At 62.9% G+C, this 55,202-nt stretch carries 59 protein-coding genes, 1 tRNA gene and 2 pseudogenes; 30 read left to right on the top strand and 32 right to left on the bottom strand.

The features are described from left to right. Window positions 1-192: peptide-methionine (R)-S-oxide reductase (locus K675_RS0122195; protein ID WP_026145433.1), on the bottom strand; the 192-nt coding region annotated here is incomplete at its 3' end. 227 nt (window positions 193-419) lie between these two features. Here K675_RS0122195 and K675_RS0122200 point away from each other — a divergent pair. Next, window positions 420-1,631, top strand: a complete 1,212-nt coding sequence (locus K675_RS0122200) for a pyridoxal phosphate-dependent aminotransferase (RefSeq protein WP_017905666.1) — start codon at window positions 420-422, stop codon at window positions 1,629-1,631. Window positions 1,632-1,950: 319 nt separating this feature from the next. After that, window positions 1,951-2,838, top strand: a complete 888-nt coding sequence (gene htpX, locus K675_RS0122205) for a protease HtpX (RefSeq protein ID WP_017905667.1) — start codon at window positions 1,951-1,953, stop codon at window positions 2,836-2,838. A 41-nt stretch (window positions 2,839-2,879) separates the two neighbouring features. On the opposite strand, the gene K675_RS0122210 is transcribed toward htpX, so the two are convergent. Then, the gene (locus K675_RS0122210; protein WP_017905668.1) at window positions 2,880-3,545 is read right to left on the bottom strand and encodes a thiopurine S-methyltransferase; all 666 of its coding nucleotides are present in this window, start codon (window positions 3,543-3,545) and stop codon (window positions 2,880-2,882) included. Window positions 3,546-3,648: 103 nt separating this feature from the next. Here K675_RS0122210 and K675_RS0122215 point away from each other — a divergent pair, with 103 nt between their 5' ends. Continuing rightward, window positions 3,649-4,416, top strand: coding sequence for a DODA-type extradiol aromatic ring-opening family dioxygenase (locus K675_RS0122215; protein WP_017905669.1), 768 nt, complete (start codon window positions 3,649-3,651; stop codon window positions 4,414-4,416). A gap of 75 nt (window positions 4,417-4,491) precedes the next feature. Here K675_RS0122215 and K675_RS0122220 read toward each other — a convergent pair. Together K675_RS0122220 and K675_RS0122225 are read right to left on the bottom strand one after the other, a co-directional pair. Further along, a pseudogene (locus tag K675_RS0122220) lies at window positions 4,492-6,190 on the bottom strand (DEAD/DEAH box helicase). Between the two features lie 342 nt (window positions 6,191-6,532). Beyond that, window positions 6,533-7,288 (bottom strand): spermidine synthase, encoded by a 756-nt coding sequence (locus tag K675_RS0122225; protein WP_017905671.1) that lies wholly within the window; start codon window positions 7,286-7,288, stop codon window positions 6,533-6,535. A gap of 155 nt (window positions 7,289-7,443) precedes the next feature. Between K675_RS0122225 and K675_RS0122230 the strand changes: the two genes are divergently transcribed. Beyond that, window positions 7,444-8,790, top strand: coding sequence for a class II 3-deoxy-7-phosphoheptulonate synthase (locus K675_RS0122230; protein WP_017905672.1), 1,347 nt, complete (start codon window positions 7,444-7,446; stop codon window positions 8,788-8,790). Between the two features lie 90 nt (window positions 8,791-8,880). Here K675_RS0122230 and K675_RS0122235 read toward each other — a convergent pair whose 3' ends face one another. Together K675_RS0122235 and K675_RS0122240 are read right to left on the bottom strand one after the other, a co-directional pair. Then, complete coding sequence (locus K675_RS0122235) at window positions 8,881-10,092, bottom strand: winged helix-turn-helix domain-containing protein (RefSeq protein ID WP_017905673.1); 1,212 nt, start codon at window positions 10,090-10,092, stop codon at window positions 8,881-8,883. Between the two features lie 70 nt (window positions 10,093-10,162). Beyond that, window positions 10,163-10,393 (bottom strand): DUF1127 domain-containing protein, encoded by a 231-nt coding sequence (locus K675_RS0122240; RefSeq protein WP_017905674.1) that lies wholly within the window; start codon window positions 10,391-10,393, stop codon window positions 10,163-10,165. Window positions 10,394-10,488: 95 nt separating this feature from the next. Between K675_RS0122240 and K675_RS0122245 the strand changes: the two genes are divergently transcribed. Next, window positions 10,489-11,343 carry a LysR family transcriptional regulator gene (locus K675_RS0122245; protein WP_026145435.1) on the top strand — a complete coding sequence of 285 codons (855 nt, stop codon included), beginning with the start codon at window positions 10,489-10,491 and terminating at the stop codon, window positions 11,341-11,343. Here the strand turns inward: K675_RS0122245 and K675_RS0122250 are convergent. After that, window positions 11,333-12,082, bottom strand: coding sequence for a sulfite exporter TauE/SafE family protein (locus K675_RS0122250; protein ID WP_017905676.1), 750 nt, complete (start codon window positions 12,080-12,082; stop codon window positions 11,333-11,335). The two genes, K675_RS0122245 and K675_RS0122250, sit on opposite strands and share 11 nt — an antisense overlap. A 103-nt stretch (window positions 12,083-12,185) precedes the next feature. Here K675_RS0122250 and K675_RS0122255 point away from each other — a divergent pair, with 103 nt between their 5' ends. The 4 genes from K675_RS0122255 (at window position 12,186) to K675_RS0122270 (ending at window position 15,401) form a co-directional block, all read left to right on the top strand. Next, entirely contained in the window at window positions 12,186-13,142 is a 957-nt protein-coding gene (locus tag K675_RS0122255) for a LysR family transcriptional regulator (protein ID WP_017905677.1), read from the top strand. A gap of 72 nt (window positions 13,143-13,214) precedes the next feature. Next, on the top strand, window positions 13,215-13,667 hold the full coding sequence (locus K675_RS0122260) for a MarR family winged helix-turn-helix transcriptional regulator (protein WP_017905678.1): 453 nt from the start codon (window positions 13,215-13,217) through the stop codon (window positions 13,665-13,667). A 266-nt stretch (window positions 13,668-13,933) separates the two neighbouring features. Continuing rightward, a complete protein-coding gene (locus K675_RS0122265; RefSeq protein ID WP_017905679.1) occupies window positions 13,934-14,353 on the top strand; it encodes an organic hydroperoxide resistance protein in 420 nt (139 codons plus the stop codon). Between the two features lie 28 nt (window positions 14,354-14,381). Continuing rightward, window positions 14,382-15,401: an alpha/beta hydrolase gene (locus tag K675_RS0122270; RefSeq protein ID WP_017905680.1), complete on the top strand. Its 1,020-nt coding sequence runs from the start codon at window positions 14,382-14,384 to the stop codon at window positions 15,399-15,401. A gap of 201 nt (window positions 15,402-15,602) precedes the next feature. Here K675_RS0122270 and efp read toward each other — a convergent pair whose 3' ends face one another. Continuing rightward, the gene (gene efp, locus K675_RS0122275) at window positions 15,603-16,172 is read right to left on the bottom strand and encodes an elongation factor P (RefSeq protein WP_017905681.1); all 570 of its coding nucleotides are present in this window, start codon (window positions 16,170-16,172) and stop codon (window positions 15,603-15,605) included. 48 nt (window positions 16,173-16,220) lie between these two features. Further along, window positions 16,221-17,354: an elongation factor P maturation arginine rhamnosyltransferase EarP gene (earP, locus tag K675_RS0122280; protein WP_017905682.1), complete on the bottom strand. Its 1,134-nt coding sequence runs from the start codon at window positions 17,352-17,354 to the stop codon at window positions 16,221-16,223. A gap of 125 nt (window positions 17,355-17,479) precedes the next feature. On the opposite strand from earP, the gene K675_RS0122285 reads away from it, so the two are divergent. Then, complete coding sequence (locus tag K675_RS0122285; RefSeq protein ID WP_017905683.1) at window positions 17,480-17,896, top strand: hypothetical protein; 417 nt, start codon at window positions 17,480-17,482, stop codon at window positions 17,894-17,896. A 14-nt stretch (window positions 17,897-17,910) separates the two neighbouring features. After that, a complete protein-coding gene (locus tag K675_RS0122290) occupies window positions 17,911-18,393 on the top strand; it encodes a GreA/GreB family elongation factor (protein WP_017905684.1) in 483 nt (160 codons plus the stop codon). An 8-nt stretch (window positions 18,394-18,401) separates the two neighbouring features. On the opposite strand, the gene K675_RS0122295 is transcribed toward K675_RS0122290, so the two are convergent. Further along, window positions 18,402-18,656: a hypothetical protein gene (locus tag K675_RS0122295; RefSeq protein WP_017905685.1), complete on the bottom strand. Its 255-nt coding sequence runs from the start codon at window positions 18,654-18,656 to the stop codon at window positions 18,402-18,404. A 166-nt stretch (window positions 18,657-18,822) separates the two neighbouring features. Between K675_RS0122295 and K675_RS0122300 the strand changes: the two genes are divergently transcribed. Next, the gene (locus K675_RS0122300) at window positions 18,823-19,143 is read left to right on the top strand and encodes a DUF883 family protein (RefSeq protein ID WP_017905686.1); all 321 of its coding nucleotides are present in this window, start codon (window positions 18,823-18,825) and stop codon (window positions 19,141-19,143) included. Window positions 19,144-19,174: 31 nt separating this feature from the next. Here K675_RS0122300 and K675_RS0122305 read toward each other — a convergent pair whose 3' ends face one another. Beyond that, a complete protein-coding gene (locus K675_RS0122305) occupies window positions 19,175-20,197 on the bottom strand; it encodes an Ldh family oxidoreductase (protein ID WP_026145437.1) in 1,023 nt (340 codons plus the stop codon). A gap of 462 nt (window positions 20,198-20,659) precedes the next feature. On the opposite strand from K675_RS0122305, the gene K675_RS0122310 reads away from it, so the two are divergent. Together K675_RS0122310 and K675_RS0122315 are read left to right on the top strand one after the other, a co-directional pair. After that, entirely contained in the window at window positions 20,660-22,174 is a 1,515-nt protein-coding gene (locus K675_RS0122310) for an NCS1 family nucleobase:cation symporter-1 (RefSeq protein WP_017905688.1), read from the top strand. Between the two features lie 39 nt (window positions 22,175-22,213). Further along, window positions 22,214-22,942 carry an aspartate/glutamate racemase family protein gene (locus K675_RS0122315; RefSeq protein ID WP_017905689.1) on the top strand — a complete coding sequence of 243 codons (729 nt, stop codon included), beginning with the start codon at window positions 22,214-22,216 and terminating at the stop codon, window positions 22,940-22,942. Between the two features lie 72 nt (window positions 22,943-23,014). On the opposite strand, the gene K675_RS0122320 is transcribed toward K675_RS0122315, so the two are convergent. Then, window positions 23,015-23,947: a LysR family transcriptional regulator gene (locus K675_RS0122320; RefSeq protein ID WP_026145438.1), complete on the bottom strand. Its 933-nt coding sequence runs from the start codon at window positions 23,945-23,947 to the stop codon at window positions 23,015-23,017. A gap of 137 nt (window positions 23,948-24,084) precedes the next feature. On the opposite strand from K675_RS0122320, the gene K675_RS0122325 reads away from it, so the two are divergent. Then, window positions 24,085-24,831, top strand: coding sequence for a 3-oxoacyl-ACP reductase family protein (locus K675_RS0122325; RefSeq protein ID WP_017905691.1), 747 nt, complete (start codon window positions 24,085-24,087; stop codon window positions 24,829-24,831). On the opposite strand, the gene K675_RS0122330 is transcribed toward K675_RS0122325, so the two are convergent. Continuing rightward, window positions 24,821-25,732, bottom strand: coding sequence for a LysR substrate-binding domain-containing protein (locus K675_RS0122330; RefSeq protein WP_017905692.1), 912 nt, complete (start codon window positions 25,730-25,732; stop codon window positions 24,821-24,823). The genes K675_RS0122325 and K675_RS0122330 overlap by 11 nt on opposite strands. A 105-nt stretch (window positions 25,733-25,837) precedes the next feature. On the opposite strand from K675_RS0122330, the gene K675_RS0122335 reads away from it, so the two are divergent. Further along, a complete protein-coding gene (locus K675_RS0122335) occupies window positions 25,838-27,031 on the top strand; it encodes an MFS transporter (protein ID WP_017905693.1) in 1,194 nt (397 codons plus the stop codon). Window positions 27,032-27,095: 64 nt separating this feature from the next. Here the strand turns inward: K675_RS0122335 and K675_RS0122340 are convergent, their stop codons facing one another. Further along, the gene (locus K675_RS0122340) at window positions 27,096-27,800 is read right to left on the bottom strand and encodes an HAD-IA family hydrolase (protein WP_026145439.1); all 705 of its coding nucleotides are present in this window, start codon (window positions 27,798-27,800) and stop codon (window positions 27,096-27,098) included. A 245-nt stretch (window positions 27,801-28,045) separates the two neighbouring features. Here K675_RS0122340 and K675_RS0122345 point away from each other — a divergent pair, with 245 nt between their 5' ends. The 3 genes from K675_RS0122345 to K675_RS0122355 all read left to right on the top strand — a co-directional run bounded on the left by K675_RS0122345 (window position 28,046) and on the right by K675_RS0122355 (window position 29,222). Further along, window positions 28,046-28,345, top strand: a complete 300-nt coding sequence (locus K675_RS0122345) for a DUF6388 family protein (RefSeq protein ID WP_017905695.1) — start codon at window positions 28,046-28,048, stop codon at window positions 28,343-28,345. Between the two features lie 88 nt (window positions 28,346-28,433). Then, window positions 28,434-28,775 carry a hypothetical protein gene (locus K675_RS0122350; RefSeq protein WP_026145440.1) on the top strand — a complete coding sequence of 114 codons (342 nt, stop codon included), beginning with the start codon at window positions 28,434-28,436 and terminating at the stop codon, window positions 28,773-28,775. 66 nt (window positions 28,776-28,841) lie between these two features. Then, entirely contained in the window at window positions 28,842-29,222 is a 381-nt protein-coding gene (locus K675_RS0122355) for a Rho termination factor N-terminal domain-containing protein (protein WP_017905697.1), read from the top strand. 102 nt (window positions 29,223-29,324) lie between these two features. Here K675_RS0122355 and K675_RS0122360 read toward each other — a convergent pair whose 3' ends face one another. Continuing rightward, window positions 29,325-29,585 carry a DUF1652 domain-containing protein gene (locus K675_RS0122360; protein WP_017905698.1) on the bottom strand — a complete coding sequence of 87 codons (261 nt, stop codon included), beginning with the start codon at window positions 29,583-29,585 and terminating at the stop codon, window positions 29,325-29,327. A 174-nt stretch (window positions 29,586-29,759) separates the two neighbouring features. Between K675_RS0122360 and K675_RS0122365 the strand changes: the two genes are divergently transcribed. Then, window positions 29,760-30,020 (top strand): hypothetical protein, encoded by a 261-nt coding sequence (locus tag K675_RS0122365; RefSeq protein WP_017905699.1) that lies wholly within the window; start codon window positions 29,760-29,762, stop codon window positions 30,018-30,020. Here the strand turns inward: K675_RS0122365 and K675_RS0122370 are convergent, their stop codons facing one another. Beyond that, the gene (locus K675_RS0122370; RefSeq protein WP_026145441.1) at window positions 30,021-30,539 is read right to left on the bottom strand and encodes a DUF4142 domain-containing protein; all 519 of its coding nucleotides are present in this window, start codon (window positions 30,537-30,539) and stop codon (window positions 30,021-30,023) included. It lies immediately after the preceding gene. Between the two features lie 375 nt (window positions 30,540-30,914). On the opposite strand from K675_RS0122370, the gene K675_RS0122375 reads away from it, so the two are divergent. Beyond that, entirely contained in the window at window positions 30,915-31,127 is a 213-nt protein-coding gene (locus tag K675_RS0122375; protein ID WP_017905701.1) for a hypothetical protein, read from the top strand. A gap of 118 nt (window positions 31,128-31,245) precedes the next feature. Beyond that, window positions 31,246-31,740: a DUF1543 domain-containing protein gene (locus K675_RS0122380; RefSeq protein ID WP_026145442.1), complete on the top strand. Its 495-nt coding sequence runs from the start codon at window positions 31,246-31,248 to the stop codon at window positions 31,738-31,740. A gap of 8 nt (window positions 31,741-31,748) precedes the next feature. Here the strand turns inward: K675_RS0122380 and K675_RS0122385 are convergent, their stop codons facing one another. After that, entirely contained in the window at window positions 31,749-32,666 is a 918-nt protein-coding gene (locus K675_RS0122385) for a LysR substrate-binding domain-containing protein (protein ID WP_026145443.1), read from the bottom strand. Between the two features lie 118 nt (window positions 32,667-32,784). Between K675_RS0122385 and K675_RS0122390 the strand changes: the two genes are divergently transcribed. Next, window positions 32,785-33,420 carry a LysE family translocator gene (locus K675_RS0122390; protein WP_017905704.1) on the top strand — a complete coding sequence of 212 codons (636 nt, stop codon included), beginning with the start codon at window positions 32,785-32,787 and terminating at the stop codon, window positions 33,418-33,420. A gap of 104 nt (window positions 33,421-33,524) precedes the next feature. Next, a complete protein-coding gene (locus K675_RS0122395) occupies window positions 33,525-34,472 on the top strand; it encodes an alpha/beta fold hydrolase (protein WP_017905705.1) in 948 nt (315 codons plus the stop codon). Window positions 34,473-34,733: 261 nt separating this feature from the next. On the opposite strand, the gene K675_RS0122400 is transcribed toward K675_RS0122395, so the two are convergent. Beyond that, a tRNA-Ser gene (locus K675_RS0122400) sits at window positions 34,734-34,823 on the bottom strand. 319 nt (window positions 34,824-35,142) lie between these two features. On the opposite strand from K675_RS0122400, the gene K675_RS0122405 reads away from it, so the two are divergent. The 3 genes from K675_RS0122405 (at window position 35,143) to K675_RS0122415 (ending at window position 37,947) form a co-directional block, all read left to right on the top strand. Next, on the top strand, window positions 35,143-35,832 hold the full coding sequence (locus tag K675_RS0122405) for a crotonase/enoyl-CoA hydratase family protein (protein WP_017905706.1): 690 nt from the start codon (window positions 35,143-35,145) through the stop codon (window positions 35,830-35,832). Between the two features lie 198 nt (window positions 35,833-36,030). After that, a complete protein-coding gene (locus tag K675_RS0122410) occupies window positions 36,031-36,759 on the top strand; it encodes a lysophospholipid acyltransferase family protein (RefSeq protein WP_017905707.1) in 729 nt (242 codons plus the stop codon). 216 nt (window positions 36,760-36,975) lie between these two features. Further along, on the top strand, window positions 36,976-37,947 hold the full coding sequence (locus K675_RS0122415; protein ID WP_017905708.1) for a magnesium and cobalt transport protein CorA: 972 nt from the start codon (window positions 36,976-36,978) through the stop codon (window positions 37,945-37,947). A gap of 59 nt (window positions 37,948-38,006) precedes the next feature. Here K675_RS0122415 and K675_RS0122420 read toward each other — a convergent pair whose 3' ends face one another. The 3 genes and pseudogenes from K675_RS0122420 to K675_RS31280 form a co-directional block, all read right to left on the bottom strand. Further along, window positions 38,007-38,735 (bottom strand): amidotransferase, encoded by a 729-nt coding sequence (locus K675_RS0122420; RefSeq protein WP_017905709.1) that lies wholly within the window; start codon window positions 38,733-38,735, stop codon window positions 38,007-38,009. 106 nt (window positions 38,736-38,841) lie between these two features. Beyond that, window positions 38,842-40,983, bottom strand: coding sequence for a 3-hydroxyacyl-CoA dehydrogenase NAD-binding domain-containing protein (locus tag K675_RS0122425; RefSeq protein ID WP_017905710.1), 2,142 nt, complete (start codon window positions 40,981-40,983; stop codon window positions 38,842-38,844). Between the two features lie 19 nt (window positions 40,984-41,002). After that, window positions 41,003-42,208 (bottom strand): annotated as a pseudogene (locus tag K675_RS31280) (acetyl-CoA C-acetyltransferase). 564 nt (window positions 42,209-42,772) lie between these two features. Between K675_RS31280 and K675_RS0122440 the strand changes: the two are divergent. Then, on the top strand, window positions 42,773-43,249 hold the full coding sequence (locus K675_RS0122440; protein ID WP_017905714.1) for a rhodanese-like domain-containing protein: 477 nt from the start codon (window positions 42,773-42,775) through the stop codon (window positions 43,247-43,249). Window positions 43,250-43,258: 9 nt separating this feature from the next. Continuing rightward, window positions 43,259-44,080 carry a cytochrome c gene (locus K675_RS0122445; RefSeq protein ID WP_017905715.1) on the top strand — a complete coding sequence of 274 codons (822 nt, stop codon included), beginning with the start codon at window positions 43,259-43,261 and terminating at the stop codon, window positions 44,078-44,080. Between the two features lie 275 nt (window positions 44,081-44,355). Here K675_RS0122445 and K675_RS0122450 read toward each other — a convergent pair whose 3' ends face one another. The 11 genes from K675_RS0122450 to K675_RS0122500 all read right to left on the bottom strand — a co-directional run bounded on the left by K675_RS0122450 (window position 44,356) and on the right by K675_RS0122500 (window position 52,952). Then, a complete protein-coding gene (locus tag K675_RS0122450) occupies window positions 44,356-44,694 on the bottom strand; it encodes a ribonuclease E inhibitor RraB (protein WP_017905716.1) in 339 nt (112 codons plus the stop codon). Between the two features lie 211 nt (window positions 44,695-44,905). Continuing rightward, window positions 44,906-45,142: a hypothetical protein gene (locus K675_RS0122455; protein WP_017905717.1), complete on the bottom strand. Its 237-nt coding sequence runs from the start codon at window positions 45,140-45,142 to the stop codon at window positions 44,906-44,908. 239 nt (window positions 45,143-45,381) lie between these two features. Continuing rightward, window positions 45,382-45,987, bottom strand: a complete 606-nt coding sequence (locus K675_RS0122460) for an START domain-containing protein (protein WP_017905718.1) — start codon at window positions 45,985-45,987, stop codon at window positions 45,382-45,384. 34 nt (window positions 45,988-46,021) lie between these two features. Continuing rightward, window positions 46,022-46,276: a YkgJ family cysteine cluster protein gene (locus K675_RS0122465; RefSeq protein WP_017905719.1), complete on the bottom strand. Its 255-nt coding sequence runs from the start codon at window positions 46,274-46,276 to the stop codon at window positions 46,022-46,024. 149 nt (window positions 46,277-46,425) lie between these two features. Then, the gene (locus K675_RS0122470) at window positions 46,426-46,944 is read right to left on the bottom strand and encodes a hypothetical protein (RefSeq protein WP_017905720.1); all 519 of its coding nucleotides are present in this window, start codon (window positions 46,942-46,944) and stop codon (window positions 46,426-46,428) included. Window positions 46,945-47,075: 131 nt separating this feature from the next. Further along, window positions 47,076-48,518 carry a PLP-dependent aminotransferase family protein gene (locus K675_RS0122475; RefSeq protein WP_017905721.1) on the bottom strand — a complete coding sequence of 481 codons (1,443 nt, stop codon included), beginning with the start codon at window positions 48,516-48,518 and terminating at the stop codon, window positions 47,076-47,078. 450 nt (window positions 48,519-48,968) lie between these two features. After that, a complete protein-coding gene (locus K675_RS0122480; RefSeq protein WP_017905722.1) occupies window positions 48,969-49,781 on the bottom strand; it encodes an OmpA family protein in 813 nt (270 codons plus the stop codon). Further along, window positions 49,778-50,134, bottom strand: a complete 357-nt coding sequence (locus K675_RS0122485) for a DUF4398 domain-containing protein (RefSeq protein ID WP_017905723.1) — start codon at window positions 50,132-50,134, stop codon at window positions 49,778-49,780. The genes K675_RS0122480 and K675_RS0122485 overlap by 4 nt, the downstream gene beginning before the upstream one ends. A 9-nt stretch (window positions 50,135-50,143) precedes the next feature. Continuing rightward, complete coding sequence (locus K675_RS0122490) at window positions 50,144-50,965, bottom strand: substrate-binding periplasmic protein (RefSeq protein WP_017905724.1); 822 nt, start codon at window positions 50,963-50,965, stop codon at window positions 50,144-50,146. A 305-nt stretch (window positions 50,966-51,270) separates the two neighbouring features. Further along, complete coding sequence (locus K675_RS0122495; protein WP_017905725.1) at window positions 51,271-52,200, bottom strand: electron transfer flavoprotein subunit alpha/FixB family protein; 930 nt, start codon at window positions 52,198-52,200, stop codon at window positions 51,271-51,273. A 2-nt stretch (window positions 52,201-52,202) separates the two neighbouring features. After that, window positions 52,203-52,952 carry an electron transfer flavoprotein subunit beta/FixA family protein gene (locus tag K675_RS0122500; protein WP_017905726.1) on the bottom strand — a complete coding sequence of 250 codons (750 nt, stop codon included), beginning with the start codon at window positions 52,950-52,952 and terminating at the stop codon, window positions 52,203-52,205. Between the two features lie 559 nt (window positions 52,953-53,511). Here K675_RS0122500 and K675_RS0122510 point away from each other — a divergent pair. After that, window positions 53,512-55,176: an electron transfer flavoprotein-ubiquinone oxidoreductase gene (locus tag K675_RS0122510; protein ID WP_017905727.1), complete on the top strand. Its 1,665-nt coding sequence runs from the start codon at window positions 53,512-53,514 to the stop codon at window positions 55,174-55,176. The last annotated feature ends 26 nt before the right edge of the window (window positions 55,177-55,202 follow it).

The following is a 55,202-nucleotide window of genomic DNA, read 5'->3' on the forward strand; positions in this document are numbered from 1 at the left end:
ACCGGAGTCAAACTTGGCCTTCGAGTCGAACAGCGGCTCATTGCAGCAGACGCAATGATAGACACCATCGGTCTTGGTGCCATTGTATTTCCCCGAAAACGGCCGCTCCGTGCCTTTCAGGCGGCAGACGTTGTACTGCTCCGGATCGAGCATGGCGCGCCATTCGTCCAGGGTTTTCGCAAGCTTTTCCATCATTGCACCTCGGCGGCGGATAAAACCCCGAACTGTACCTTTTCCACGGATCGGGTGGCACGTATGATTGCGCCTCGTTGAACGCCAGTCTGGCACCCACTTGAACCGCATTCAAATCGGATTTTCCGCAGCGGCGGCAAGGGGCCACGGGACGCGCCGCAGACGCAGTATTGCCACAGCGACCCCGGCGGGTCGTCTGGATCGTCCATTTTCGGGATCACATCACCATGCAGGTCAGCAAATCGAACAAGCTCGCCAACGTCTGCTATGACATTCGCGGCCCGGTGCTCAAGCACGCCAAACGCCTGGAAGAGGAAGGCCATCGCATCCTCAAGCTGAACATCGGCAACCCGGCGCCCTTTGGTTTCGAAGCACCGGATGAAATCCTCCAGGACGTGATCCGCAACCTGCCGACCGCCCAGGGCTACAGCGATTCCAAGGGCCTGTTCAGCGCACGCAAGGCGGTGATGCAGTACTACCAGCAGAAACAGGTAGAAGGTGTCGGTATCGAGGACATCTACCTGGGCAACGGCGTTTCCGAGCTGATCGTGATGTCGATGCAGGCCCTGCTCAACAATGGCGACGAAGTGCTGGTCCCGGCACCGGACTATCCGCTGTGGACCGCCGCGGTGAGCCTGTCCGGCGGCAAGGCGGTGCACTACCTGTGCGACGAGCAGGCCAACTGGTGGCCTGACCTGGCCGACATCAAGGCCAAGATCACCCCGAACACCAGGGCCATGGTGATCATCAACCCGAACAACCCGACCGGCGCGGTGTATTCGAAGGAAGTCCTGCTGGGCATGCTCGAACTGGCCCGCCAGCACAACCTCGTGGTGTTTTCCGACGAGATCTATGACAAGATCCTCTACGACGACGCCGTGCACGTCTGCACCGCCTCGCTGGCACCGGACCTGCTGTGCCTGACCTTCAACGGTCTGTCCAAGTCCTACCGGGTCGCCGGCTTCCGTTCCGGCTGGATCGCCATCTCCGGTCCCAAGCACAATGCCCAGAGCTATATCGAAGGCCTCGATATCCTGGCCAACATGCGCCTGTGCGCCAACGTGCCGAGCCAGCACGCGATCCAGACCGCCCTCGGCGGCTACCAGAGCATCAACGATCTGGTGCTGCCACCCGGTCGCCTGCTGGAGCAGCGCAACCGCACCTGGGAACTGCTCAATGACATTCCCGGCGTCAGCTGCGTCAAGCCCATGGGCGCACTGTATGCCTTCCCGCGGATCGACCCGAAGGTCTGCCCGATCCACAACGACGAAAAATTCGTCCTGGACCTGCTGCTCTCGGAAAAACTGCTGGTGGTGCAAGGCACGGCCTTCAACTGGCCATGGCCGGATCACTTCCGTGTCGTCACCCTGCCGCGGGTCGACGACCTGGAGCAGGCCATCGGCCGCATCGGCCACTTCCTGAAATCCTATCGCCAGTAATATCCTACAACCCATGGCGACTCCCGACAGGGAGTCGCCATGCGGCCCCTCTCTCATCAGCTGTTTTTTGTATGTACGTACGTCATTTGCCGAACTGTACCGTGCAACGCTGTCAAAGGCTCTGCACTGCAGTTTCCGGGGGTTCTGGGCGGCTGCCTGAAGAAAAAGGTCGATCTTTGCGATTCGGAAATGGCCGGCAGGATTCTACAATCGGGCTGTAGGACACAGTTTGAAATAGTCACCCGGTTGAATAGGCGGTAGCGGCACCTTATATACCCCGCATAAAGCGACATCTTTAGATGAGGAGATACTTTCAACCATGATGCGCATCCTGCTGTTCTTGGCTACCAACCTGGCGGTCGTGCTGATTGCCAGCATCACCCTGAGCCTTTTCGGCTTCAACGGGTTCATGGCGGCCAATGGGGTTGATCTCAACCTCAATCAGCTGCTGATCTTCTGTGCGGTCTTTGGTTTTGCCGGTTCGCTGTTCTCGCTGTTCATATCCAAATGGATGGCGAAGATGAGCACCAGTACCCAGATCATTACCCAGCCACGCACCCGCCACGAGCAATGGCTGCTGCAAACCGTCGAGCAACTGTCCCGCGAAGCCGGGATCAAGATGCCGGAAGTCGGGATCTTCCCGGCCTACGAGGCGAACGCCTTCGCCACCGGCTGGAACCGGAACGACGCGCTGGTCGCGGTCAGCCAGGGTCTGCTGGAGCGCTTTTCGCCCGATGAAGTGAAGGCCGTGCTGGCCCACGAGATCGGTCACGTGGCCAACGGCGACATGGTCACCCTGGCACTGGTCCAGGGCGTGGTGAACACCTTCGTGATGTTCTTCGCGCGGATCATCGGCAACTTCGTCGACAAGGTCATCTTCAAGAACGAAGAAGGCCAGGGTGTCGCCTACTACGTGGCGACCATCTTCGCCGAACTGGTCCTGGGCTTCCTCGCCAGCGCCATCGTCATGTGGTTCTCGCGCAAGCGCGAATTCCGCGCCGACGAGGCCGGTGCCAGCCTGGCCGGAACCGCTGCGATGATTGGCGCGCTGCAGCGCCTGCGCGCCGAACAGGGTCTGCCGGTGCACATGCCCGACACGCTGAACGCCTTCGGTATCAACGGCGGCCTGAAGCAGGGCCTGGCCAAGATGTTCCTGAGCCACCCGCCGCTGGAAGAGCGCATCGACGCCCTGCGCCGCCGCGGCTGATCCCCCGATCGTTCCCACGCTCCGCGTGGGAACGATCACCATCAGCCTATCTCGTTCCTCACCAATCGATACACCCGCTCCTCAAGGCGCGTCACTCCGGCCTTGAGGAACTTCCCGCTGTCCGCGAGCACATCCCGCTCCTCTTCCACCTGGACTTCCCACCCCGGCTCCAGCAGGCTTCTCACCTCGCCATCGAGCACCGCGAAGGGCGGGCCGTCCAGCAGCGACTGGTCGTAATCCAGGGTAATCAGCAGCCCCTGGCAACCACCCGGCAAAATCCGCGTCAGATGGCTCGCATAACGCTCACGCATCGCCGGCGGCAAGGCGATCATCGCCGCGCGGTCATAAACCGCCGAGCATTCGGCGACATCCTCGGCCGTCAGGGCGAAGAAATCCCCGCACCAGAGCTCCAACGGGCCGGCCTCGTAGATCCGAAAGGCCCCCTGCTCACGGACTTGCGGCTGCAACTGGCGCTCCTGGAAGAAGTCCTCGACCGCCTTTCCTGACAGCTCGACGCCCAATACCCGCAACCCCTGCGCCGCCAGCCAGGCGAGGTCGAGACTCTTGCCGCAGAGCGGCACCAGCACCCGCGCCTGCGGCGCCAGCGACAGGTCCGGCCAGAAGCGCTGCAGGTAGGGATTGACCTGGTCCAGGTGAAAACCGATCTGGCCCAGCTCCCAGCGTTTGTGCCAAAACTCAGGCTGCATGTTTAACCCCACTAATTCGATAAGAATTCACTAAAACTTATATTAGATTTAGATCAATGATATGACTGATGATGGCGTCATCTTAACGCTCAGGACCCTCATCATGCTCCCCAGCCTGTTCATCTCCCACGGCTCGCCGATGCTTGCCCTCGAACCCGGCGCCAGTGGCCCGGCCCTGGCCAGGCTGGCCGCCGAACTGCCACGTCCCAAGGCCATCGTGATCGTCTCGGCGCACTGGGAAAGCCAGGGGCTGCTGGTCGGCAGCAGTCTCCGCCCGGCAACCTGGCATGACTTCGGTGGTTTCCCTCGGGAGCTGTTCGCCGTGCAGTACCCGGCCCCTGGCCAGCCTGAACTGGCCGCCGAGGTCGCCGGGCTGTTGACGGATGCGGGCTTGCCGGCACGCCTGGACAACACCCGTCCGTTCGACCATGGGGTCTGGGTACCGATGAAACTGATGTATCCCGATGCCGATATCCCCATCGTCCAGGTCTCGCTGCCGAGCCAGATGGGCCCAGCCTTGCAGACCCGTATCGGACAGGTCCTGCGTGGCCTACGTGAACAGGGCATCCTGCTGGTAGGCTCCGGCAGCATCACCCATAACCTCGGCGAGCTGAACTGGCGCGCCGGCCCGGAAGTCATCGAGCCCTGGGCCAAGGCCTTCCGTGACTGGATAGTGGACAAGCTCGCCGCCAATGACGACGCGGCCCTGGACGACTACCGGCGCCAGGCGCCCTACGCCGTGCGCAACCACCCCAGCGACGAACACCTGCTGCCGCTGTACTTCGCCCGTGGGGCGGGCGAGCGGATGGGGATCGTCCACCAGGGTTTCACCCTGGGCGCGCTGGGCATGGACATCTACCGCTTCGACTGAGCGCCCTGATTGCAGGCAAAAAAAATCCCCGAACCAGTCGGGGATTTTTTCATCGATCAATCAACCCAGGGCTGATCAATCTTCGCGGTAGCGACGCAGCTTCAACTGCTTGCCGGCCACACGGGTGTCCTTCAGCTTGGTCAGCAGACGCTCCAGACCTTCCTCAGGCAGCTCCACCAGACTGAAGCTGTCACGCACCTGGATGCGACCGATGGCTTCACGCGCCAGGCCACCTTCGTTGAGGATGGCGCCCAGCAGGTTCTTCGCCGCGATACCGTCACGCGCACCCAGCGCGGTACGGCAACGGGCACGGCCTTCAGCCAGTGGCATCGGCGCGCGACGCTCACGCTCTGGACGATCACCGGAACGCTCCGGACGATCGCCACGCGGCGTGCTGTTCGGCACCAGCGGACGCTCTTTCTCGATCGCCGCCAGGTTCAGCGCCTGGCCGTTGGTGGCCTTGCGCAGCAGGGCGGCGGCCAGGGCACGCGGGCTGCAACCGATGTCGGCGGTCAGGCGGTCGAGCAGATCGCCGTGAGTCGCTTCGGCCTCGGTCACCAGCGGAGCCAGGCTGTTGGTCAGCTTCTTGATCCGCGAATCGAGAATGGCCTGGGCGTCCGGCAGACGCACTTCAGCCACTTTCTGCCCGGTCACACGCTCGATCACCTGCAGCATACGGCGCTCACGCGGAGTCACCAGCAGCAGCGCACGGCCTTCGCGACCGGCACGACCGGTACGGCCGATGCGGTGTACGTAGGACTCCGGGTCGTACGGCATGTCGACGTTAAACACGTGGGTGATGCGCGGTACGTCCAGACCACGGGCCGCCACGTCGGTGGCGACGACGATGTCCAGGCGACCGTCCTTGAGCGAGTCGATCACGCGCTCACGCTGGTTCTGGGCGATGTCACCGTTCAGCGCAGCGGCCTTGTAGCCCTTGGCTTCCAGGGCGCTGGCCAGGTCCAGGGTGGCCTGCTTGGTGCGCACGAACATGATCAGCGCGTCGAAGTCCTCGACTTCCAGCAGGCTCAGCACGGCCGAGGTCTTCTGGTCGGCGTGAACCAGCAGGTGAGCCTGCTCGATCGCGGTGACGGTCTGGGTCTTGCTCTGGATCTTGACGTGTTTCGGGTCCTTGAGGTGACGCTCGGCGATCGCGCGGATCGACTGCGGCAGGGTGGCCGAGAACAGGACGGTCTGACGGCTTTCAGGCATGGCCTTGAAGATGACTTCCAGGTCATCCATGAAGCCGAGCTTGAGCATCTCGTCCGCTTCGTCGAGAACCAGGTGGTTCACGGTAGCCAGGACTTTTTCGTCGCGACGCAGGTGGTCGCACAGACGGCCCGGGGTGGCGACAACGATCTGTGCGCCATTACGGATTGCTTTCAACTGCGGGCCCATCGGCGCACCGCCATAGACGGCCACGACAGTCACGCCAGGCATCTGCTTGGCGTAGGTTTCGAAAGCGGTTGCAACTTGCAGCGCCAACTCACGGGTTGGGGCCAGGATCAGAGCTTGCGGCTCGCGCTTGGACGGATCGATGCGGTGCAGGATGGGCAGGGCGAACGCGGCCGTTTTACCGGTACCGGTTTGTGCCTGACCAATCATGTCATGACCGGCAAGGATGATCGGGATCGACTGCTGCTGAATGGCCGAAGGCTCTTCGTAGCCGGTGGCGACTACTGCAGCGACAATACTGGGATGAAGTTCAAGAGCGGCGAAGCCGCCGATTTCCTGGGTCATGGGTCTGCCTCTAAGTGCATCCGCAAAGACCCATGCTCCAAAGCTGCGCATGCCGTGTAAGACTCTGAGAGTCACCCTGGCAGCTTTGTCGGCGGGGATTTGCGAAAACGATTGAATGAAAGGATCGTCGAGGTTAGTTCGCAGGGGCGAACAGCACCCGAAGTTGACTTCGGGCGATTGCATACCTAAACGCGGCCCGGCTAAAGGCCGGCGCGCACTATACCGGAACTGACAAAAAAAGGGAGCTTTTTTTATCGGAAAAGGCCAGTTGACGGCCCTCTGTACCGGGCCCTGCGGATAACCGACCGACGGGTTGTCGCCTATCCGCGCACCTGGCGGCTTAAACGATTCACCCGTCGGCTCGACGACGCAGGCTTCAACTCGCCGGACGGATGTCCTTGATCAGCGGTCGCAATGAATAGCCCAGGCGTGGCGCCAGGCCATCGGCGCGGGCAAGCAGCGCATCCATGTCCAACGCCTGGTCCAGGTCGGCCGGGATGATCAGGATGACATTGCCCTCCTTCACCGGCAGTTCCCAGTAGTGTCGATGATAAAGACCGCGCAACAATGCCGCGCCAAGCGGCTTGCCGTCATCGGTGGCCCACTGGTTGATCACCAGCCAGCCGCCGGGATTGAGCTTCTTCTGGCAGTTTTCCAGGAACACCCAGGCCAGATGCCCCGCACCCGGGCCGACATCGGTATACAGGTCGACGAAGATCAGGTCCGCCGACTCCGCCGTGCCCAGCAGGTCCAGGGCATCGCCGACACGAATATAAAGGCGCGGATCGTCGTCCAGGCCCAGGTACTCGATGGCCAGCCGTGGCACATCGGGGCGCAGTTCGATGGCCTCGACATCCTCAAGTGGCAGGAACTTCAGGCAGGCCTGGGTCAGCGTCCCGGCTCCCAGCCCGAGGAATAGCGCACTTTCCGGTTGCTCATGACACAGGGCGCCAATCAGCATCGCACGGGTGTAGTCATACTCCAGCCAGCTGGGATCGGCGGTAAACACGCAGCTCTGCTCGATCGCATCGCCAAATTCGAGAAAGCGGTAGTCCTCCACTTCCAGCACGCGAATCATGCCGAAGTCGTCGTGCACTTCAGCCAACAGGCGCTCGACGCGCTCCTCACTCATTTCATCTCCTTGGCGCAACCGGCCACTGCCGACGCGATGAATCAGCCACCCGGCAACGAACGGCAAAACGCGATTGTCAGCCATGCCACGGCAACAGGTCACGTACTAATTTGCTGCTACCATGGGTGTCCTACCGTCAACGACTAGAGTGCATGATGAGCCACCCCTGGAGCCCCGACAGCTGGCGCCCCCTGCCGATCCAGCAACAACCGCAGTACCCGGACGCCGCTCACCTGCTGCGCGTCGAGCAGACCCTGGCCAGTTACCCGCCACTGGTGTTCGCCGGTGAAGCTCGCGAACTGCGTCGCCAGTTCGCCGAAGTGACCGAGGGCCGTGCCTTCCTGCTCCAGGGTGGCGATTGCGCGGAGAGCTTCGCGGAGTTTTCGGCGGCGAAAATCCGCGACACCTTCAAGGTGCTGTTGCAGATGGCGGTGGTCATGACCTTCGCCGCCGGCTGCCCGGTGGTCAAGGTCGGGCGCATGGCCGGCCAATTCGCCAAGCCCCGCTCGGCCAATGACGAAACGATCAACGGCGTGACCTTGCCGGCCTACCGTGGCGATATCGTCAATGGCATCGGTTTCGACGAACGGAGCCGTGCGCCGGATCCCGAGCGCCTGCTGCAGTCCTACCACCAGTCGACGGCCACCCTGAACCTGCTGCGGGCCTTCGCCCAGGGCGGTTTTGCCGACCTGCACCAGGTACACAAGTGGAACCTGGACTTCATCGCCAACTCGGCCCTGGCCGAGAAATACAGCCAACTGGCCGACCGTATCGATGAAACCCTGGCGTTCATGCGCGCCTGCGGCCTGGACACTGCGCCACAACTGCGCGAGACCAGCTTCTTCACCGCCCACGAGGCCCTGCTGCTGAACTACGAGGAAGCGTTCGTCCGCCGCGACAGCCTGACCAACGACTACTACGACTGCTCGGCACACATGCTCTGGATCGGCGACCGCACCCGCCAGCTCGACGGTGCCCATGTCGAATTCCTGCGTGGGGTGAACAACCCGATCGGGGTCAAGGTCGGCCCGAGCATGAACACCGACGAACTGATCCGGCTGATCGACATCCTCAACCCGGACAACGATCCCGGGCGCCTGAACCTGATCGTCCGCATGGGCGCGAACAAGGTCGGCGAGCACCTGCCACGACTGATTCGCGCCGTGGAAAGCGAAGGCAAGCGGGTACTGTGGAGTTCCGACCCGATGCATGGCAACACCATCAAGGCCAGCAGCGGCTACAAGACCCGCGACTTCGCGCAGATCCTTGGCGAAGTGAAGCAGTTCTTCCAGGTGCATCAGGCCGAGGGCAGCTATGCCGGCGGGATTCACATCGAGATGACCGGGCAGAATGTCACCGAGTGCATCGGCGGCGCGCGACCGATCACCGAGGATGGCTTGTCGGATCGCTACCACACCCATTGCGACCCGCGGATGAACGCCGACCAGTCGCTGGAGCTGGCGTTCCTGATTGCCGAGACGCTGAAGCAGGTTCGGCGTTGAGCCAGTAGCGCCTGCATCGGCCCTTCGCGGATGAACCGGTCAGCGCCCTGGTTCATCCGCGAAGGGGTCGGTTGATCGGACAGCCATTCTTCAGAGCAGCCCGCGCAAGCGCCGTGCGCTCTCGCGCGGGCAATTGAGCCGGATATCCGCCAGCCCCAGCCAGTCGGCCAACTGCCGCAGGCTGGCCGCCAGCGCCGCCATCCCTGCCTCGTCCAATCCCTGTTCTTCCTCATGCACCGCATGCACCGCCAGCCGCCCCTGCGCCCGTTCGGCCCGCAGGTCGACCCGCGCGGCAATCCGCTCGCCGTGCAGGAACGGCAACACGTAATAGCCATAGACCCGCTTGTGCCGCGGCGTATAGATCTCCAGCCGATAGCGGAAATCGAACAGCCGCTCGGTACGGCTGCGCTCCCAGATCAACGAATCGAACGGCGACAGCAAGGCACTGGCCTCGACCTTGCGCGGCACCTTCACCTGTACCGGGCAATACGCCGGCTGACGCCAGCCCTCGACCTCGCAGACCTGCACTTCACCCGCCTCCACCAGTTCCGCCAGGCGCGCCCGGCTGTCGGCCGGGTCGAGCCTGTAGTAGTCGCGCAGATCCTTTTCGGTCGCCACCCCAAGGGCCAATGCCGCCTGGCGCAGCAGCCCGCGCTGGGCCTCGGCCTCGTCGACCGGTGTCTGGCCGAGCACGGCCCGCGGGATCACCCGCTCCGGCAGATCGTAGAGTCGCTCGAAACCACGCCGCCCGGCCACGGTGACCTCGCCGGCGGCAAACAGCCACTCCAGCGCGTGCTTCTCGGCACTCCAGTCCCACCAGGGACCGGCCTTTTCCTCGCGACTCGACAGGCTGCCCGCCCCCAGCGCGCCGCGCTCCTCGACCAGCGCCAGCACCCGGCGAATGGTAGTCTGCTGTTCGCGACCGAACCGCGCCATCTGTTGATAGATGCCTTCGCCCCGTGACGCTCGCGCCATGCGCCAACGCATCAATGGATACAACGCCATCGGCAGCAGCGACGCCTCATGCCCCCAATACTCGAACAACGTGCGTCGCCGCCCCTGGCTCCAGGCCGCCTGGTCGAGCAGGTCGGCGGAATAATTGCCCAGACGGGAAAACAGCGGCAGGTAATGGGAACGCACCAGTGCATTGACCGAGTCGATCTGCACCACGCCCAGGCGCTCGATCAGGCGATTGAGCTGTCGCGGCTGGATCGGCACCTGCCTTCTGGGGCCCTGGAATCCCTGGGCCGCCAGTGCCAGGCGACGGGCTTGCTTGAACGAAAACGACAGGTCTGCGGGCATGTACGCCTCCTTGTGATCCCGCAAACTACTCCAGTCGCCCCCGGTTTGGGTAGCACCGGCCCGCTCGCCATCAGCGGCCCTTGCCCAGCGGATCGTTCCAGAAGTGCTGGTGGGTTTCGCCATCGATATCGGCCCGGCTGAGCCCGATATCCTTGAGTGCATCATCACTCAGCGAAGCCAGCATCTGACGCTCCCGGGACAACTCGTACCAGCGCGCCAGACGTTGCCACATCCCCGACAACGACAGCCCTGTACGCGCGTTCCCGCCAACCAGCAGATAACCTTTCTGACCTTTCATCATCCTGCCCTCCAGTAGGGGATGACTGAAGTCTGTGCCCGGCGCTAAGATCAATCCAACGAATGTTTCTTATGCAACACATCTCGGAGATTGATGATTTGTCCAGCTACCCGAGCATCGATACCGACATCCTGCGTACCTTCGTCGCAATCGCCGAAGAGGGCGGCTTCACCAAAGCCGGAGAAAAGGTCAATCGCACCCAATCGGCCGTGAGCATGCAGATGAAGCGGCTGGAGGAGGATGTGCTGCAACGCCAGTTGTTCGAGCGCGACGGCCGGCAGATGCGCTTGACCGCCGAAGGCCAGGTGCTGCTCGGCTATGCCCGGCGGATCCTGAAACTGCAGAGCGAGGTGTTCAATACCCTGCGCGAGCCGCACATGGTCGGCCTGGTGCGTATCGGCGTGCCCGATGACTACGTCATGCGCTTCCTGCCCGGCATCCTGTCGCGCTTCGCCCAGTCCTACCCGCTGATACAGATCGAGGTGAACTGCGAGTCCTCGACGCAGTTGCTGCTGCGCCACGACCTCGACCTGACCATTGTCACCCGCAAGCCCGGCGACGAAGTCGGCCAGTTGCTGCGCCAGGAACGCCTGGTCTGGGCCGAGGCGCAGAACGCGGCGATCCATGAACAGAACCCGCTGCCCCTGGCCATGGACGGCATGGCCTGCTTCTGCACGCAATGGGCCTGCAACGCCCTCGACGCCCGCGGCCGCGACTATCGCCTGGCCTACAACTGTCCGAGCCTGTCGACGATCATGGCGGTGGTCAATGTCGGGCTGGCGATGACCGCCCAGTTGGAAAGCCTGGTGCCCCAGGACTGGCGCATCCTCGGTGAAGCCGAAGGCTTGCCGCAGTTGCCCCTGCTCAACATCATGCTGGTGCGCAACCCGAGCAAGCCCTCGCCGATCACCGAATGCCTGGCCGAGCACATCGTCGACGGCTTCAAGCCTTGAGGCCGAGCAGCACCGCACCGATCACCAGGTAGACACAGAACAGCGCGCGCAACATCCTCTCCGGCAAGGCATAGGCCATTTTCACCCCCCAACTGATGCTCAGCAGCCCGCCGACCGCCATCGGGATGCCCATGCGCCAGTCCACTTCGTTGTGCAGTGCGTAGGTCACCAGGGTCACTCCGGTGCTGGGCAGCGCCAGGGCCAGCGACAGGCCTTGGGCCACCACCTGTGAAGTACCGAAGACGATGGTCAGGAACGGCGTGGCGACCACTGCGCCGCCGACCCCGAACAGCCCCCCCATGGCCCCGGAACCCGCGCCGAGCACGCCCAGCCAGGGCCAGGGATGACGCATCTGCGCCGATACAGCGGACGGGGCCATGAACGAATGCACCAGGTAGAACAGTGCCAACGCCAGCAGGAAGCCGACAAACCCCAGGCGCATGCTGCGTGGGTCCAGACCCACGGCCCAGAGGGCACCAAACCAGGCGAAACAGAAACTCGTCACCACCAGGGGCAAGGCGTGCTTCAACTGGATACGGTTGCGCTGGTGGTAGCGGTACAACGCCAACACCACGTTCGGCACCACCATCACCAGTGCCGTGCCCTGGGCCATCTGCTGGTCCAGGCCGAACAGGATGCCCAGCACCGGAATCGCGATCAGACCACCGCCGATCCCGAACAGGCCGCCCACCGCGCCCATTGCCACGCCCAATGCCAGATACTCAAACCATTCGATCACAACCACCTCCCCGCTCGATGGGCCTCATGCTACGCAGTCGGCTCTGGCACGGAAACGCACAACAACGCACAATGGCTGTGCCAACTACGCACAAGCGAAGCTCATGAACCCGACCAGCCTCACGGATCAACTCGGCCTGTTCCTCGATGTCCTGGAAGCCGGCAGCTTTTCCGCCGCCTCCCGTCGCCATCCGTTGACACCCTCGGCGGTGGCCCGGCGTATCGACAGCCTGGAAGCCTCGGTCGGCTCGCGACTGTTCATCCGCAGCACCCATGCGGTACGGGCCACACCCGCCGGGCTGGCGTTCGCCGAACGGGCCCGGCGCATCGTCGCCGAGTTGCGCCTGGCAAGGGCCGAGGCGGTATCGCTGAGCAATGCCCCGGAAGGTCTGATCCGCATCGACGCGCCCGCCGCCTTCGGCCGTCGTCACCTGGCCCCGGCCATCGCCGACTTCCTGGTGGACTATCCCGGGCTCGATGTACAACTGCACCTGATCGACAGCTTCGTCGACATGCAGGGGTCCAACCTGGGCAAGGTCGACCTGGTGCTACGAGCCGGCCAGATGGCCGATACCCGACTGGTCGCCACTCCCCTGGCGAGCATCGTGCGCATCGCCTGTGCCAGTCCGGCCTATCTCAAGGCCCGCGGTACGCCCCTGCGACCCGACGAACTGGGCCAACATCACGGCCTCGACTGGGATGCCCTCGCCCCGCCGATGGCCTGGCGCTTCGAACAGGACGGCCAGATGCAACTGCACCGTCCGTCGCGGGTCCGCATGACCTCCAACAACGCCGAGGCCCTGCTGTCCGGCGCCCTCAGCGGCCTGGGCGTGGCCCACCTGCCGACCTGGCTGATCAGCGAGTACCTGCTGCGCGGCGAATTGCTGCCGCTGTTCTGCGACAACGGCCTGCCGGCGCCGGAAACCTCCGGCATCTATGCGTTGCGCCTGGATCAGCCGGCCAACTCCCGCAGCCGCCTGCTGCTGGAGTTCCTCAAGAGCCGCTTCAGCCCCGTCCCGCCCTGGGACCTGGCCTTGCAAAGCGGGCTGGGTCGGCATTAATGGGGAAAATTCCCTGGCGCATTAAAGATTCGCCCGCTAGATTCAACAGACGTGACACACAAGGCTTCCGTGATGAACAGCACCACCGACAACTGCGACGACCTGCTTCTGGACAATCAGGTGTGCTTTGCCCTGCACTCCACCTCGTTGTTGATGACCAAGGTCTACAAACCCCTGCTTCAGGCCCTGAACCTGACGTATCCACAGTACCTGGCGATGATCGTACTGTGGGAACAAGATCGCCTGACCGTAGGTGAAATCAGCAACAAGTTGCTGACCGATCCCGGCTCGTTGACCCCCTTGCTCAAGCGGCTCGAGGCCGAAGGCCTGCTGAGCCGGACCCGCAGCAAGGAAGACGAGCGCGTGGTCATCATCGAGCTGACGGAGGCCGGCCGTGCCCTGCGCGAGAAGGCCCGGGGGATTCCAAAGTGCATTCTGGCCGCCGGTGGCGGGTCCATGGAGCGGCTGAAAGCCCTGCAGGCCGAATTGCTCGCCTTGCGCGGCCATCTGCAGGACAGCCTCTGAACCTGCCGCCCTGTCGGTGGCGAACGCAATCGCCACCACCGCGTTTCCCCTTCAGAACACAGCACCAGCCTACAAGCCGACAGCCCCGGCTGCCGCGACAATCCCACCCGCAATAACCCGCTCCCGGACACCCTCAAAAACCGACGAGCGATTTTTTTGAAAATTTATCTTGCGCACTAAATATTAGTGCAGTACATTTAAACCGTACTCAGTTAGCGCGCAAATATTTAGCGCAAATCAAACCATTTGAAATGACGAGGTCCACCATGAAAGCTCTCTATACCGCAGTTGCAACCGCCACCGGTGGCCGTGATGGCCGTGCGATTTCCAGCGACAACATCCTCGACGTGAAACTCGCAACGCCCAAGGAACTCGGCGGTGCCGGCGGCGAAGCCACCAACCCTGAGCAACTGTTCGCCGCCGGCTACTCGGCCTGCTTCATCGGCGCCCTGAAGTTCGTCGCCAGCCAGAGCAAGCGCCAGATCCCTGCAGATGCATCGATCACCGCCCATGTCGGCATCGGCCAGATCCCTGGCGGTTTCGGTCTGGACATCGACCTGCACATCAGCCTGCCGGGCCTGGAACAGGCTGACGCACAGAGCCTGGTCGACGCAGCCCACCAGGTCTGCCCGTACTCCAACGCCACCCGCGGCAACGTCGACGTCCGTCTGCACGTCACCGTCTAACTCGAGCCGAAAAACCAAGGAGCCGCACATGAACACTTTCAGCAAGGTCTTGACCGGTACTCTGCTCGCGCTGTCCGTCCAGGGTGCATTCGCCGCCGAAAACACTGGCGTCGAACACAATACCCAGGCGTTTCTCGATGCACTGAATGCCGGTACCGGCAAGCCGATGGAGCAGATGACGCCGACCGAGGCCCGTGCCGTGCTGTCCGGCGCGCAGTCTGGCGTCAAGTTGACCCTGCCGCGCACCGACATCAGCCAGAAGACCATCCAGGTCGACGGTCAGCCACTGCAACTGACCATCGTGCGGCCGGCCGGCGTCAAGGGCACCTTGCCCGTGTTCATGTACTTCCACGGTGGCGGCTGGGTGCTGGGGGACTTCCCCACTCATGAGCGGTTGGTACGTGACCTGGTGGTGGGTTCCGGAGCGGCGGCGGTGTTCGTCAACTACACGCCATCCCCCGAGGCCCACTACCCGACGGCGATCAACCAGGCCTACGCCGCGACGAAATGGGTCGCCGAGCACGGCAAGGAAATCGGTGTCGACGGCAAGCGCCTGGCAGTCGCCGGCAACAGCGTCGGTGGCAACATGGCGGCGGTGGTCAGTCTGATGGCCAAGGACAAGGGCACCCCGGCACTCAAGTTCCAACTGCTGCTGTGGCCGGTGACCGACGCCAACTTCGAAACGGCGTCCTACAACCAGTACGCCGAGGGGCACTTCCTCAGCAAGAACATGATGAAGTGGTTCTGGGACAACTACACCACCGATGCCGCGCAGCGCAAGGAGATCTACGCCTCGCCGCTGCGGGCCACCACGGCACAGCTCAAGGGCCTGCCGCCGGCACTGATCCAGACCGCCGGGGCCGATGTACTGCGCGACGAAGGTGAGGCCTACGGCCGCAAGCTGGATGAAGCCGGCGTGCCGGTGACCAGCGTGCGCTACAACGGCATGATCCACGACTTCGGCCTGCTCAACGTGGTCAGCCAGGTGCCGGAAGTCCGCTCGGCTCTGCTGCAGGCGTCCGGGGAACTCAAGCAACACCTGAAGTAAGCGCTGTCACGATGGGCCTTCGGCGATTTCGAAGGCCTATTCGCAGGCAAGCCTTGCTCCTACAGAATCTGCGTCGAAGTCGAACTTCAACGACACCGCAGATCCTGTAGGAGCAAGGCTTGCCTGCGAAGCTTTTTGCCCCCCGCGAGCAGGCATAAAAAAACCCGGAAAGCTCCGGGTTTTTCATGTGACATCGAGCAATTACTTCTTGCTGCGACCCTTGAAGGAGTTGTCACGGGTGTCGATATCGATCCACTCGTCGATCTCGATGAAGTCGGCAACCTGGATCTCGGTGCCATTGGCCAGCTTGGCAGGCTTCATGACCTTGCCCGAGGTGTCGCCACGGGCAGCGTTCTCGGTGTAGACAACCTGACGACTGATGGTGGTCGGCAGTTCAACCGATACGACTTTCTCTTCGTACATGGTCAGCGCGCAGACGTCCTGCATGCCTTCCTCGATGTACGGCAGAACGGCGTCGATGTCTTCGGCGTTCAGCTCGTACATGGTGTAGTCGGTAGTGTCCATGAAGGTGTAGGAGTCACCGCTGATGAAGGACAGGGTCACTTCCTTGCGATCGAGGATGACGTCGTCCAGCTTGTCGTCTGCAAAGTAAACGGTTTCGGTCTTGTAACCGGTCAGCAGGTTCTTCAGCTTGGTCTTCATGATCGCGCTGTTGCGACCCGACTTGGTGAATTCAGTCTTCTGAACCAGCCAAGGATCGTTGTCGATACGCAGCACGGTACCGGGTTTCAGTTCTTTACCAGTTTTCATTGCGAATATCCGAATTTGGATGGGATGTACAAAAATCTAGGCCGCATATCATATCGAACTTTGGCGAAACTGTACCAGCGCTGTCGACAGATCGACCCGAGAGCCCTGTTCCTGACACCAGCGCTCGGCGTGTGCCTGCAGTTCACGCTCGTTGCGCAGCACCGCCGACCAGGCGTTTTTCATGCCGCCTGCGGTGTTCCAGGCCCGCCACCAGACACTGAACGCCTCCCGGGCCGGCTCCGACAGACCGCGGGTATACAGTGCAAGAAACGCCTCCAGCTTCTCCAGATGGACATCCTCCTCCTGCCGGTAGATATGCCAGAGCAACGGCCGGCCGGCCCACTGCGCCCGCACGAAGGAATCTTCGCCACGGATGGCGTTGAAATCGCAGCTCCACAGCAGGCGGTCGTAGTCCTGCTGGGGGACGAACGGCACGACCTGCACTGTCAGCGACCCGCGTACCTGACTGTCACCGATTTCCAGGCCAGCGCCCCCCAACCAATCCCGGACATCGGCCAGCACCCGCCCCTCCGGCACCAGCAAGCGGGTTGGCCGGACATCGGCCGCCAGCGCCTCGAGCCAACCACCTACCGCCGGATTTTCATAGGCGAACAGTGAAATCAGCCGCTCACCTTCGCCCAGCTCCACCCCGAGACCGCGCAGGAACTCGCGCCGCGCCGCAGGATCGGCCTGGAAGGCCCGGCGCTGCTCCAGCAACCCGGCCTCTCGCAGCAGACCGCCGGTGCCCGGCAGGAACCCCGGGAAAAAGAAATAACGCTGCACCTGCCTGAACTTCAGCGACGGCAGACCATGGCAACCGACCACCCAGTCCTCGGCACTCAGGTAGTCCAGGTTCAGCCAAACGGGGGCCTCCGCCCGCCGGGCCATCGCCTCCATGTACGCCTCGGGCAGTTGGCAGGCGAAGGCCCCGATCACCACATCCGCCGCCTCCACCGCCGGCCATTCGGCTGACCAGTGGCGCACCTCGACCCCCTGCCGCACCTGCCGCGGGCAGTCGATATCGATCTGCGGGCACAGCCGCTCGAAGGCGCGCAGGTCGTCGACCCACAGGCGCACCGCCAGCCCCTGCTCAGCCACCAGTTGCCGGGCCAGGCGCCAGGTCACGCCGATGTCGCCGTAGTTGTCGACGACGGTGCAGAAAATATCCCAGTTGGCCGGCATGCAAGGGCTCCGTTTGGCAAAGGCGTCGATTGTCCGCGCAAATCCCTCTGCGCAGAAGGGCCCACGTCGATTAATCTTCATGGGACAATCGCAGCCTGCACCGACCCAACCGCAAGGAGGCCGCCATGCCTTATCGCCCACAACCGCCGCGCCGCTTGTACGTCACGCTCAATCCACTGCAACTGACCGGCTGCATCGCTCTGGGCATCTGGCTCGGCTTCGTCGCCCTGGCCCTCACCGCCTGGCTGCTGGCACGGGTGTTCATGCCCCAGCCACTGGCGCCCCTGGCCGACGCGGCCCGGCAACTGGGCCAACCCATGGCCCCGGTCGCACCGGCCACGCCACAGGCATCGGGCGACTCGACGCAGATGTTCGAGCAATACAAGGACAACCTGCGCAGGAACGAAGAGCAGCAGCGCCTGGAGCAGGCCCGCAACAGCTATCGCAACCTGTCCAACCCCAAGTGCCAGTTCTGGCTGCAGCAGGACCAGACCGCCCCCAGCGACAAGAGCCGGGCCAACGTCCTGCAATTCTGCAATTGAACGGGCCGGATCAAATGGACAAACAGGCGATTCATCAGCGAATCATCGACACCCTGACGGTCGACCTCGATGTCCTGCAAAGGGCGGCGCAAACCGCCTACGAAGCCGCGACCCATGAAGAGAACGTCGCCGAGAACAAGTACGACACCCTCGGCCTGGAAGCCTCCTACCTGGCGACCGGGCAGGCACGGCGCACCGAGGAGATCCGCCAGGCGCTCAAGCGCTGCCAGGAACTGCCCCTGCGCGCCTATGACGAGCAGCTCGGCATTCAGGTGGGCGCCCTGCTGACCCTCGAAGCCGAGAACGGCAGCGAACAGTGGCTGTTCCTGGCCCCGGACGCCGCCGGTTTGAAGGTGGAATGGGAGGGGCGCCCGATCACCGTGATCAGCCCCCGCTCGCCACTGGGTCAGGCACTGCTGGGCAAATTCGACGGTGACGAAGTGCGGATCGCCGTGGCCGGCGTCCGGCAAAACTACTGGGTGACCCGCGTCAGCTGAGCTGGCCCTTACTTGGCCGCCGCCATCAGGCGGTTGACCTCGCTGCGCACCATGCTGGTGTACTCCGGCGGCGACAGGGTATCGAGCTCGGTACGTACCCACTCCGCCCACTTGCCCTTGCGCTTGGCACGCTCACCGAACAGCCGCGCGGCCTCACCCTTGGCCTTGCCCAGGTTGCTTTGCCAGAGTTCGAACAGGCGTGACTTCTCATCCTCGATGGCGGCCCGCTCGGCCAGGGACTTGTTAGCCAGATTGAAGCTCATTGGAAAATCCTGCGGTGCAAATAGAGCTGTATCTTACACTGTCGCTGGCAACATCCGACCGGGGATTTTCGCTCGCCCCACGTGTGACAGGAAAAATTTGCAACTTTCCCCGCTCCACCCGACTCCCATTCTTCAGAGCCTCATTCACTTGCAAAGGAATATCGCCATGGCCCGTAAATCCGCCATACAAGCCGCCGAAGATCAGATCAAGGACCAGGCCTTCAGCGAGTTGCAGGCGCTGATCCAGGAATCGGAAAAGCTGCTCAAGGACAGCGCGACACTGGTCGGCGAAGAGGGTGAAAGCCTGCGCGCCCAGGTCAGCCAGAAACTCAAGCAAGCCCTGGACTCGGTCACCCACGTGCGCGAAACCACCCGCCCGGTGGTCGAGGCGACCGAAACCTACATCGGCGGGCACCCCTGGCAGACCGTGGCGATCTCCGCCGGGTTCGGCCTGGTGGTCGGCCTGCTGCTGGGACGCCGCTCCTGAGCGGCCACGCCCTCCTCGCCGCCGAGCTGGCCTAGGCCAGCTCGCGCAACTGCCGCAACGTCTCCACCGACAGTTCTATCCCGTGCGCCAGCGAAGCGGCCCGCTGCCGGTGCCGCCGGTCACCCGGCAGGCGCTGCTGACCAACGCCGTGCATCTGGCTGACCAGGGTCTGGCTGCGCTCGGCGAAATCCCGTCCGGCCGAGCGGGCGGGGTCGATGACGATGATCAGTTGCCCGGTCCAGGGCGTCTTGGCGCCCGGATGCCGGGACCAATCGAACTCGAAGGAAAAATTCCCGCCGGTCAGGGCAGCCGCCAGCAGCTCGACCATCATCGACAACGCAGAACCCTTGTGCCCGCCGAACGGCAACAATGCCCCGCCGTCCAGGATCGCCTTGGGGTCACAGGTCGGCCGCCCGTCGCGGTCCACGCCCACACCGTCCGGCAACTGCTCGCCCTTGCGCGCGGCGATCTGTACGTCGCCATGGGCCATGGCGCTGGTGGCCAGGTCGAACACGATCGGGGCAGCACCGGCCCGGGGGGCGGCAAAGGCGATCGGATTGGTGCCGAACAGCGGCCGTTCGGCGCCATGGGGCACGACACAGGTCATCGAGTTGACCACGCTCAGCGCTACCAGACCTTCATCGGCGAACGGTTCGACATCCGGCCAGAGCGCGGCGAAGTGGTGGGAATTGCGAATGGCAAGCACCGCGATCCCGGCATGACGGACCTTTTCCAGCAGCAGCTCACGGGCCGCGGCCAGGGCCGGCTGGGCGAAACCGTTGGCGGCATCGACCCGCACGAAGCCCGGGGCGACATCCTCGACCACCGGCAGCGCATGACCATCGACCCAGCCGCTGGCCAGTGTCGAGACGTACCCCGGGATACGGAAGACGCCGTGGCTGTGGGCGCCGTCCCGCTCGGCGCTGGCGCAGTTGACGGCCAGCACCCGCGCCACCTCCGGGGACGTGCCATGCCGCTGGAAAACCTGCTGCAGGAGCACAACCAGATCAACGTAGGAAATGTGTTGGGTAGCCGTATCGCGTGGTGCAGACATCCGAGACTCCGATTCCGATCGATTTTATTGGAAGAACGAGAGAAAGCGGTACCAGGGCAGGCGTGGACACTATCGAACGGCCCGCGGGAAGCTGTCAAATGCCGAGCAGACAACTGTACACATGGCTGTAACCATAAGTGTCACATGAGTGTGCACACTTGATCGCCACGCACCATAAAGTGACAGGCCACTGCTTGATCGAAACGACAGCGCATCAGCCAAAACCTTCACGCATGACAAAATAGCTGTTCGATCGGTCAACTTATATTTCTTTTATTTCATATAGTTAGGTAAATAGCCGAATAAATCGAAATTAACAGGAAATTTTATAGATCGAAAACTGGCATAAAACTGGCTTAGCTCGACAGCGAATTTGTATACAACTTAATAAAAACCTACATACAAAAAGCTCACCGAGCGCTACCCCGCGGGGTCTCAGCCCGGAGCCAGGAGCCAGCCGGAATGCCTACCAGTCTCTCGTCACACGCCGCACTGGATCTTCCCGTCTCATCGCTCGACCCGAGCACCACGGCCCTCAGCCCGCGCCTGCACAACCCGGATCTGGCGCCGACCAAGGTGGAAGGCAGGCGCTGGGGTGGCTACAGCATCTTCGCCCTGTGGACCAACGATGTGCACAATATCGCCAACTACTCCTTCGCCATCGGCCTCTATGCGATGGGCCTGGGCGGCTGGCAGATCCTCCTGTCGCTGGGTATCGGCGCGGCACTGGTGTATTTCTTCATGAACCTTTCCGGCTTCATGGGCCAGAAGACCGGCGTGCCCTTCCCGGTGATCAGCCGGATCAGCTTCGGCATCCATGGTGCGCAATTACCGGCACTGATCCGTGCGGTGATCGCGATCGCCTGGTTCGGAATCCAGACCTATCTGGCTTCCGTGGTCTTCCGGGTGCTGCTGACCGCCATTCACCCGGACTTCGCCGATTATGACCACAACTCGATTCTCGGCCTGTCGACGCTCGGCTGGGTCTGCTTCGTGATCATCTGGCTCGTGCAACTGGTAATCCTCGCCTACGGCATGGAGACGGTCCGTCGCTACGAGGGCTTTGCCGGGCCGGTGATCCTGTTCACCGTGGCCGCTCTGGCCGCCTGGATGTACACCCGGGCCGGCGCGACCATCGCCTGGTCGATCCGCGAGCCGCTGAGCGGCGGCGAGATGTGGCGCAACATCTTTGCCGGCGCGGCCCTGTGGCTGTCGATCTACGGCACGCTGATCCTCAACTTCTGCGATTTCGCCCGTTCCTCGCCCAGCCGTCGGACCATTCTGGTCGGCAACTTCTGGGGGCTGCCGGTGAACATCCTGATGTTCGCCAGCATTACCGTACTGCTGTGCGGCGCCCAGTTCCAGATCAACGGCCAGGTGATCCAGAGCCCGACCGATATCATCGCCTCGATTCCCAACCCCTTCTTCCTGGTGCTCGGCTGCCTGGCATTCCTGATCGTCACCGTGGCGGTGAACATCATGGCCAATTTCGTCGCCCCGGCGTTCGTCCTCAGCAACCTGGCCCCACGCCTGCTGACCTTCCGCCGTGCCGGGCTGATCAGCGCCGCGATCGCCGTGCTGATTCTGCCGTGGAACCTCTACAACAGCCCGCTGGTGATCGTTTACTTCCTGTCCGGACTGGGCGCCCTGCTGGGACCGTTGTACGGCGTGATCATGGTCGACTACTGGCTGCTGCGAAAAGGCCGTGTCGACGTACCGGCGCTGTACAGCGAGGATCCGGCCGGCCCCTACTACTACAGCCACGGCATCAACCCGCGGGCGGTGGCGGCGTTCATTCCGGCCGCGCTGATCGCCATCGTGCTGGCCCTGGTCCCGGGGTTCGACAGTGTCTCGCCGTTCTCCTGGATGTTCGGTGCCGGTATCGCCGGGCTGCTCTATCTGCTCATCGCCAGGCGCGACGCCCATTACACCGACGTCAGCGGCGCATCCATCGCCGTCGACAACCCCAGCCATTGAGCACCGGGCCATGCCGGCCCGCCGAACAAGGATTGCCCCATGCGGATTCTGATCGTCAACGTCAACACCACCGCCTCGATCACCGAGGCCATCGCCCGCCAGGCCCAGGCCGTCGCCGCGCCGGGCACCGAAATCGTCGGCCTGACGCCGTACTTCGGTGCCGACTCGGTGGAGGGCAATTTCGAAAGCTACCTGGCGGCCATCGCCGTGATGGATCGGGTGCTGGCCTACGGCCAGCCCTATGACGCGGTGATCCAGGCCGGCTACGGCGAACACGGTCGCGAAGGCCTGCAGGAATTGCTCGATGTACCGGTGGTGGACATCACCGAAGCCGGCGCCAGCACCGCGATGTTTCTCGGCCATGCCTATTCGGTGGTCACCACTCTCGACCGCACCGTACCGCTGATCGAGGACCGACTGAAGCTGGCCGGGCTCTATCAGCGCTGTGCCTCGGTACGCGCCAGTGGCCTGGCGGTGCTGGAGCTCGAGGAGGATCCGCAACGGGCGGTGAATGCCATCGTCCAGCAGGCCGAACAGGCCGTGCGGGACGACAAGGCCGAGGTGATCTGCCTTGGCTGCGGTGGCATGGCCGGCCTGGATGAGCAGATCCGCCAGCGTACGGGCGTTCCCGTGGTGGATGGTGTGACCGCTGCGGTGACCATCGCCGAATCGCTGGTACGCCTGGGGCTGTCGACCTCCAAGGTGCGCACCTACGCCAAGCCGCGGCCGAAGCAGATCATCGGCTGGCCGGAACATCTGCGTCGTTGACAGGTTAGCCAACCAGGGGGATGGCTTGCCCGCGAACCTTGCCTGAAACCTCAGCAGTGGGACTGGATGTGTTCAGGATGATCGGCGCGCATCGAACTGCACAGCCAACCGCTGCTCGGCAAACCGCTCGATGATGAAATCGACGAAGGCCCGGGTCTTGCCCGGCAGCAGCTTGTGTTCAGCGTAATAGATCGAGAGCTGGCCATCGTCCACGTACCAGTCGGGCAATACCCGTTGCAAGGTCCCGGCCCGCAGCCAGGGCACGGCGAACGGCATGCTCACCAGGGCCACGCCCAGGCCCTGGGCCGCGACCGCGCAGGCCGCCTCCGAATCGCTCATGGTCATGCACGGGGTCAGGCTCAGCGGCTGCTGGTCGCCGGCCGGGCCGGTCAGTTGCCAGGAACGCACGCGACCGGTCTGCGGTGAACGGATCAGGATGCCCGTGCAACGGCGCAGATCATCCGGCACCTGGACCGGCACCTGCCGCTCCAGGTAATCCGCGCTGGCCACCAGCACCCGATGAGCCACCGTCAGCCTGCGCGCCACCACCCCCTGGGGCAGTTCGAAACCACCGCCGATCGCCGCATCGAACCCCTGGCCGATCAGGTCCACCTGGCGGTTATCGAAATGCCAGTCCGGACGGATCTCCGGGAAGCGCCGCAGGAACTCCCCGAGCAGCGGCACGATATACAGGCGTCCGAACACCGTTCCCATGCTGACCTTGAGCGTTCCCGCCGGACGCCCCTTGGCGCTGGCGAGGTTGGCCACGGCATTCTGGATGCTGTGCAGGCTGGTACCGACTTCGGCCAGGAACAACTGCCCGGCCTCGGTCAAGGTCAGGCGCCGGGTGCTACGCTGGAACAGCCGCACACCCAGGCGGGCCTCGAGCTTGGCAACGCTCTTGCCCACCGCCGCCGGCGTCAGGCCCAGACGTCGCGCCGCCTCGGCAAAGCTGCCGACCTCGGCGCTACGGACAAAACATTCGATGCTGCCGAGGCTCTCCACGATAACGACCATAAACTTTTGGTTTATACAGATTGTAGCAATTACCCTCTACACGGTCACCAATTCACGGTCGATACTGGCTCCCAACAACAAGGCCCTCTCCCTTTCCCCAACGGCCTTGAACTTTGGAGGATGAAATGAACGAACATGATCTGAGCGGTAAAGTGGCCCTGGTCCAGGGCGGTTCCCGCGGCATCGGCGCAGCCATCGTCAAGCGCCTGGCCGCACAAGGCGCCGCAGTGGCCTTCACCTATGTGAGTTCCGCCAGCAAGGCCGAGGCGTTGCGCGACAGCGTCATCGCCGATGGCGGCAAGGCCCTGGCGATCAAGGCCGACAGCGCCAGTGCCGACGAGATCCGCCAGGCGGTCAGCGACACCGTGGAAGCCTTCGGCCGGCTGGATATCCTGGTCAACAATGCCGGCGTATTGGCCATGGGGCCGCTGGAAACGTTCAGCCTGGAGGATTTCGACCGGACCCTGGCGATCAACGTCCGCAGCGTGTTCATCGCCACCCAGGAAGCCGCACGGCACATGGGAGCCGGTGGTCGGATCATCAACATCGGCAGCACCAACGCCGAGCGCATGCCGTTTGCCGGCGGCGCCACCTACGCCATGAGCAAGTCGGCACTGGTCGGGCTGACCAAGGGCCTGGCCCGCGATCTCGGGCCGCAGGGCATCACCGTCAACAACGTGCAGCCCGGACCGGTGGACACCGACATGAACCCGGCAAACAGCGAGTTCGCCGACAGCCTGTTATCGCTGATGGCCAGCGGTCGTTATGGCCACGTCGATGAAATCGCCAGCTTCGTCGCCTACCTGGCCGGACCGGAGGCTGGCTACATCACCGGTGCCAGCCTGACCATCGACGGTGGCTTCAGCGCGTGACCTGAGCAGGGCTGCCAGGGTTTTCCCGGCAGCCCAGTGCCTGTTCCAGCAACACCAGGAAGGCCGCGGCGGCCGGCGTCGGTCGATGGGACCACACGGCATACAGGTGCCGTGACGGCGCGTCGTACACCGGTACGGTCACCACGCCGCTCAAACCCTCGGCAATCTTGCTCGGCACCAGCCCCAGCGCCAGGCCGCGCCGGACGAACTCCCCCACCAGCATCACATTGCCCGCCTCGAACTGTACCCGGTGGCGCAACCCGGCCGCGGCAAAGGCCTCGTCGGTCTGTCGGCGCCCGGCAGTGCCGGCCTGGAAGTCCACCAGCGGCTGATCCTCCAGCTTCGCCAACGGCAGGCGCTCGCAGCTCGCCAGTGGATGGTCGGGCGGCACCACCGCGACCAACTCCTCCTCGGCCAGCAGGCGCATCGCCAGACCCTCGATCTTCTCCCCCGGCCACAGCCCGACAAAGGCCAGGTCCAACCGCCGTTCGCGGACATCCGCCATGAGCAGTTCGCTCTTGCTCATGTTCAGGTGAATATCCACCTGTGGATAAAGCCCATGGAATCGCGCCAGCAGTTCCACCAGATCGACCTCGGTCAACGACGAAATCTTGCCGATGGACAGGCTGCCGCGCACCTCGCCCGAAACCGCCGCCACCTCGGCGACGATCCGTCGGGTCGCCTCCAGTGCCGGCCGGGCACTGCGCACGAAGGCTTCGCCCGCGGCGGTCAGCCTTACCCTGCGCGAACCGCGCTCGAACAACGGCGTGCCCAGGTGTTCTTCCAACCGGGCAATCTGATGACTGAGCGCCGACTGGACGATATGGCAACGCTCCGCCGCCCGGGTAAAACTGCCCTCGTCGGCCACCGCCAGGGCGTACTCGATCTGTTTCAGGTTCACCGCATTTATCTCGTTTACAGATGGATGAAATGAAAACAATGCATTGGCGTCATGCTAAGACATTCCGAATACTCTTCACACCTAGATCCCACAACGAGACAGGCAATGTCCGACACAATCAACAAACCCTTGAATACTGCCCTGATTCTACTGATGGCCACCGCCACCGGCCTGGCGGTGGCCAGCAACTATTACGCCCAGCCGCTGCTGCACACTATCGCCCAGCAACTGAGCCTGAGCATGGCCACCGCCGGGACCATCGTCATCACCGCCCAGTTGAGCTACGGCGCCGGCCTGTTGCTGCTGGTGCCGCTGGGCGACCTGTTCGAGCAGCGCCGGCTGATCGTGGTCATGACCCTGATCAGCGCCATCGGCCTGCTGATCAGCGCTTTCGCCGCGAGCCTGCCCTGGTTGCTGCTGGGTACCGCGCTGACGGGGCTGTTCTCGGTGGTGGCCCAGGTGCTGGTGCCGATGGCCGCCAGCCTGACGCCACCGGAACAACGCGGACGGGTGGTCGGCACACTGATGAGCGGCCTGCTGCTGGGCATACTGCTGGCGCGCACGGCAGCTGGAGCACTGTCATCGTTCGGCGACTGGCGGGCCATCTATCTGCTGGCCGCCGTGCTGATGTTCGTCTGCGCCTTTGCCTTGTCCCGGGCCTTGCCACACCACCGGCAGAATGCCGGACTGAGCTATCCGGCCCTGCTCGGTTCGGTGTTCCGGCTGTTCGTCGAGGAGCCGGTGCTGCGCTTGCGGGCGGTCCTGGGCCTCTTGAGCTTCTGCCTGTTCGCGCTGTTCTGGACGCCGCTGGCGTTCCTGCTGGCGAACCCGCCGTACGGCTATTCGGATGGCGTGATCGGCCTGTTCGGCCTGGCCGGCGCTGTCGGCGCCATGGCCGCCAACCTCGGCGGGCGCATGGCTGACCGGGGCAAGGGCGAGCTCGCCACCACCCTCGGCCTGCTGGCGCTGCTGCTGTCCTGGCTGCCGCTGGGTTTCGCCGGGCATTCGCTGGCCGCGTTGCTGGTCGGCGTACTGGTCCTCGACTTCGCCGTGCAACTGGTGCACGTGAGCAATCAGAACGCGGTGTTCAAGGTCCGCCCGGCAGCCCGCAACCGCCTGAACGCGGGCTACATCACCTGCTACTTCATCGGCGGTGCGCTGGGCTCGCTGCTGGGGGCGCAGTTGTGGGGGCCCTATGGCTGGAACGGGATCGTCGTGGTCGGCGGACTGATTTCCGCGCTGGCACTGGGGATCTGGACGCTGGTGCAGCGGCGGATCGAGGCGCCGGTGTCGGCCTGATCAGCGCCACATGCAGGGGATCTGTTCACGGATGAATCCGCGAACAGATCACACCAGTTCTACATCAGTAGTGCCTGGCCCAATCGATCGCCGGCAAGCCCATCGGCTCCAGGGCGAAGTGCTTGAGCGAAGTCACCACCCGGTCCGCATGATGGTACTTCTCCAAGGCCATCGCCGGATCGGGCACCGCCACCGCGTACATCCCGGCCGCCTTTGCCGCGGTCACCCCGAACGGCGAATCCTCGAACACCAGGCAATCCTCGGCCGCCACGCCAAGACGGCTGGCCGCCAGCAGGAAGATGTCCGGCGCCGGCTTGGCCTGGCCCACCTGCGGGTCATCGGCCGTAACGATGGTGTCGAACAGCGCAAACCACTCGCGATGCCGGGTGGTCTTGAGTTCGAACGAGCCCCGCGACGAACTGGTCCCCACCGCAATCGGAACGCTGTGTGCCGACAGATGCCGCACCAGCGCTTCGGCACCGGCCATCGAGCCAGCCAGGGGAAAGCGTTCGCGCATCAGCGGCTCGCGCACCGCGAGAAACTCCTCGGGGCTGATCGGCAGGTCCATGGCCTCCACCACATAACGCGCCAGGTCACCCGCGCCGCGGCCGATGATGTTCTGCTTGTGGCTCCAGTCGAATTGGCGACCATAACGACCGACGATGATCTGCGTGACCTCCGAGTAGATGCCCTCGGTATCGAGCAGCAAACCATCCATGTCGAAAATCACGGCCTTTATCGGGCCAGGGGAAGCAAAATCAGCAGTCATCGCATCCGATCCGTATACAGGAAATTGAACTCAGGCGGCTCAGGTGCGGCCAGGAAAGTACAAGCCTCGCAGAGCCGGAAGATTGTTTCCATCGTTGAATGACAGGGTGATGTCCATTCGCGAAAAACAGCCGTCACTGCGCCTCGCGTCCTGCGCCAGATTTGAGCGGTCATTTTCCCCATGGCGCACTATCATGTCCGCAGTTTTCCAGGCCCGTGGCCATCGCATCGCACAGAGACGCCAGCATGATCCCCAAAGAATCCCGCCGCGAGGTCGCCCTCGCCAAATTCCTCGACGCCAACCCGCACCTGCGCGAGGAGACCCAGGGCCTGAGCCCGACCGAGCAGCAACAGCAATTTCAGTGGGCCTTCGACGACGAAGCCGAAAGCCAGGGCATCGAACCCTGGGAACTGACGCTGCAACTGATCGCCGAAAGCCCGCAGGAGCTGCAGGCCATGCGCCTGGAAGTGCACCGTGAAGTGGCCGAGGCACTGGGCATGGACTGGGACGAGTACTGCTCGTTCAATGATATTGGCGAAGACTGAGCCTGCGCCATTCGTCGACTCACCGGCACCAACGCCCGCCACGCAAGGCCCAATATCAGGTAAGGACTCTCGAACAAGGAGACTGACCATGATTTCATCAAGACTTGCGACGCTGGTGTTGACCGGTCTGTTGTCATCGGTATCCCTGGCGATTTTCGCCGCCCCCTCCAGCACCGGGCCGACTAACCCGGTGCAGGAACCCAAACCGCCGCAGTTGCCCGGAGACATCAATCCCGACAATGGCAGCGTGATCAAGAATGGCGCCTTGCCGCCCGGTACCGGCATCGACCCGCGCAACCAGGGCAACGACACCGGCCGCCAGGGCGGCATGAACACCGATGGCAACGGCCCCATCGGTGACGGTACCACGCCGGGCTCCGGCAACAAGGGCTTGGGCACGGGCGGAACCGGCGGTTCCGGCACGCCATAGTTCAGCCGAGGGCGCCGTCGCGCTCCGTCGGCGTCCTGGCGACCACTCACGCCAAGGAGTCAGAAAATGCCACGAACCAGCAAAGCCAAATACACCGCCGCGCAAAAGCGCCAGGCGGCTCGTATCGAATCCAGTTATGAAGAAAGGGGGCTGCCCCAGGCGGAGGCCGAAGCCCGTGCCTGGGCCACCGTCAACAAGCAGTCGGGCGGTGGCGAACGGGCCGGCGGTTCCGGCCGCCACAAGTCCGAAACCGCCAAGGCCAAGGCCCGCTCGGACTCCGCGAAACGCGCGGCGGCCACTCGCCAGGGCCATCCACGCGACAGCCAGGCTTCGCTGCAGACCCAGAGCAAGGCCAGTCTGCTGCAGGAAGCCCGCGCGCGGCACATCGTCGGGCGCCACAGGATGCGCAAGCAGGAACTGATCGAGGCTTTGCGCAAGGCGGCCTGATCTCGAAGAAAACGATGGCTGGCGCCTAGTGTCCTGCGTGGCTGACTCGAATGCCCACCCCTTGGAGCAAGAATCGGGTGAGCGAATCCGCCACACCGGTCACTAGCCGGTCACCCGCGAAATACCGGCCGCAGACGCCTGGTTGCTGTGCAACTCCGCGCGCAACTCGGCGACCAGATTGGCGATGGCCCTGGCGCTGGTCAGGGTATTGCTGGAAATCCCCGTCACCAGCAGGTCAACCCTACCGGTCGGCTCGTCGAAGACCCTCACCGTCAGCGATGAGTCGGGAGCCACTGTGCACTGGCAGCGCAGGGGCAGGAAGCCGAGTTCGATGATGTTGCGCAGTTCAAGAATGGAAATCACGTCTGTACATCCTTTTAAAGTGATAAGGCACACGGGCAATCATTGCCCGTTTGTGAGCCTAGCAGGCCCAGGCCGCCAGATTTGGCGTAACATGAACTTACATTCTTGTAACACGAGGCAATGTGAGATTCTATTCTTTTGAATGCCATCCCCACCGGATATGGAGCCATTGGAATGGACACACTGAGCAAGTCGGAAATCGAGACCGAACTGGCCTCCCGTTTGCCCAGCTACGAAGTCGAATGCACGTTGCATTCCGACGGTACCCTGTCGGTGATCCTCAGCGGCCCGAGTGCCGATCACTTCGCCGTGACCGGCATCGTCCGTGCCGACTACCGGGGGCGCGAATCCCTGGCCCGGCTGGCCAGGGAGATCCTCGAGGAAATGGTCCTGTCGCGCCAGGGCAGCAAGACCAGTCGATTGCAGCGACTGTGATCAGTCGCCCTGGTGATGGCTCATCTCCAGCTTCCTGGCCATGTCCAGGTGCATGCGCAGTTTGGGCAGGATCTGCTCGGCGAAGGTCTTCAGTTCGGGCGACTGCGACTGGTGGGCCTCTTCCTCGTACAGTTTGATGGCCTGCTCATGGGTCCTGATCTGGTTGGCCACGTACGCGACGTCGAATGACTCCCCTTCCTGCACCTGCAGAATCAGTTTGCTGGCCCGGTCCATGATCTGCGTATCGGAGGCCATCGGCAGGTTGTGCCTGCTGGCGATCGCCTTGAGGTCACGATTGGCGTCGGTGTGATCCTTGATCATTTCCACGGCGTAGCTGTTGATATCCGTGGCGGAAGTCTTCTGAATCGCCAGGCGGCTGGTTTCGATCTCGGCGATACTGGCCGTCGAAGCGCTGTCGATAAACTCGGCCGGGGTCCGCGCCTGGACCTGGGTGGTCAGGCTCACGCCAAGGATCAGGCTGAAAAACATCGGGCGTAGTCGTGGGGCCTTTCGGCTCATGGCTGTCCTCCTGCTGAAAAAACGTGCTCTCCCGGGTTGGGAATGCACCAGGCGACAAAGGTTTAGAAAAAACTGCACGGCAGCGACGAACGGTGGACAAAAAAAAACCCGCGGGAGGGCGGGCAAGGGAAGCTTTTGAACGAGCGATCACACTATATACGCGGTACGAAATCGTCACAGTGAAAGAATTTTCATCTTCCCGATGGCTTGCCCCAGGTCATTGCAACCCCTTCCAGAACAACACCGACAGGCACCGGCAAAGGCGGCGAAGCATCATTCACCGCCACTGCGATTCGACACAATTGCACAATTTTTCATGGAGGTTTCCCCGAAGTTATCGCCTATAAAAGCCGGGTAGCCACTGGAAACACCGCCATGAGACCCTCCAATTTTCTGCTGACCTATCCCGCCTCCCCACGCCATTTCGCCCTGTTGGACCGGAACGGCCTCTGTCTGGCTTTCAAGAGTTGCCGAAACCGCCCGCAGAATGGCAACTGGGTCGAGGTCAAGGAGGTGTGCCTGGCCTGGCTGCATCATCCGCTCCCCGCCAGCGCCCTTCAGCACCCGCCCCGTCGCGAGGAGTGCTGAGCCGCCCGGCTCCGTGTGCCGCCCTTGCGGCAAGCCTCTGCCCGATCGATTGCGACATAATGCACGGCATGCTGGAACCCTGGCGCGCCCCGTGCCGATCTCTCAAGAAGGAGCAGAAATGTTGTGGGTAGTGATGCTCGGTGGAAAACATCCCCGGGCAAAGATAGAAGTGCACGATGTCGCCTTCGTCCGTGCCGACAGCCTGGAGGCGAGCTATCCACGGTTGCGCCAGGACTGGTTCGGCAGCCAGACGGGCCTGCATATCGATGCCTGGATGCGGGTCGATGGCGTCGATCGCTGGAAGGTCGGCTTCAGCGACCTGGCCCCGGCACCCGGCTCGCCACGGCTGTTCTTCATCAACCTTGGCGGCTACGAAACCGGGATCTATGGCGAAGCCCACCGGTATCTGCTGGTGGTGGCCGAAGACATGGAACGAGCCAAGGCCAAAGGCAGACGGCAGATGCTCCGCGAGTGGGAGAAGCCCCACATCGACGCCCTGGTCGACATCGATGACTGCCTGCCCATCGACCAGGTGGGCGGACGCTATGTCGAGCTGCTGGAAGCTCCTCACCGGGGCATCGTGCAGCGCAACGACTACATCGTTCTGCCCTGAGCCGCACGTCAGAGGAATTCGATCTGCGGCAGTTCCAGTTGCGGCAACTCACCATTGAGAAAATCGCGGAAGGCCAGGATACGCTCCTTGCGCAGGCTGCCCTTGAGCCAGACCAGGTAGTAGCTGTCGCCGGTACCGACGGCGGTCTTGAACGGCAAGGCCAGCAGCCCGTCGCGCACGTCCTCCAGCACCAGGCCGAGGTCGGCGACCGATACACCGTGACCGCGCATCGCCGCGGATATGCCCTGATCGAGGGTACCGAACACCTTGCCACGGTCGAGCCGGACCCGCTCATCAAGGTCGAGGCGACGCAACCAGCGTCGCCAGTCCCGGCGATCCGCCGACGGGTGGATCAGTTCGTGGTGCTCCAGGGTCTCCAGGCTCCACTGCGCGGAACCCAGCGCCTTGCTCGAGCAGATGGGGATCAGCCACTCGTCAAACAGCTTGCAGCATTCGGTGTGCGCGCCGAAATGCCCATCGCCGAGCAGGATCGCGCAGTCGTAGGGCTCGGCGTAGAAATCCACGCTGTCGATGTCCATCCACACACTGGACAATTGCACCGGGAGCTCGGGATCGACCGCCTTGAGCTTCTCCAGCACCTGCAACAGCCAGCGCATGGTCAGGCTTGACGGTGCCTTCAGACGCAGGTGACCGGCATTGGTCCTGAACGGCAGACAGGCATCCTCGATCAGCTTGAAGCCGGCCTTGAGCTCCTGGGCCAGGCCTTGTCCGGCGTCGGTCAGTTGCAGTTTCGGCCCCTTCCTCTCGAACAGATGACAGCCGAACAACTCTTCCAGATTGCGGATATGCCGGCTGATGGCGCTCTGGGTCAGCGACAGTTCCTCGGCCGCCCGCGTGAACGAGCAGGAGCGCGCCGCCACTTCGAAGGCACGCAGGGCATAGAGCGGGGGGATACGTTCGGCCATGAATACACCCAGCATGATTAATAATCATAGTTGGTCACAGATTTATCCATTTTTCAAACCGCCCGCGTCGCCTCAGGCTTGGCGTCCACGAATTCCCGTACAAGGCGACATCCCAGCCATGAACTTCTCGCTACTGATGCTCTACGTGCTCAGCGTTGCCCTGCTGATCGTCACCCCAGGCCCGGTGGTCGCCCTGGCGATCAACACCAGCCTGAAGGCTGGTACCGGCCGCGCCATGCTCACGGTTCTCGGCACCAATGGCGCCTCGCTGATGCTCGCCTTGCTGGCGGTAATGATCCTGGCCGGCAGCCTGTCGCTCAACGAGCACCTGTTGAACCTGGTGAGCTTCATTGGCTGCCTGTTCATCGGCCATCTGGGCCTTCAGGGTCTCAAGGATGCCTTGCGCATGCCGGTCGACGAATCCGTGCAACAACCGCTGCCCAGTTCCCGAAGTGGTTTCGTCAAAGGTTTCCTGGTGGGCATCTCCAACCCCAAGGACATCATCTTTTTCGTGTCCTTCTTCCCTCAGTTCATCCAGATCACGCCTTCGTTCGGCCACAGCGCGCTGCTGCTGACCGTGCTCTGGGCTCTGGTCGACTTCACCATCCTGGGTCTGTACATCTACCTGGCCAACCGGATGTTCTCCGCCCGGCACAAGGCCAAGGTGACATTCGCCTCCAGCCTGATGCTGCTGCTGGTGGCGATCTTCGGCGCCGGCTACGCCGCCCGGTCGATGCTGATGGCACTGCATTGAAAGGCATAAAGGCGTATTTCAATCATCATTCGGTCAGTGAATGATGATTAGCGCCGTCCTGCGTTTCTGCTAGGGTCGCTGCATCCGATCAGGGAACCCACGGGATGCACGCACTCGAACAACAGAGCTTGTCCGTCAATGGCATCACCCTGAGCGTGCATGTGTCGGGTCCGCTGAGGGGGCGGCCGGTCTGGCTGCTGCACGGTTTCCCGGAGTGCTGGCATTCCTGGCGCAAGCAGGTGCCGGCGCTGGTCCAGGCCGGTTATCGGGTCTTCGTCCCGGAAATGCGCGGCTATGGCCGCAGCAGCGCACCACAGGGCAGCGCGTCCTACGCATTATTGACCCTTTGCGGGGACATCCAGGCGGCCATGCAAGCCTTCGGTCACGAGCAGGTTGCCATGATCGGCCACGACTGGGGTGCACCCGTGGCCTGGCACCTGGCGCTGCTTGAGCCACAGCGGGTACGGGCACTGGTGACGTTGTCGGTGCCCTTCGCCGGCCGTCCCAGGCGCCCGGCCATCGAGAGCATGCGCGAGTTCTTCGCCGATCGCTTCAACTACATTCTCTACTTTCAGCAGCCGGGGGTGGCCGAACAGGAACTGGACGAGGATATCGACCGGACCTTGCGGGCCTTCATGGGCGATCCCGAAGTGTTCCTGCAAAACAAGCCGGCCGACGCCAGGCTGTTTGATGGCGTGAGCATTCCCTCGGCGCTGCCGCGCTGGTGCACGGAGGAAGACTTCGAACCCTATCGCCAGGCCTTCGCCGGAAAAGGCTTCCGCGGTGCCCTGAACTGGTACCGCAACTTCGAGCGCAACTGGCAGGACACCGAATGCCTGGCAGGAGCCCAGGTGCTGCAGCCGACCCTGTTCCTGATCGGCGACCGCGACCCGGTGGGCGCGCTGGAAGCGCATACGATCAAGCGCATGCCCAACGTGGTGCCACATTTGGAACAACAGGTGCTGGAGGATTGCGGGCACTGGATCCAGAACGAAAAGCCCGAGGAGGTGAACGCGGCGTTGCTGGATTTTCTTGGGAGGAACCACATCTAGAGAACACGGACTGCCGCAACGATCAGTGTGATGCCATCACTGCCGATTTCGCGGCAGGCGCCCCGATCAAAAGCCGCCGTGCCCCGAGCAAATTGTTTGTCGGTATTACGACTTGGAAAGGTTTACCTGAGCAGATAGGGAAAAGCCGAGGGAACTGTCAGTGATCAGGTGAACCACGGATTCACCCGCCCCACTTTCCAGCCTCGAAAACACAAAACCCCTGGCTTTCTCAGAAATCCAGGGGTTCTGCTACATCGAATGTGGCGGTGAAGGAGAGATTCGAACTCTCGATACAGTTTCCTGTATACACACTTTCCAGGCGTGCTCCTTAAGCCACTCGGACACTTCACCGTATCTCGTCAAACCGATTCAGTCTGTCGAGGCGCGCTAATGTAGTCGAAAGCGTTCCCGATGGCAAAGGTTTTTTTCAGAATTTTCATGCGGTTAAGTCAGATAGTCGATTTTTCGTCATGGGCGCTCCCGTCGATCAGGGCAAACCCGCCAATCTCCGGCCCGGCTTGCCGCCTTCGACCCGGCTGGAGCAGAGGCCTGGTGCCCGCCTGAGCCCCCCTCTCGGCAGTAAAGGCTGACTCACCAGTCAGTCACGGCGCTTTACCTGTCTCGTGCGGCTGAGTAACGTCTGCTGCACTTCTTTATAAGGAATTACGTCATGAGTGAACTGATCTACTACCACCTCGACGACGGTATCGCGACACTGACCTTGAACAATGGCAAGGTCAACGCCATTTCCCCGGACGTGATTGCCGCCTTCAACACGGCCCTGGATCAAGCCTCCGCCGACCGTGCCGTGGTGATCATCACCGGCCAGCCCGGCATTCTCTCCGGCGGCTACGACCTGAAAGTGATGACCGCCGGCCCCAAGGAGGCCGTCAGCCTGGTGACCGCCGGCTCCACCCTCGCCCGCCGCCTGCTGTCCCATCCGTACCCGGTGATCGTCGCCTGCCCCGGCCATGCGGTTGCCAAGGGCGCCTTCCTGCTGCTGTCGGCCGACTACCGCATCGGCGTCGACGGCCCCTTCAGCATCGGCCTGAACGAAGTGCAGATCGGCATGACCATGCACCACGCCGGTATCGAACTGGCGCGTGACCGCCTGCGACGCTCGGCCTTTCACCGTTCGGTGATCAATGGCGAGATGTTCTCGCCGAAAGATGCGGTGGACGCCGGTTTCCTCGACAAGCTGGTCGCCCCGGAAGGCCTTCGGGAGGCCGCGCTGAGCGCCGCCCGGCAGTTGCAGAAGATCAACATGAGCGCGCACAAGAAAACCAAGCTGAAAGTACGCAAGGAACTGCTGGAAACCCTGGACAACGCGATCATCCTCGACCAGGAACACCTGAACTGATCCGGACGACACACTGCGCCATGCAGCCCGGCTTCGTGCCGGGCTTTTCCTTGCCCATCCGGGCCCTCTCGCCAGGATTTTCCGGCCCCCTCCGGCCCGATGGGGAAGCCGCGCCAAAGCGTCCGCGCCCGCCTGTCGATTGCCGAATCCAGTGTACAACCGTACACTGCCTGACCTTTTGCCAGGGAAGCTCGCCAGATGCTGTTCGTATTGCGCATGTCATTGATGGGGCTGCATTTCATGCTGGCCGGGCTGCTCGGCCTGCTGCTCGTACTCTGCCGCCCCTTCAACCCGGACAACAGCCGGCTGTGTGCCCGCTTCTATGCCCGCCCGGCCATGGGCATCCTCGGCCTGAAACTCAGGACCGACATCGAATCCCTGCGGGGCCAATCACAAAGCTGCGTGATCATCGCCAACCACCAGTCCAACCACGATCTGTTCGTGTTCGGCAATGTGGTGCCCCGGCGCACGGTCGCCATCGGTAAGAAGAGCCTCAAGTGGCTGCCGTTCTTCGGCCAGATATTCTGGCTGGCGGGCAATGTGCTGATCGACCGCGGCAACGCCTACAAGGCGCGGCGGGCAATACGTACCACCACCGATACCCTGCAGCACAGGGACACGTCGATCTGGGTATTTCCCGAGGGCACCCGCAACCGGGGCCAGGAACTGCTGCCGTTCAAGAAGGGCGCGTTCCAGATGGCGATCGCCGCCGGTGTACCGATCGTGCCGGTGTGCGCCAGCAGTTACGTCCGGCACATGCGCCTGAACCGCTGGAACAGCGGCCAGGTGGTGATTCGCTCGCTACCGGCGATTGCCACTGCCGGACTGACCTCGGAAGACGTGCCAAGGCTGATGGCGCAATGCCGGGAGCAGATGCGCGAGTGCATCGAGGCGCTGGACCGGCAGGTGCAGTCCGAGCCTGCCTGAGTGGGGTCGGTACAGGGATGTATCCTGGGGCCGGCGCCCCGGTTTATCCGCAATGACGGTGGTGCCCCCAACGTCTTCGCGGATCACCCAGGCTGCCACGCGGATGAACCGTATCGACCACAAGCCTAGTGCAAGACATCGCGATTTCCTGGAGACAGCCCAGGCAGGCTAAGCTGCAACCTGTCTTTCCCCCTTCAAGAAGAAGCGATCAGCATTATGGGTAGAGTCGTTGCGGCGGCGGTCTACAGCGCCGGCAAGAAAGTCACCAACATCACCCTTGACGAAGGCGCCGCCTGGGCGGCAAAGCCGGGGCATTTCGTCTGGATCGGCCTGGAAGAGCCCAATGCCCAGGAACTGGCCAACCTGCAGAAACAGTTCAACCTGCACGAACTGGCCATCGAGGATGCCCTGGAGAAACACAGCCGGCCGAAGCTGGAAACCTTCGGCGACGCCCTGTTCATCGTCACCTATTCACCGATCCGCAATGAAGGCAGGCTGGAGTTCATCGAGACCCACATCTTTGCCGGCAAGGGCTACATCATCACCTGCCGCAATGGCCACTCGAAGTCCTACTCCCATGTGCGGCAGCGCTGCGAAGCCCGTCCGTTGCTGCTGGAACACGGCGAGGACTTCGTGCTCTATGCCCTGCTGGACTTCGTCACCGAGAGCTACCAGCCGGTCAGCGAAGCCATTCATGCCGAAATCGACGAGCTGGAAAAGAACATACTCTGCAGCACGCTGAACGAAGGCGACATCCAGCGCATCCACCATCTGCGGCGCGACGTGCTGCGCCTACGCCGCCATGTGGCGCCGATGGTGGAGATCAGCGAGGAGGTCTCGCGCCTGGCGTTCCCGTTCATCGACAAGAACATGCGCCCGTATTTTCGCGATGTGCAGATCCACGTGACCCGGCAGATGGAAGACCTGGCAACGTTGCGCGATATCGCCAGCCAGACCATCGAGATCGGCGCACTGCTGGAGTCGACCCGGCAGAGCATCGTGCAGCGCAAGTTCGCCGCCTGGGCGGCGATCCTGGCGTTTCCCACCGCTGTGGCGGGGATCTACGGGATGAACTTCCAGAACATGCCGGAGTTGAGCTGGCACTACGGCTACTTCGCCGTGCTGGGGGCGATTGCGCTGGGCTGTTCGGCGTTGTGGGCCAGTTTCAAGCGCTCAGGCTGGTTGTGAAGTCAAACGCTTCGCGGCCAAGCCCGCTCGTGGCCTGCAACTGACCGTGGGAACGGCAATCAGGCGGACCCGGCCTGGGGCTTGTGGGCAACGAAGCGCATCATCCATTCCGCCACCGTGGTGCCATGGTGCTCCTGGTCCAGGCTGGCGACGCCCCTGGAATAGATGGCTTCGCCGAGGTTCTCCTGACGGATGTCCAGCAGTGCCCGCGAGTAGTCATGGATGAACTCCGGGTGTCCCTGGAAGCACAGCACCTGGTCGTTGATGTGATACGCCGCGTACGGGCAGAAATCGCTGCTGGCGATGACCGTGGCGTTTTCCGGCAATTGGGTGACCTGGTCCTGATGGCTGATCAGCAGCGTCAACTCCTCCCGCACCGGGCTCATCCAGGGAGCCTTGGCCGCCAGCTTGTATTGATGGATGCCAACCCCCCAGCCCTGGTGGGCACGTTCGGTCCTGCCGCCCAGCAGCAACGCCAGCAACTGGTGGCCGAAGCAGATGCCCAGCAGCTTGTCGCCACGCTCGTAGCGCTTGAGCAGATAGGTCTTGAGCGTCTGGATCCAGGGGTCGCTGCCGAAGGAGTCGGCCTTGCTGCCCGTTACCAGGTAGGCGTCGAATGTCAGGTCGTCACTCGGATAATGGCCCTGCATCACGTTGTAGATACTGAACTCGGCAGCGATCGGCTGGCGGGAAAACAGGCGTTCGAACATCTTCCCATAACCCTGATACTGCTCGACCAGCTCTGGACGCAGGACATCGGTTTCCAGAATGCAGATGTGTAACGACATAAAAGTACCTGACGCGAAAGACCAAAGAGTGAGGTCTGAGCCTGCCCTGAAACACGTAGTCAAGGCAAGCACGGAACACGCTCTCGCCAGGCGTTGTTCAGCCCGTTCAGAAGCGCTCGCCCCTGGCGGCCCGGTCCAGCAACAGCGCCGGTGGCGCGAAACGTTCGCCGTATTGTTCGCTCAGGTAGCGGGCACGGGCAACGAAGTCCGCCAGGCCGTACTGGTTGATGAATTGCAGGGCACCACCGCTCCAGGCAGCAAAGCCGATACCGAAGATCGAGCCGACGTTGGCATCGGCCGTCGACTGCAGCACCCCCTCTTCCAGGCAGCGCACGGTTTCCAGGGCCTGCACGAAGAGCAGGCGGTCACGCACATCCTGGGACGAAATCCGCCGCTCGGGGTTCTCGAAATACCGCTTCAGCTCCGGCCACAACTGTTTCTGGCCTCCCGCCGGGTAATCGTAGAACCCGCCGCCACCGGCCTTGCCGGGGCGCTTGTACTCCAACAGCAGATCGATCACCGCAAACGCCGGATGAGCGGGCGGCGCCTTGCCTTCGGCCAGCAGGTCGCGGGCGGTCTGCTGACGGATGTGGCTCATCAGGCTCAACGAGACCTCGTCGGAAACCGCCAACGGCCCCACCGGCATGCCGGCCTTGCGCGCCTCGGTCTCGATCATCGCCGCTGGAATGCCTTCGCCGAGCATGGCAATGCCTTCGTTGGCAAAGGTGCCGAACACCCGCGAAGTGAAAAAGCCGCGGCGGTCATTGACCACGATCGGCGTCTTGCGGATCTGCAGGACGAAATCGAAGCCACGGGCCAGGGTTTCGTCGCTGGTGCGTGCACCGCGGATGATTTCCACCAGCGGCATCCTTTCCACCGGGCTGAAGAAATGCAGGCCGATGAACCGGTCCTGGCGCGGCACTGCCGTGGCGAGGCCGGTGATGGGCAAGGTCGAGGTGTTGGACGCGATCACCGCTTCGTCGCCCACCACCCGCTGTGCGGCGGCCGACACCCCGGCCTTGAGCTCACGGTCCTCGAACACCGCCTCGATGATCAGGTCGCAGCCGGCCAGGTCAGCATCCGTCCCGGTTGGCCGGATGCGCGCCAGGATCGCCTCGCGTTGTTCGCCGGTCATGCGGCCACGGGCGACCTTCCTGTCCAGCAACGCCGCCGAGCGGGCCTTGCCCTGCTCGGCAACGGCCAGACTGACGTCCTTGAGCACCACCTCGATCCCGGCCACGGCGCTGACGTGGGCAATACCCGCCCCCATCATCCCCGCCCCGAGCACGCCGACCTTGCGGGTGACATTAGGGGCAAATCCCTTGGGCCGGGAACCGCCGGCATTGATCTCGTTCAACTGGAACCAGAAGGTCCCGATCATGTTCTTCGCCACCTGGCCGGTGGCGAGCTCGGTGAAATAGCGGGTCTCGATCAGGTGCGCGGTATCGAAATCGACCTGGGCCCCTTCCACCGCCGCACAGAGGATTTTCTCCGGAGCCGGGAAACAACCATGGGTCTTGCTGCGCAACATCGACGGAGCGATGGCGAGCATCTGCGCGACCTTGGGATCGGACGGGGTTCCCCCCGGCAGTCGATAGCCCGGCAGGTCCCAGGGCTGGCGGGCCACCGGGTGTTCGAGGATCCAGGCGCGGGCCTTGCTCAGCATGTCGTCGACATCGCTCGCCAGCTCGCCGACCAGGCCGGCCTGAAGCGCCTGCCGAGCCGACATCTTCTTGCCTTCGAGCAGGTACGGCAGGGCTTTCTCCAGGCCCAGCAGCCGGACCATGCGCACCACCCCGCCACCGCCCGGCAGCAGGCCCAGGGTCACTTCCGGCAAGCCCAGTTGCACAGTCTGGTCGTCCAGGGCGATCCGGTGCTGGCAGGCCAGGCAGATTTCCCAGCCACCGCCCAGCGCGGCCCCATTTATAGCCGCTACCACCGGCCGCTCCAGGGTCTCCAGGGCCCGCAACTGGGCCTTCAGTTCGAGTACGCCATCCTGGAAGGCCCGTGCATCCGCCGGCGTGACTCTGATCAGTTCGTTGAGATCACCACCGGCGAAGAAGGTCGGCTTGGCCGAGGTGATGATCACCCCGGCCAACTCCTCGCGTTCGGCGGCCAGGCGCGCCACACAGCCGGCCATGGCCTCGCGGTAGGCGGCATTCAGGGTGTTGGCCGTCTGGCCGGGCATGTCCAGGGTCAGGACGACGATCCGGTCGGCACCCTTTTCGTAGCGAATGGCATCAGTCATGGCTGGTTTCCCGATCGGTTCAAAGGCGTTCGATAATGGTGGCGATCCCCATGCCGCCACCGACGCAAAGCGTTGCCAGGCCGTAGCGCAACCGGCGTGCCTCCAGCTCGTCGAGCAACGTGCCGAGAATCGCGCAACCGGTGGCGCCCAGCGGATGGCCCAAGGCAATCGAGCCGCCATTGACATTGACCTTCTCCGGGTCGACCGCCATGTCCCTGATGAACTTGAGCACCACCGAGGCAAAGGCTTCGTTGACCTCGAACAGGTCGATGTCGCCGAGCTGCAGGCCGGCCCTGGCCAACGCCTTGCGGGTGGCCGGTGCGGGGCCGGTGAGCATGATGGTCGGGTCGGTGGCGGTGACCGCGCTCGCGACGATCCGCGCCCGCGGCCGCAGGCCCAGCTCACGGCCCTTGTCGGGCGAACCGATGAGCATCAGCGCGGCGCCGTCGACGATCCCGGAACTGTTGCCCGGAGTATGCACATGGCGGATCCGCTCGACATGGCTGTACACACGCAAGGCCGTGGCATCGAAGCCCATCTGCCCGATCGTTTCGAAACTCGGCTTGAGCTACCCCAGGCCCTCCAGGGTCGAATCGGCACGGATGAACTCGTCATGGTCGAGCAGGACCAGGCCATTCTGGTCCAGCACCGGCACCAGGGACCTGTCGAATGCCCCCGCCGCCCGCGCCCGCGCAGCCTTGTGCTGGGACTGTAGGGCGAAACCGTCGACATCCTGGCGACTGAAGCCTTCCAGGGTGGCGATCAGGTCCGCGCCGATGCCCTGGGGCGTGAAGTGACAGTGCATATTGGTTTGCGGGTCGAGCACCCAGGCCCCGCCATCGCTGCCCATCGGCACCCGTGACATGGACTCGACGCCGCCGACCACCACCAGATCCTCGAACCCCGAACGGATTTTCATCGCCCCCAGGTTCACCGCCTCCAGGCCCGAGGCGCAAAAACGGTTGACCTGGACCCCGGCGACGCTGATATCCCAGTCCGCCACCAAGGCCGCCGTCCTGGCGATGTCGGCTCCCTGGTCACCTACCGGCGTCACGCAGCCGATCACGATGTCGTCCACTTCGCGGGTATCGAACCCATTGCGCTGCTGCAATGCCGTGAGCAATCCGGCCAGCAGGTTGACCGGCTTGACGCTGTACAAGCCGCCGCCGGCCTTGCCCTTGCCCCGGGGCGTACGCACCGCATCGAATATCAGAGCCTCTGTCATGACGTCCTCGAACCGTTCGGGTGAAGAAAAAAGCCGCGTTCCCCACCTTAGGCCCGGCCCACCAGGATTCAATGACCGAAGCGCTCACCGGCCTTGACCCCTCACGCTCGGACGAACGGTAGCCTGCTAAGCGCTTAGCCGTTCGAGTGCTTGCAGGTGTCTAGCAAAAGGCCCGCTAGCCAGCTGGCCATGTGCCTCATGCCCTTTTAAAAGTATTTTTAAACAGATAAATAGCAAACAGTTCTAAGTCAAGTGTGACGCGGGCCCTAAGGTTATCCCAGTGGAGTTGCCGCCGGGTTTTGCCGGGGCACCCACATCGAGTTGTCGAGTCGTATCCCAGGAATAACAAAAAAAGGCAGTCAGCCATGTTCAAGCACTCGAAAGTCCGCCAGGCCGGTTTGATCCTATTCGCCACCACCTTGCTGCTCATCCTGCCGAACCTCACCAAGGTGGCCGGTTAGAGGCTGTGGTGCTTTTTCACAAGACCGAATTCTCACCCCGGTCAACTATCGGGGTTCGGGTTTGTGTGCCAATCTTGAGCCATGACTTGATGGAGACAGGCTCATGCGCCATTGGATCGCCGCTACCCTGACAGCAGCGGCACTACTCGGCAGCCTCCCCGCCCAGGCGGGTATCATCGATGTAAACCGTGCGGTCGACGAAATCCGCGACGGTGCGCTCATCCTTGATCTGCGCAACAACAGTGATTTCGCCGCCGGCAACATCCACAACTCGCTGCAGGTGGACCTGACCCTCGAAGACGGCACCGGCATCAGCGCCGAAGGCCTGGCCTATCAGTTGCGCCTGGTGGTCCTCGACCCGAACGCCACCGTGGTGATCTACAGCGACACCAACCAGCACGCCCTGGAAGCCGAGGACACGCTGATCCGGCGTGGCTACTTCGGCATCGTCAATGGCGGCAACTACAGCGAACTGCGCGATGCGCTGTTCGATCATGTCGAAGACACCCCGACCTGGGTCTTCGACAATGACGACGACATCGCCGACCAATCCAACCCCACCACCGCCCCGATCGAATAAAACCCACGAATGAAACGCCTGATCCTGCTGACCACCGCCCTGCTCTGCGGCCAACTGCATGCCGCCCAACTCACCCTCGACCTCGGCTCCAGTCCCCGGACCTGGGAAACGCAAGCGCTGCTCGCCCACCCCAAGGCACAGACCATCACCATTGACAACGACGTCTCCTACAAGCGCCAGATGACCTATCGTGCGGTGCCGGTAGCCGTCCTGCTGGACGGCATCAAACCTGACGATCACCTGCAGGCCGTGGCACTGGACGGCTTCGCCGCCGAAATGAGTGCCGCACCGCTGCTCGGCAAGAGCGGCGCCCAGGCCTGGCTGGCCGTGGAGGACCCGGCCAAGCCATGGCCGCCACTGGCCGAGGGCAAGCCGGGCGCCGGGCCGTTCTACCTGGTATGGACGCATCCGGAAGCCGGGAACATCGGCCCCGAGCAATGGCCTTTCCAGGTGGCCAGCATCAAGCGCCTTGCCTCGGTGGCGGAACGTTTTCCGGCATTGCTGCCGGATCCGAAGCTCAAGGCCAATGATCCGGTGAACCAGGGCTTCGTGCTGTTCCAGAAAAACTGCCTGGCCTGCCACCGGCTCAATGGCGCTGGCGATGCGCAGGTGGGGCCGGACCTGAACATACCGTACAGCCCGACCGAGTATTTCGCCGAAGGCTATCTCAAGCGTTACATCCGCGACCCGCAGAGCCTGCGCCACTGGCCACAGGCGAAGATGCCGGCATTCACTCCGGCGGTGCTGCCGGATGGCGAGCTGGATCTGCTGGTGGGTTATCTCAAGCACATGGCAAAGCGCAAGGTGCCCGTGCAGCAAGCAGGCTTTTGACTATCACCTACATAGCCAGAGTCGATTTCCACTCCTGAAAGAGCTGGCGGATAATCCCATCACCCAGTCAGCCAGGGCGACAACATCGTCCTGCGCGACGTCCCCCTTTGCCAGGCGCCCATAGGCGTCCGCGCGTGGACCGACCATTCGCCCACGCCACGAGCTTCCCATTCGGCCACCCTCCGCGGTGGCCTTTTTTTGCGCGCCGGCCAAGTCAAAAACAAAAACGGCCGACCCACAGGTCAGCCGTTGCCACAGGGAAATGTCCGGTGCGTTCAGTTGAGCGCACGAACCGGATGCTTGACGCCCCAGCCTTCGATCACGCCACCGAGCGGTTCGACCACCGCGCCGAAGTCGTGCTCGAAATCATCGATGCCGCCATAGGTGGCGTACATCACCTTGCTCAGTTCCAGATACCAGGCACCGTCGTCCCTGGGACTGACCTGAGCGTTCAGGGATTCACCCCGAAACTGACCTGCCGCCCTGCGCGCCCGCTCCTCGTCCGGGAAAACCGCATAGAACTCGATGGGATGGATACGTGCGAAATCGAAACCGCCTTCTTTCATGCGGCGCAGCACCTGGCTGCTGATGTCTTCTTGATAGGCTGTGCTCATGAAACGTCCTCCTCAGCAAGCGTTGGATAGACTTTCCGCGATCCCGAGCCGGGCACCCACGATGCCGACAGCGCGACGGGGGCCCGTCGCCGGGAAACAAGCATGTAGCTGACAAGATCAGACCACCTTAGCGAATCTCTCGCTGATCTCGATTGCAGAGTAGCGTGATGCCAGCCGCTCTGCCAGAGGGTCTGAAGTAGAAAAACCGACTTTACGAAACCGGCGCGATGCGCAGGATCTGGATGCTGTTCTGCTCCTTGAGGCTCTTGACTGTCGGCTCGTCCATGCGCCCGTCGAGATCATTGAGGTCCAGTTCGGCCGGAACCGGCAACAAGCGGGCGCGAACCCATTGCGCAGCCTGTTCCATGCTCGGCTGATGCTCGTAATCGAAGTGCTCGACGCTTTGCACACCATGATCATCCACGAAAGTGACTGCCCACATCTTCATCGGTGTCTCCTCGCTCAAGCCCGTCAAGGGCCCACAGATATCTGGACCCCGGGATGGGAAGGATCGTTCAAGGCGTTTGCAGGCAAACAGGCCCGTAGGAGCGGGGCTTGCCCACGAAAGCGGTGGCCCAGTCAGCGGATATGTCGGCTGGTCGACCATCTTCGCGGGCAAGCCGCGCCCCTACAGGGGGCGGCGGTCCTGGGCTCCTGCTTCGAGGAGAGACCCGAGCCCCCGGCCGATCACTTCTCGGCGTGTTCCTTGAGGGCCTTCAGGGTATTGAAGGGGGCCTCGACCACGAACTTGTTCGCCAGCCACGATGGCACGCTGCCACCTGGTTCGGTATGCACCTGGTAGGTCACTTCGGTGAGGTTGTCGCCCTTGGGCACCAGCTTCCAGAAACCGTCGACCTGGGCCACGCGCACATAACCCTTTTCTTCCGGCTTGTAGGTCGGCACGCCCTGGAGCTTGCGGGTCAGGCTGCCATCGGCATTCTGGATAGTGGTGATATGCAGGTACGAGTCGCGGTCCGTGACCGGAAACGGCGCCTTGAACTGGGTGTAGGTCCAGCTCTCGTCGCCCTTCTTGTCCACCAGTTTCTGCGACTTGCACTCATGGATCCAGGCGCAGGCACCGGCCACATCCTCCTGCAGGGCACGGATCTTGGCCACCGAAGCCTTGATCGTCGTCACGCCCTGATAGGCCTTGTACTTGGAACCGCTCACTTCGGCGAGCGACACCTTGATGCCGTTTTCGTCCTTGGCCGTCTCCCAGGTCTCCGCGTAGGCGGTACCGGTCAACAGGACACTCAAGCCACAAGCCACAGCCATACGATGCAGCGAACCCATTTTCTTATTCCTTATTGTCAAAGGTGAACACGCTTCAAGCCGCCGTCATTTTCTCCCACCAGCCGATCAGACGGATGGCCTCTTCACGACTACCGCCACACACTTCCGGATCGGCCTTGAAGCCACCGCACACGGCCGGCCGCTCGGGCCTGCCGAACAGCTCACAGCGGTTTTCGACCGAGAGATGCACACAACGTTCTCCGGCCGGTTTGCCAGCGGGCATGCCGGGCAGCGGCGAGCTGATGGAAGGAGCGATACAGCAGGCACCACAACCTTCACGGCAGTTCATGGCGACACGCTCCCTGCAACGGACCCGGGGTGTGGAAGACAGAGTAACCGCTAAAACGGCTGTTTAAAATTGGTCGCACAATTGTTTTTCAATAACGGGGTAGATGACTGCTCAGTCACCGACGAAGCATCATGACCGGGCTGGGGATTTTACTGCTTGAACTCGAAATCCAGTGCAGCGCCTTCGATTTCCCGACGACTGTCGTTGCGCAGTTGCAGCTCCATTTCGTTGCTCAGCAGTCGACCGTTGAGCTGAAAGGGCGTCTGGGAAGCCGGCTTTTCCACGAACATCTGCGGCAGCAACGGCCGGCTCCTGGACAGCGGCACCTTGCCGACCGGCTGCATCTTGTTGACCAGTTCCTGGGGCAGGCTCAGATCCAGCCTGGGCGGTGGCAGGCGAGTCTTCGCTACATCATTATCGATCTTGCGGGACTTTCCCGTGGCGGCCTTCTTTGTAGGCGTGGTCTTTTTCGGCTGGGCTTTTTTCTGAGTGGCTGCGGTCTTTTTCGTCACAGAACCATCGTGCCTGGCCGGCGTGGCCCTGGTTTGCTGCGCCCTGCCACCGACAACCGACGACTTTTCCTGAGCCTGCGCCATGACCGCACCGCCAGCGCCCAGGCCGGTCAGCAAGGCAAGCATCAGCAGGCGTACAGCGAAAGTCGCGTTCATGAACTCTACGGCATCGACAACAGAGTCCCCTATGCTCGCTCGTTGTGCAGGCGATGACAAGTAACGAGATCGGCAATCGTCCCCGGATGCCGCCGCCGGGGGGCGCCCACGGGCCGTCCCCGGCAACCGTATCAGAACAGCCCGGCCGCGGTTTCCTGGCAGAGCTGGTTGGCCAGCATGCCGAGGGTCATCAGAGCCCGTTCGGCCTCGCGGTTCCACGGAATCCCGCAGTTGAGCCGGATACAGTGGTTGAACTGCTCGGTGTTGCTGAAGATCAGCCCCGGCGCGATGCTGATGCCCTGCTGCAATGCCCGCACGTGCAGTTCCTGGGTGTTGACCCGTCCCGGCAGGCTGACCCAGAGAATGAAACCGCCGGTCGGACGGGTCATCTGCGTGCCTTCGGGAAAATACTGCTGCACCGCCAACTGGAAAGCGCTGAGATTCTTGCGGTACTCCTGGCGAATGTAGCGCAGGTGCCGGTCGTAACCGCCGTTCTCCAGGTAGGCCGCCACACCCATCTGCGTCACGCTGCAGGCCGAATGGGTACTGAAGGTCTGCAGGCGCTGGATTTCCTGCTGGAACTTGCCGGCGACCATCCAGCCGATCCGCACGCCGGGCGACAGGGTCTTGGAGAAGCTCGAACAGTAGATCACCCGGTCCAGCCGGTCATAGGCCTTGAGCGCCTTGGTACGACCGACCTCGAACATCAGTTCGCCATAGATATCGTCCTCGACGATCTGGATATCGAAATCCGATGCCAGACGCAGCAACTGCTTCTGCCGTTCCTCGGGCATGGTCCCGCCCAGCGGATTGCTCAGGCGCGTGGTCAGCACCAGGGCCTTGATCGACCATTGGTTGGCCGCCAGTTGCAGGGCTTCCAGACTCATGCCGGTGGACGGATCGCTGGGAATCTCGATGACCTTCAGACCCAGCAGGTCGGCCAGTTGCAGCAGTCCGTAGTAGGTCGGCGACTCGGCGGCGATCAAATCACCGGGGCGGGTCAGCACGCGCAGCGACATCTGCAATGCATCGACGCAGCCGTGGGTGATCACCACCTCGGAGGGGTCGACCACCACGCCGGCATCACGCATGCGAATCGCCACCTGGCGCCGCAGCGGCTCGAAACCGGGGCTGAACATGTAGCTGAAGGCCCGCGGGCTGTGAAAGCGGGTGACCTTGGCCAGTTGCTGGTGCAGCGCCCGTACCGGCAGGTAATCCACCGACGGCACCGCCGCACCGAACGGGAACACCCCTTCGCGACGGGATTCGACCAGCACCTGGTGGATGATACTGCTGCGGGTGACCAGGCCCGGCCGCTCGACCCGGGCGATATCCGGCGTCGGCGCGGTCAGCGCAGGCGTCTGGTGCACGTAGTAGCCCGACTGCGGACGGGCACGGATCAACCCCTGGTCCTCCAGATTGGCATAGGCCTGCAACACCGTGGCGTGGCTGACGTTGAGCTGCGAGCTCATCTTGCGCACCGAAGGCACGCGCTCGCCTGGCTGGTAGACGCCACGGCGGATGTCGTCGGCCAGTTGCTGCGCAATACGCTGGTAGAGCAATAGGTTGGTCATGAAGCGGCACTCGGTTTCAACGGCGTTTTTATTCTTGGCGGCAACGATACCGGAACAGTTTCAAAGTGTACTGGCACAGTTCCTACAATAGTCGACAATACAGTGACGAGAGAAGTAAAACTGTACGGGAACACTTGTCGCGCAGGATCGGCCAGCTTTCTTCATCACAGCAGATGGCAAGGATGACTTGCGTGGCGAGCGGGCTTGCCCGCGCTGGGGTGCGAAGCGCCCCTGGACCTGGGCCACTCGCTGTACCAGGCAGACCCGGCCGGCAGGGTTTGGGACCGCTTTGCGGTCCAGCGCGGGCAAGCCCGCTCGCCACCACTGACTTGTGTTCCACCACGGGCCCGTATCCAGGAGTTGACCCGCATTCCCATTGTCAAAGGTGACCGGGCATGAAAAAACCCGGCACCTTGCGGATACCGGGTCTGTTCGTGAAACACCTGGGCCTCAGCGGGCGGCGCCCAGATGGCCCTTCTCATCGGAAAAGACCACCTCCACCCGCCGGTTCTGCGCCCTGCCACGCTCGGTGGCGTTCACGTCGATCGGGTACTCGTCGCCATAACCGACGACCTCGATGCGCTTCTCGTCGATACCCAGGTCCACCAGCATGTCCGCCACGGACTGGGCGCGATCGCGGGACAACTGCAGGTTGCTGTCCTTCTCGCCAGTACTGTCGGTGTAGCCTTCGATGCGCACGACACGTTTCGGATTGAGCTGGAGAAACTGCACCAGCTTGAGGATCGCCCGGTTGGCGGAGCTCTGCAGTTCGGCCTCGCCGGTGTCGAACAGCACGTCGCCCAGAGTCATCACCAGGCCGCGGTCGGTCTGGGTGCTGGCCTGGCTGATCTGTTCCTCGACCCACTTGCCCTGCTGCTGCACGCTGACCAGCTTGGATTCACGCAGGGCCAGTTGCAGGCGCTGGCGCTCGAGTTCCAGCCTGGCCGCACGCTCCTGGTTCAGGGCCTGCTCGGTGTGCTGGCGGGCGATGTCCGAATAGCGCTCGCTCAGGTAGGCATAATGCGCCACATCGCCGCTGCTGCCCCAGTAGCTGGACAGACGATCGGCGCGCGCCAGCGACTCGCCGGCACGGATCACGTCCCTGGGCGCATAGCGCAGCACATTGGTGTCTTCCTTGACCTTCTGGAAGCTGGAGGACGCCTGCTGCAGGGCCAGTTCGCTGGCCTGCTGGCCGGCGCAACCGTAGAGACTGGCAAACCCCAGCGCCAGCAGGACGCCGACCATTCGACTCGGATGGATCATCGGGCCTCTCCCAACTGCTTGCGCAAGCGCGTGATGCGGGTATTGAGCAGTTTCAGCTCTTCCTCACTCTTGGCGGTCAGTACCTGGGCTTCGGCCAGACGCGCATCCAGTTCAGCCTGTTCGGCACGCATGCGAGCCTTCTTGAAGGACTGGTCGGCCATGGCGGACTTGGCGCGCTCGAACTTGCCCTCGGCCAGTTTCAGTTCGGCCACCTCGTCGGCCTTGGCGCCAACGGCCCGGGCCTGTTCGAGTGCACGTTCGGTGAGACGCATTTGTTCATTCGGCGCCGGATCGGCCGCGCAACCCGCCAGGGCCGCGACGGCCAGGGCAGCGAATAAAGGTCGAATACTCAAAGCAAATTCCTACTGTTCAGGGGCGCCGGCCGGTTGCAGTTGCGCCTTCCAACGCTCCAGATTGCGCTGCAACACGGCCTCGGTCAGGCCGGAGGCCGGTAATTCTGTCATTTTTTTCGCCAACTGTCCGCGCAACCAGGCGTCATTACAGGCCGAATTGTGGGACACCGCCAGGAACAGTCCCGGCTGGTCGACCGGCTGGGCCCGGGGGCCGATATCACTGACCATGCCCAGGTTCTGGGCAGTGACCATTCCGGCATAGCGCCCGGCCAGCACATACTCGACCTCGCCCAGCAGCAGCTTCTGGAAAGCCTGGGGCAAGGCCGGGGTCTGCTGCAGCGTCAGGTGCTGCCTGCCGAACTCCGCGAATGGCTGGGTCAGCCGGGCCTTTTGCGAGACCGCACCGAGATGGCCTTGCAGGTCCTGGGCGCTGTTGTAGACCAGGGTCGAGTCGTTGCGGGTCCAGACCAGGAAGTCGTTCCGTACCAGCGCCGGGTGGATGTAGTCCAGCGTGTCCAGTTCGTTGACGGTGATCGGCGCGTCCACCAGCAGATCCATGCGTCCGCTGCGCACCTCCTCCTGGGCCTGGGAACGCCTGCCGCCGTAGAGCACCTCAATCTTGAGACCCAATTCGCTGCCGACCTGGCGCAGCAGGTCGGCGCTGGCACCGATCAGGTGTACCGGATCGGCGGGGTCACGCCACAGATAGGGCGGCGCGTCCGGGCTGCCGGTGACGATCAGACGCTCGCACTTGCCCACGGCCAGGGCCTGCGTGGACAACGCGGGCAGCCCCAGCAGCAGCGATAGTGCAGCGACGCGAAACACGTCCATGACAAAACTCTCCAATCCAGCTCGACCTTTGTGGAAGCCGGCTTGCTGGCGATAGCGACCTGGCAGCCGACATCTGCATCGACTGATCCGCCGCCATCGCCAGCAAGCGGAGCGCCGCCCGGCCGTCTCCCACAGTGGCCGCGTTTAGCTCGTACCTTGTGGGAGCAGGATTTACCGAGGCGTCGGACCGCCGCGAATAGCCCTCAGGCCTTGTGCAAAACCATAGAATCTCCCACAAGGGGGCTGTGCAAGGCAAAAAAAACCCGGTCACAAGACCGGGTTCTTTTATAAGTGAAACGGCTGGATCAGACCAGCTTTTCCAGCTCGGGCACCGCTTCGAACAGGTCCGCGACCAGGCCGTAGTCGGCCACCTGGAAGATCGGTGCCTCTTCGTCCTTGTTGATCGCGACGATCACCTTGGAGTCCTTCATGCCGGCCAGGTGCTGGATCGCGCCGGAGATACCGACGGCGATGTACAACTGGGGCGCGACGATCTTGCCGGTCTGGCCGACCTGCATGTCGTTCGGTACGAAGCCCGCGTCGACCGCGGCGCGGGAGGCGCCGACCGCCGCGCCCAGCTTGTCGGCCAGGGCGTACAGGTGCTTGAAGTTGTCGCCGTTCTGCATGCCGCGGCCGCCGGAAACGACGATCTTGGCAGCGGTCAGTTCAGGACGGTCGGACTTGGCCAGCTCTTCACCGACGAACGACGATTTGCCTGCATCGTGGGCGGCAGCGACCGCTTCGACGGCAGCCGAACCACCTTCGGCGGCAACCGGGTCGAAACCGGTGGCACGCACGGTGATGACCTTGATCGCAGCGCTCGATTGCACGGTGGCAATGGCGTTACCGGCGTAGATCGGGCGCTTGAAGGTATCGGCGCTTTCCACCGAGATGATCTCGGAGATCTGGTCGACGTCCAGTTGAGCAGCGACGCGTGGCAGGATGTTCTTGCCGTTGGAGGTGGCGGCAGCCAGGACGTGGCTGTAGCCCTTGCCCAGCTCGGCCGCCAGGGGAGCGACGTTCTCCGGCAGTTGATGAGCGTAGGCGGCGTTGTCGGCCACCAGCACTTTCGACACGCCGGCGATTTTCGCAGCGGCTTCGGCGACGGCGCCAACGCCCTGGCCCGCAACCAGCACGTGAATGTCACCACCGATCTTGGCGGCGGCACCAACGGTGTTCAGGGTGGCCGGAGCGACGGTTTTGTTGTCGTGTTCGGCGATTACCAAGATAGTCATGATCAGATTACCTTCGCTTCGTTTTTCAGTTTCTCGACCAGTTCCGCAACCGACTTGACCTTGATGCCAGCGCTGCGTGCAGCCGGTGCTTCAACCTTCAGGGTCTTGTTGGTGGAGGCGGTGGAAACGCCCAAAGCATCCGGAGTCAGCGTCTCGAGCGGCTTCTTCTTGGCTTTCATGATGTTTGGCAGAGATGCGTAGCGCGGCTCGTTCAAACGCAGGTCGGTGGTGACGATGGCTGGCAGATTCAGCGAAACGGTCTGCAGGCCGCCGTCGATTTCGCGGGTCACGGCAACCTTGTCGCCGGAGACCTCGACTTTCGAGGCGAAGGTGCCCTGGGCGTAACCGCTCAGTGCCGCCAGCATCTGGCCAGTCTGGTTGTTGTCGCTGTCGATCGCCTGCTTGCCGAGGATCACCAGTTGTGGCTGTTCCTTGTCGACCACGGCCTTGAGCAGCTTGGCCACGGCCAGGGAGTTCAGTTCGTCGGCGGACTCGACCAGGATGGCACGGTCGGCACCCAGCGCCAGCGCGGTACGCAGTTGCTCCTGAGCGGTTGACGGGCCGATGGTGACGACGACGATTTCGGTCGCCACGCCTTTTTCCTTCAGACGTACCGCTTCTTCCACGGCGATTTCGCAGAACGGGTTCATCGACATCTTGACGTTGGCGAGGTCGACGCCGGAATTGTCCGCCTTGACGCGAACCTTGACGTTGTAATCGACAACGCGTTTGACAGCTACAAGAACCTTCATGGATTCCTCACTCTCCGGTGAAAAGAAAGTCGCCCAGGCGTACCTGGCGGTTGGATGCTCAGCGGCGCGCGCATGAAGCTCAAGGGCACCTCCAAAAACGCCGGCATCTGCACGAAAGCCTGGCTGCTTTCCGGTTAACGACCGTCCGTCCGACGTGACTGTACAGTCACGGGACCGATGGACGTGTAAACTTCGCGCCGGAATCGACGTGCCACTTCACTTTCGCTGTCTTCGTCCTGTCTTTAGACGTGCTCTTGCGGCCTCCGTTTAGCCTACGGCAAGCGCAAAACCGCTCGTATCTTGACCGGAACGCCTATTCTGGTCAATACGGCAAAATGGTCAGTCATAAGCCGCGCTACTTTGATTTATCTGGCTTCCAGCGAATTCAAACAAACGTTTGTATTGGACGCTGATAGTGGTGTAGATATAATGGCGCCACCTAGAGAGAAAGATGTCTGCCCGGCGTTGCGCTGCCTGAAGTGGCAGGGGAACGCGGGGGCGAGGCACCAAACCTCCAATCAGAAGAAAACTGTTGAGCCTTGAGAGTAGGAGAGAGTCTGTGGAACGCGAATACATGGAATTCGACGTGGTCATCGTCGGTGCCGGCCCCGCAGGCCTGTCCGCCGCCTGCCGGCTGAAACAGAAAGCCGCCGAAGCGGGTCAGGAAATCAGCGTCTGCGTCGTGGAAAAAGGTTCCGAAGTCGGTGCCCATATCCTTTCCGGCGCGGTGTTCGAACCACGGGCCCTGAACGAACTGTTCCCGGACTGGAAGGAACTCGGCGCGCCACTGAACACCCCGGTCAAGCGCGACGACATCTATGTCCTGCGCAACGGCGAGACCGCGACCAAGGTTCCCGACTTCTTCGTGCCCAAGACCATGCACAACGAAGGCAACTACATCATCTCCCTGGGCAACCTGTGCCGCTGGCTGGCCCAGCAGGCCGAGAACCTGGGCGTGGAGATCTATCCGGGCTTCGCCGCTCAGGAAGCGCTGTTCGACGAGAACGGCGTGGTGCGCGGCATCATCACCGGCGACCTCGGGGTCGACCGTGAAGGCAACCCGAAGGAAGGCCTGTACACCCCCGGCATGGAACTGCGCGGCAAGTACACGCTGTTCGCCGAAGGTTGCCGTGGCCACATTGGCAAGCAACTGATTTCGCGCTTCAAGCTCGACAGCGAAGCCGACGCCCAGCACTACGGCATCGGCCTCAAGGAAATCTGGGAAATCGACCCGGCCAGGCACCAACCGGGCCTGGTGGTGCACACCGCCGGCTGGCCGCTGGACATCATGGGCACCGAGAACACCGGCGGCTCCTTCCTCTATCACCTGGAAAACAACCAGGTGGTGGTCGGCCTGATCGTCGACCTGTCCTACAGCAACGCCTACCTGTCGCCGTTCGACGAGTTCCAGCGCCTCAAGCACCACCCGGTGCTCAAGCAGTACCTGGAAGGCGGCAAGCGCATCAGCTATGGCGCCCGCGCCATCTGCAAGGGCGGCCTGAACTCGCTGCCGAAGATGGTCTTCAATGGCGGCGCACTGATCGGTTGCGACCTGGGCACCCTGAACTTCGCCAAGATCAAGGGCAGCCACACCGCGATGAAATCCGGCATGCTCGCCGCCGAAGCGGTGGCCGAGAAGCTGCTGGCCGGCGCCGAGGGTGGCGATCAACTGGACAACTACGTCGCATCGTTCAAGGCCAGTTGGCTGTATGAGGAACTGTTCGCCAGCCGCAACTTCGGCGCGGCCATCCACAAGTACGGCCCGATCATCGGTGGCGGCTTCAACTGGGTCGAGCAGAACCTGTTCGGCGGCAAGCTGCCGATCACCCTGCACGACAACAAGCCGGACTACGCCTGCCTGAAGCTGGCCAAGGACTCGGTGAAAATCGATTACCCGAAGCCGGACGGCAAGCTCAGCTTCGACAAGCTGAGCTCGGTGTTCCTCTCCAGCACCAACCATGAAGAGGAACAGCCGTGCCACCTCAAGCTCAAGGACCCGAGCATTCCCCTGAGCAAGAACCTGCCGCTGTACGACGAACCGGCACAGCGCTACTGCCCGGCGGGCGTGTACGAAGTGGTCACTCAGGAAAACGGCGAGAAACGCTTCCAGATCAACGCCCAGAACTGCGTGCACTGCAAGACCTGCGACATCAAGGACCCCTCGCAGAACATCACCTGGGTCGCGCCGGAAGGGGCTGGCGGCCCGACCTATCCGAACATGTGATTCGGTCGATGCCATGACAGAAAGGC

The sequence above is a fragment of the Pseudomonas fuscovaginae SE-1 genome, from assembly GCF_000364705.1.
GTDB classification, from domain to species: Bacteria; Pseudomonadota; Gammaproteobacteria; order Pseudomonadales; family Pseudomonadaceae; genus Aquipseudomonas; species Aquipseudomonas fuscovaginae_A.

Coding starts and splice junctions, on each gene's coding strand:
- K675_RS0122445 (WP_017905715.1), top strand. CDS start 43,259: ATGAAACGCCTGATCCTGCTGACCACCGCCCTGCTCTGCGGCCAACTG.
- K675_RS0122500 (WP_017905726.1), bottom strand. CDS start 52,952: ATGAAGGTTCTTGTAGCTGTCAAACGCGTTGTCGATTACAACGTCAAG.
- K675_RS0122475 (WP_017905721.1), bottom strand. CDS start 48,518: ATGACCAACCTATTGCTCTACCAGCGTATTGCGCAGCAACTGGCCGAC.
- K675_RS0122305 (WP_026145437.1), bottom strand. CDS start 20,197: ATGTCTGCACCACGCGATACGGCTACCCAACACATTTCCTACGTTGAT.
- K675_RS0122240 (WP_017905674.1), bottom strand. CDS start 10,393: ATGATGAAAGGTCAGAAAGGTTATCTGCTGGTTGGCGGGAACGCGCGT.
- K675_RS0122460 (WP_017905718.1), bottom strand. CDS start 45,987: ATGGGTTCGCTGCATCGTATGGCTGTGGCTTGTGGCTTGAGTGTCCTG.
- K675_RS0122490 (WP_017905724.1), bottom strand. CDS start 50,965: ATGGACGTGTTTCGCGTCGCTGCACTATCGCTGCTGCTGGGGCTGCCC.
- K675_RS0122225 (WP_017905671.1), bottom strand. CDS start 7,288: ATGAGTGAGGAGCGCGTCGAGCGCCTGTTGGCTGAAGTGCACGACGAC.
- K675_RS0122405 (WP_017905706.1), top strand. CDS start 35,143: ATGAGTGAACTGATCTACTACCACCTCGACGACGGTATCGCGACACTG.
- K675_RS0122470 (WP_017905720.1), bottom strand. CDS start 46,944: ATGAACGCGACTTTCGCTGTACGCCTGCTGATGCTTGCCTTGCTGACC.
- K675_RS0122450 (WP_017905716.1), bottom strand. CDS start 44,694: ATGAGCACAGCCTATCAAGAAGACATCAGCAGCCAGGTGCTGCGCCGC.
- earP (WP_017905682.1), bottom strand. CDS start 17,354: ATGCCGGCCAACTGGGATATTTTCTGCACCGTCGTCGACAACTACGGC.
- K675_RS0122350 (WP_026145440.1), top strand. CDS start 28,434: ATGATTTCATCAAGACTTGCGACGCTGGTGTTGACCGGTCTGTTGTCA.
- htpX (WP_017905667.1), top strand. CDS start 1,951: ATGATGCGCATCCTGCTGTTCTTGGCTACCAACCTGGCGGTCGTGCTG.
- K675_RS0122265 (WP_017905679.1), top strand. CDS start 13,934: ATGAAAGCTCTCTATACCGCAGTTGCAACCGCCACCGGTGGCCGTGAT.
- K675_RS0122270 (WP_017905680.1), top strand. CDS start 14,382: ATGAACACTTTCAGCAAGGTCTTGACCGGTACTCTGCTCGCGCTGTCC.
- K675_RS0122395 (WP_017905705.1), top strand. CDS start 33,525: ATGCACGCACTCGAACAACAGAGCTTGTCCGTCAATGGCATCACCCTG.
- K675_RS0122200 (WP_017905666.1), top strand. CDS start 420: ATGCAGGTCAGCAAATCGAACAAGCTCGCCAACGTCTGCTATGACATT.
- K675_RS0122415 (WP_017905708.1), top strand. CDS start 36,976: ATGGGTAGAGTCGTTGCGGCGGCGGTCTACAGCGCCGGCAAGAAAGTC.
- K675_RS0122315 (WP_017905689.1), top strand. CDS start 22,214: ATGCGGATTCTGATCGTCAACGTCAACACCACCGCCTCGATCACCGAG.
- K675_RS0122465 (WP_017905719.1), bottom strand. CDS start 46,276: ATGAACTGCCGTGAAGGTTGTGGTGCCTGCTGTATCGCTCCTTCCATC.
- K675_RS0122495 (WP_017905725.1), bottom strand. CDS start 52,200: ATGACTATCTTGGTAATCGCCGAACACGACAACAAAACCGTCGCTCCG.
- K675_RS0122345 (WP_017905695.1), top strand. CDS start 28,046: ATGATCCCCAAAGAATCCCGCCGCGAGGTCGCCCTCGCCAAATTCCTC.
- K675_RS0122425 (WP_017905710.1), bottom strand. CDS start 40,983: ATGACTGATGCCATTCGCTACGAAAAGGGTGCCGACCGGATCGTCGTC.
- K675_RS0122410 (WP_017905707.1), top strand. CDS start 36,031: ATGCTGTTCGTATTGCGCATGTCATTGATGGGGCTGCATTTCATGCTG.
- K675_RS0122260 (WP_017905678.1), top strand. CDS start 13,215: ATGAACAGCACCACCGACAACTGCGACGACCTGCTTCTGGACAATCAG.
- K675_RS0122255 (WP_017905677.1), top strand. CDS start 12,186: ATGAACCCGACCAGCCTCACGGATCAACTCGGCCTGTTCCTCGATGTC.
- K675_RS0122325 (WP_017905691.1), top strand. CDS start 24,085: ATGAACGAACATGATCTGAGCGGTAAAGTGGCCCTGGTCCAGGGCGGT.
- K675_RS0122380 (WP_026145442.1), top strand. CDS start 31,246: ATGTTGTGGGTAGTGATGCTCGGTGGAAAACATCCCCGGGCAAAGATA.
- K675_RS0122290 (WP_017905684.1), top strand. CDS start 17,911: ATGGACAAACAGGCGATTCATCAGCGAATCATCGACACCCTGACGGTC.
- K675_RS0122295 (WP_017905685.1), bottom strand. CDS start 18,656: ATGAGCTTCAATCTGGCTAACAAGTCCCTGGCCGAGCGGGCCGCCATC.
- K675_RS0122480 (WP_017905722.1), bottom strand. CDS start 49,781: ATGATCCATCCGAGTCGAATGGTCGGCGTCCTGCTGGCGCTGGGGTTT.
- K675_RS0122365 (WP_017905699.1), top strand. CDS start 29,760: ATGGACACACTGAGCAAGTCGGAAATCGAGACCGAACTGGCCTCCCGT.
- K675_RS0122385 (WP_026145443.1), bottom strand. CDS start 32,666: ATGGCCGAACGTATCCCCCCGCTCTATGCCCTGCGTGCCTTCGAAGTG.
- efp (WP_017905681.1), bottom strand. CDS start 16,172: ATGAAAACTGGTAAAGAACTGAAACCCGGTACCGTGCTGCGTATCGAC.
- K675_RS0122215 (WP_017905669.1), top strand. CDS start 3,649: ATGCTCCCCAGCCTGTTCATCTCCCACGGCTCGCCGATGCTTGCCCTC.
- K675_RS0122340 (WP_026145439.1), bottom strand. CDS start 27,800: ATGACTGCTGATTTTGCTTCCCCTGGCCCGATAAAGGCCGTGATTTTC.
- K675_RS0122335 (WP_017905693.1), top strand. CDS start 25,838: ATGTCCGACACAATCAACAAACCCTTGAATACTGCCCTGATTCTACTG.
- K675_RS0122375 (WP_017905701.1), top strand. CDS start 30,915: ATGAGACCCTCCAATTTTCTGCTGACCTATCCCGCCTCCCCACGCCAT.
- K675_RS0122420 (WP_017905709.1), bottom strand. CDS start 38,735: ATGTCGTTACACATCTGCATTCTGGAAACCGATGTCCTGCGTCCAGAG.
- K675_RS0122210 (WP_017905668.1), bottom strand. CDS start 3,545: ATGCAGCCTGAGTTTTGGCACAAACGCTGGGAGCTGGGCCAGATCGGT.
- K675_RS0122390 (WP_017905704.1), top strand. CDS start 32,785: ATGAACTTCTCGCTACTGATGCTCTACGTGCTCAGCGTTGCCCTGCTG.
- K675_RS0122370 (WP_026145441.1), bottom strand. CDS start 30,539: ATGAGCCGAAAGGCCCCACGACTACGCCCGATGTTTTTCAGCCTGATC.
- K675_RS0122285 (WP_017905683.1), top strand. CDS start 17,480: ATGCCTTATCGCCCACAACCGCCGCGCCGCTTGTACGTCACGCTCAAT.
- K675_RS0122235 (WP_017905673.1), bottom strand. CDS start 10,092: ATGCCCGCAGACCTGTCGTTTTCGTTCAAGCAAGCCCGTCGCCTGGCA.
- K675_RS0122455 (WP_017905717.1), bottom strand. CDS start 45,142: ATGAAGATGTGGGCAGTCACTTTCGTGGATGATCATGGTGTGCAAAGC.
- K675_RS0122440 (WP_017905714.1), top strand. CDS start 42,773: ATGCGCCATTGGATCGCCGCTACCCTGACAGCAGCGGCACTACTCGGC.
- K675_RS0122230 (WP_017905672.1), top strand. CDS start 7,444: ATGAGCCACCCCTGGAGCCCCGACAGCTGGCGCCCCCTGCCGATCCAG.
- K675_RS0122310 (WP_017905688.1), top strand. CDS start 20,660: ATGCCTACCAGTCTCTCGTCACACGCCGCACTGGATCTTCCCGTCTCA.
- K675_RS0122355 (WP_017905697.1), top strand. CDS start 28,842: ATGCCACGAACCAGCAAAGCCAAATACACCGCCGCGCAAAAGCGCCAG.
- K675_RS0122300 (WP_017905686.1), top strand. CDS start 18,823: ATGGCCCGTAAATCCGCCATACAAGCCGCCGAAGATCAGATCAAGGAC.